Origin of the sequence: Massilia sp. YIM B02763, assembly GCF_030412015.1 — a bacterium.
Classification (GTDB): domain Bacteria; phylum Pseudomonadota; class Gammaproteobacteria; order Burkholderiales; family Burkholderiaceae_D; genus Telluria.
On the sequence record NZ_JASNRD010000011.1, the window covers coordinates 1 to 54,676 of the forward strand.

Consider the following 54,676-nt stretch of genomic DNA (forward strand, 5'->3'; position numbering starts at 1 on the left):
AACATCAAGCTGAAGAAGAACTTCCAGGGCACCCGCTTCGCCGCCGAATCCGGCGACACCCAGCACGGCGGCGGCCAGACCCACCGCGCTTCGCTGAGCAGCGGCATCGGCGACATCGACACCGACGGCTACAACGCCTTCTTCACGGCCGAGTGGCGCCACCAGGGTGCGATCAAGATCTCCGATCGCCTCGGCAACGACTGGACCAATCTCGACTGGCGTACGCGCGGCGGCAACGACCTGACCTACGGCGTGCCCACCTCGCGCCTGGGTTACCTGACCGCGGCCAGCTCGCCGTTCCTGTACAACCCGTCGGGTGCCGGCGGCGTCAACAACGCGGCCAACTTCCAGTTCCTGGATCCGAGCTGCAACTACGGCAAGTACATGGCGGGCGGCTGCGCGGTGACGGACAACGTTGGTTATATCCAGCCGGAAACCGAAAACCTGAACATCTTGATCGGCATGACCAAGAAGCTGAACGCGGACTGGGAACTGGCGTTCAAGGGTTCGATGTTCAAGCGCGACAACACCAACAACCGCGGCATCGGCCCGACCTACAGCCAGACCAGCTTCAACGGCTATAACGTCATCAACGGCAACACGCTGATCCCGGCACTGGGCGCGCGCACGACCACGTTCGGCAAGGGTGCGCAGATCGGCGCCGGCCTCGTCAACCCGTTTGGCGACGGTACCCGCCTGTACGGCTATATCCCGGGCGTGCCGGAATCGTCGGCGCAGGACAACAGCGCCACCACCACTCGCTTCGCGCTCGACCTGACCGGCCACGCCTACGGCTGGGACCTGCAGTTCGCCGGCGGCCTGACCAAGTCGAAGGCCGACATCGACTACAGCGGCTACGTCAACCGCGTGGCCCTGTACGACCTGATCGGCGCAGGCAAGTGGAACGTGCTGGGCGGTAATTCGCCGGACCTGCTGAACCAGGTCGCGCCGCACTTCTCGAATACCCTGGAATCGAAGCTGAACTACCTTGACGCCGTCGGTTCGCGCGAACTGATGCAACTGGGCGCCGGCCCGCTGGCCCTGGCTGCCGGCGTGCACTGGCACAAGCGTACCTGGGATGCGCCGCCGTCCGAACTGACCCGCATCGGCGCCGTCGGCAACACCTCGGCCTTCGTGATCGGCGACGAAACCAATACCGCCGGCTTCGCCGAACTGCAGGCGACCCCGATCAAGAACCTGGAACTGCACGTGTCGGGCCGCTACGACCATTACGACACCTACGGTCACTCGTTCACGCCGGCGGCCAGCTTCAAGTGGACGCAGTCCGAGAAGTTCGCCGTGCGCGGTACCTTCGCGCGTGGCTTCCGCGCACCGAACCCGGCCGAGACCGGCAATTCGGGTTCGTTCTTCTCGTTCAACGGCATCGACGACCCGATCCTGTGCCCGACCGGCAACCAGAACGCGGCCGGCACCCCGAAGACCGGCGCCTGCGGCATCCAGCCGACCTACGTGCAGCGTCCGAGCTCGGATCTGTCGCCTGAGAAATCGAAGTCCTACACCCTGGGCGTCGTCCTCGAGCCGTTCAAGGGCCTGAACGCGACCGTCGACTACTACAAGATCGACGTCAAGAACCAGATCGTGACCGCGGCCGGCAACGACCCGAGCTACGTCCCGACCTTCGTACGCGGCAACCCGGTGCCGGTCGACATCTCCGACGGCAATGGCGGCACCTACCTGGCTACCCCGGCGGTCGGCCCGATCCTGTTCGCCGAATCGGGCTACGTGAACGCCGGCTCGACCAAGACCGACGGTATCGAAGCGGACATCGGCTACCGCTGGCGCCTGCCGAGCGACCTGGGTACGCTGCGCGCGAACCTGAGCGCTGCGCACACGTTCAGCTACGAGCAGGAAATCGCCGGCAAGACCTACCAGCTGGCCGGTACCCACGGCCCGTCGGTGGTGTCGGGTGCGACCGGTTCGCCGAAGAACCGTGCGCAATTCACCCTCGGCTATGCCAAGGGTCCGCTGGACGTGAACGCCACGGTGAACTACACCAGCGACTTCTCGGCACTGGATCCGGCCGCCGGCTATACCGACTGCGCGACGATCGCACGCGACATCACCAGCCGCAACTACTTCCAGAACCTGGTTCAGCCGGATGCGTTCTGCCACGTTGCATCGTTCACCACGACCAACCTGAACGTGCAGTACAAGCTGAGCGAGAACCTGACGCTGCGCGGCGCCATCCTGAACGTGTTCGACAAGCAGCCTCCGCTGGATCCGAACACCTACGGCAACTCGACCGTGCAGACCGCGTACAACGCGTCGCTGCACCAAGCGGGCGCCGTGGGCCGCTTCTTCAGCCTGGGCCTGGCCTACACCTTCTGATCGCCTAGCGTGACGTAGGGACAGGGCGGCACGACCTCGCGGTCGTGCCGCCTTTTTCTTTGTGCTCGTATCGGGCGCGCCCGATCCCGCTCCCTCCCTAGAATCGATAGCAAATCGACATTTGCAAGGAGGAGCACATGCTGAATATCGGAGTGATCGTCGGCAGTACCCGCCCTGGCCGCAAGGCGCCGGCCGTGGCCGACTGGGTGATGGACGTTGCCGGCATGCGCGGCGACGCGATCTACGAACTGGTCGACATCGCCGACTTCGACCTGCCGCTGCTGGACGAGCCCGTGCCGCCGTCGCAGGGCCAGTATACGAAACCGCACACGCAGGCCTGGGCCGCGCGCATCGCCAGCTTCGACGGCTTCGTGTTCGTCACGCCGGAATACAACCACGGCACTTCCGGCGCGCTCAAGAACGCCATCGATTTCCTGTACAAGGAGTGGAACAACAAGGCCGCCGGCTTCGTCGGCTACGGCAGCGTGGGCGGCGCCCGCGCCATCGAAAGCCTGCGCCTCGTGATGGGCGAACTGATGGTGGCCGACGTGCGCGCCCAGGTGATGCTGTCGCTGTTCACCGATTTTGCCGACGGCAAGGTCAACCCGCCCGAGCGCCAGGTCGAGGCGCTCGATGCCATGCTCGACCAGGTGGTGGCGTGGAGCAGGGCGTTCCAGCCCCTGCGCGGCGCGACGCCGCCCGACGATGCGGCCGACGGCGCGCCGCCGCACGGGCGCCGGGTGAGCAGCATGTGATGCGTTCCCGTCGTGGGCGGCGCTACAATCGCGGCCCATGACGATTCCTTCCATCCCCCATCGCCGCGCGACCTGCGCCGCCTGCCTGCGCGCGCAAAGCGACTGCATCTGCCGCTGGGCGGCGCCCGTGGCCGCCGCCGTCGAACTGCTCGTGCTGCAGCATCCGCTCGAAGTGCGCAACGCCAAGAACAGCGCGCGCCTGCTGCACCTGTGCCTGCCCGGCAGCCGCCTGGCCGTCGGCGAAGCCTTCGATCCCGCCGAGCTCGCCGGCCTGCTGGAAGCGGGCGGCAGAACCCCCATCCTGCTGTATCCCGACACGCCCGGCGACGCGGCGCTGGGCATCGCGCCGCCGCCGGCGCTGGACGAGGCCTTGCTGGCCCAGCCCGGCCTGCTCCGGCTCGCCGTGCTGGACGGCACCTGGCGCAAGAGCCGCAAGATGCTGTACCTGAATCCCGCGCTGCAGCGCCTGCCGCGCCTGGCGCTGCGCGACGTGCCGGCGTCGGGCTACCGGATCCGCAAGGCGCATGCGCCGCACCAGCTGTCGACGCTGGAAGCGGTAGCGCATGCGCTTGGACAGATCGACAACGATCCAGCCCGTTACCGGCCTCTGCTGGCCGCGTTTGACGGTTTTGTGCAACAACAAGCCGCAAAAACACTGCACTTGAACCCTTCTTGACATCGGCGTACTATACTGTATAAACATACAGTACTTTTTAAGGAGCGCCGTGTGAACCGGGCAAAAGCCAGCATGATCGCAAATCGTGGCCGCGTGGAAACGCAGGTGATGTTGCCGTTTCCGCCCAAAGCTGCCTCAGTGGCGCCGTTGAAAGGCCGCGGCGCCGTCACCAATATCCAGGGCCGCTACGAAGTCAACGGCCGCGAACGCTTCGACGACGGCTGGAGCGTGCCGGGCGTGGCGGAAGACACGCCGGCGCCGCTCAAGACCGAAGTCACGGACGAGATCGCAAAAAGCATCCTCAGCCGCAATACCTCGCCCGACATCCCCTTCAGCGTCTCGCTGAATCCCTACCGCGGCTGCGAGCACGGCTGCATCTATTGCTTCGCGCGGCCGACGCACGCCTACCTGGGCCTGTCGCCGGGCCTGGACTTCGAAAGCCGGCTGTTCGCCAAGGTGAATGCCGCCGACCTGCTGCGCCAGGAGCTCGCGCGTCCCGGCTACGTGCCCGAGAACATCGCGATCGGCGTGAATACGGACGCCTACCAGCCCTGCGAGCGCGAGCGCCGCATCACGCGCGAGGTGCTGGAAGTGCTGGGCGAGTGCAACCACCCCTACGGCCTGATCACCAAGTCGGCGCTGATCGAGCGCGACATCGACCTGATCGCGCCGATGGCCGAGAAGGGCCTGGCCTGCGCCGCCATCACCCTGACCACGCTGGACGGCGAAATCTCGCGCACGCTGGAACCGCGCGCCGCCGCACCGGCCCGGCGCCTGCGCGCGATCCGGACGCTGACGGAAGCGGGCATTCCCGTCAGCGTCAGCGTGGCGCCGATCATCCCTTTCGTGACGGAACCGGAAATCGAGCGCATCCTCGAGGCCGCCAAGGACGCCGGCGCCGTCGGCGCCCACTACACGGTGCTGCGCATGCCCTGGGAAGTCAATCCTCTGTTCCAGCAATGGCTGCACGCCCACTTCCCGGATCGGGCCCAGCGCGTGATGAACCGCATCCGCGACATGCGCGGCGGCAAGGACTACGACAGCGACTTCGGCAAGCGCATGCAGGGCGAGGGGGTGTGGGCCGACCTGATCCGACAGCGCTTCACCAAGGCCGTGAAACGCTTGGGGCTGGAAGGAAGGATGAGCCGCTTCAATGTCAGCGACGGCACGCAGTTCCGCCGTCCGCTGGTGGTGCCGAAGCCGGTCGCCAAGCCGAGCAGCGCGAAGGCGGCGCAGATGGATCTGTTTTGACCGTACCGGCTTGCCGATACGCGTTGCCGGCGAGTGCTTAGCTTAGGCCAGCCGCGGCGTGTAGCCGGGCACGAGCGACAGCATATGGGCCGACACGGCCTCGCCATGCAGCCGCAGCCGCTTGCGCGCCAGGCACTCGTAGACGGCGCCGGCCTTGTGCGCGAGCGTCAGGCTCGGCAAGTTGCCTTCGGCGACGACGATCTCGACCCTGTTCTGGTCGAGTTGCCGGAATGCGTAGTCGGCCAGTGCGCCGACGGCGGCCAGCGCGGCGTCCTGGCGCTGGGCGGATTCGCGCACCCAGTAGCCCAGGTTGCAGAAGCCGTTCAGGCGGTTGAACTGGTTCAGGCCGGCGACGCCGACGAAGGTCTTGCCGTCCGAACGGAAGATGCCGAATTCGTGGGCGCTGCCGTCGGCGCGGCCGGCGTCGCAGATGGCGACCCAGCTCAATGCTTCCGTTTCGCTGTAGCCGGGATGGGCCCAGCTCATCCATTTGCCGACGGTGGCTTGCGATTCGCGTACCGCCGCCGCCATGGCGGGCGCATCGGCCGTCGTCAGTGGGCGAAGCAGGAAAGCGGCGGCGCGGAGCTGGGGCATGCTGGACCTTTCAGGTTGAGATGGTTTCTGTTGTCATCATAACCATCGTTGCTAGTAGGGGCAATAGAAGGCCGTTCGGACGCGGCGTTGTGAGCACGATCACTCTCGGCTACGATGATGCCTTTCAGCATCGGATTCGCCCATGGAGACGCAGCACAGCAGCACGGCCGGCACCCGAGCACCAATGGAGGGCGATGGCGTTCGCATGGTCGTGTTCGTCGGCGCCGAATCGACGGGCAAGTCGACGCTGGCCGAGTTTCTCGCTCGCGCATACGGCACCGTGTCGGTGCCGGAAATCGGCCGCTTCATCTGGGAAGAAAAGCAGGGCAGGCTGGGTCCGGACGACTACGTCGAGATCGCCCTGCGCCACCGCCAGGCCGAGGACGCGGCACGCCCGCAGGCGCGGCGCTGGCTGTTCGTCGACACGAATGCCCTGACCACGCTGTTGCTGGGCATTCAGTTCAAGCAGGTCGGCGACCCGCCGCCCGCCGCACTGCTGCGCTGCGCGGACGAGTGCAGGACGCGCTATGCCCACACCTTCGTCTGCGCCGACGATATTCCCTACGAAGAACAGGAAGTACGCGAGAACGAAGCCTGGCGCGGGCGCATCCAGCAACTCGTGCTGCAGGACCTGGAGGCGCGCGGCATTCCCCATACCGTCCTGCACGGCGGCGTCGAGGAACGCGCGCGCCAGGTGCGGGCCGTGCTCGACGCCGCCTGAATCGACGGCCGAGGCGGACGAACAACAGTTCGGCGCAAGTACTCGTGACGTGCTGTATGATGCGGCTCCCGAAAACGAAGCCCGCATATGCTCATCCTTACCATCAAGCAGGGCAAAGAAAAGAGTCTGCTGTCCGGGGATCCCTGGATCTACCCCTCCGCCATCGACAAGGTCGACGGCCGGCCGCAAGAACGTTCCAAGCCCGGTTTCACCGCGCTCGTGCAATCGTCGTCGCGCCAGTTCCTGGCCCGCGCGGCGTATAACGCCAAATCGCAGATCGCCGCCCGCATCTGGACCCTGCGCGAGGACGAGCCCGTCGACCACGCGATGATGAAGCGCCGCGTGCAGGCGGCCGTCGCGCGGCGTGCCATGGCCGTGCGCGGCGCCGATCCGCAAGCCCTGGTCCTGGTGATCGACGGCGACAAGGACGGCCTGCCCGGCCTGCTGGTGCACAGCTATGGCGGCACCGGCGGTTACCTGGTGTGCCAGTTCAATGCCGCCGGCGTCGATTTGTGGAAAGTGACCATCGTGCAGGCGCTGATCGCTGCGACGGGTTGCGCCAATGTGTTCGAGCGCAGCGACGAACTGGTGCGCAAAGGCGAAGGACTGCCAGTCATCTGGCGTCCGCTCGCCGGCGACGAGCCGCCGCAGCGCCTGATGGTGCGCGATGGCCAGCGCCTCTTGCCGACCGACATCCGTACGGGCTTCGTCTATCCGCGCTGAGCGATCCGGTGCGTGGCAGGCGACGTCGTCGCGTCATCGCGGCCGGCGCAAGTACATGCCCGTGTGCCTGACGTTCATGCCGCCGCACGTACCGTTATCGTCTGCCGCCAGGTAGTCGCCGATCCTGGCAAGCCTGACCTGGCACCCCGACTGCGCCGCGCCGGCGTGTCGACCGTCGACGTGCAACACACCTGACATGCCGCCGAAATGCGCGATCGGCTCGCCATTCGGCAGTGTCCCGCCCTCCCAACGCAAGGTGGACAGCATCGCGAGTTCGCCACCCTTGCCCGTCGAGGAGATGCGGATCCTGTTCGGGCCATCCGCCCATACGCCCACCCAGTCCCCTGGCGGATGGATCGGTGGCGCTGGAAGCATTGCCACGTTCTTCTTCGGCACCCAGGAAACAGACTCGTGCTTCCGGCCCTGATACCACACGCAGGACCACTCGGCGTTACTTTTGCCGACCACCACGCGGTCTCCCGGGACCAGATATGCCGGACTCACGCAGGATTCCTTGCGCGCGGGACAACCGTCCATATCTCCCAAAAAATGTACTTTCTCGCCCTCCCGACCCTGGATCACGCCCAGCCCGAGATGTTCCTGCTCGCTTGGAAACAAGCCGTTTCTGCAAAAATCGGCGTCCGACACCTGTGCTTGCGCAGCGCTGGCGACAGGTATCAATAGCAGGCAGAGGCGGATGCATGTCGACGTCATGGGGATTCCTGGCGAAGGGTAGTCCGCTTTCGATGGCGGCGGACGTTTCCTCAAGTGTTCCCTCCCAGGGCGGCGGTGTCAACGTTATCGGCGGATCGTCCCCCGGCAGCCATGGCATACAGGCGCGGCCCGATCGCCCAGCCACGCTTTCTCACCATAAAGGTTGACACCATCAACGATCATCTATATCTTACGATGCATCTTACGATATAAGGATGCAGGTCATGCCTCACCACAAACACCATCACGACCATCACCATGGCCACCATCATGACGGCGGCGAGCACGGCCACCATCATCACGCAGGACCGCGCCATCGCGGCGGCGGCCCGCACGGCGTGCACGGACGCGGCGGCCGCGGGCCGGGCGGCTTCGGTTTCGACGACGAGGGCGGCATGCCGCGCGGCCGCAAGCTGTCGTCGGACGACCTGCAGTTGCTGCTGCTGGCTCTGATCGGCGAGCAGCCCAGCCATGGCTATGAGCTCATCAAGGCGCTGGAGACGCGCTCCAACGGCTTCTACGTGCCCAGCCCCGGCATGATGTATCCGGCCCTGGCCTTCCTGGAAGACCGCGGCCACGTCGGCGTCGCGCTCGAGGGTACGCGCAAGCGCTATTCGCTGTCGGACGAGGGACGCGCGCACCTGGAAGAGCACCGCGAACGCGTCGACGCGATGCTGGCCAAACTGCAGCACATGGCCGAGAAAATGGCGCGCATGCGCAGCGCCATGGCGGAGGACGAAGGGGACGGCGCGGCGATGACGAAGGAATTCGCCGAAGCGCGCCATGCCTTGCGGCACGCGCTCCGTGCCCGTGCCGGCGCCTCGGCCGAGGAACAGCAGCGCATCGCCGCCATTCTGGCGCGTGCGACGGCCGAGATCGAGGCCGGCGCCAAGGACGCCGCCTGAGTCACCCGTCCTGCACGGCTGTCCTGCGGCGCAGCAGGCGGTCGCGCAGGAGCAGGCCCGGCCGCTCGACGGCCAGGTAGAGCAGCCCCGCCACCGCCAGCGCGGCCAGGTTTGCGATGGCGAAGGCGGCCCAGGGCGCGCTGCCGACCAGGTGGACCAGCAGCGCGTCGAGCCAGGCATAGACCTGGCGATGCGTCAGGTACAGGCTGAACGCCAGCAGGGCGAGCGGCCGCGCACCGGGCAGCGCGACGCGCGCGAACGGCAGGCGCGGACTGACGGCCGCCACCAGCAGGCAGCCGAATCCGAGGCCCAGCAGCGGATACAGCAGCAGGGTACCGGCACGCCCGACGGGATCGATCCGCACTGCCAGCGCGACCGTCGCCAGCCCGAGCGCCAGCAGCAGTGGCGCGCGGCGCAGCAGTACGGTCCACCAGGCGGGCCGGAACGCCCGCACGGTGGCGAGCAGCACGCCGGCCAGCAGGCCGTCGAGATGCGTCCAGGTCGGCGCATAGATCGTTTCCGCATGGCGCAGGAAGGCGCCGGCCGCATCGCCCGCCGCCAGCAGCGGCGCGACCTCGTGCCGCCACAGCGCATCGCGCAGCAGCATGCCGCCCGCCGCCAGCAGGACGAAGGCGGCGATCGTGCGGGCCTTGCCGGGCCGCCGCGTCAGCACGCCGGCGGCGAGCGGGAACAGCAGGTAAAAATGTTCCTCGACGCACAGCGACCACGCGTGCGAGTAGGCGCGGTAGCGCGCGTAGTCCGGGAACAGGTTCACGGTGAAGGTCAGGAATTGCCAGGGCGGGGCCATCGTCTCCGCCTCGCGCCATGCCGGCACCGCCAGGTAGACGGCCAGCACCGTCCAGTAGGCCGGCAGCACCCGCAGCGCGCGCCGCAGCCAGAAGGTTCCCCAGTCGGCATGCGCGCCCGCCGCGATCCGGCCCAGCACCTGCCAGCCGATCAGGTAGCCGCTCAGCACGAAGAACAGGTCGACACCGATCCAGCCGTGCCGGCCGATGCGGGGCAGGTCGAAGCCGTGGCTGGCGATGTGGTACAGCATGACCGTGACGATGGCGGCGGCGCGCAGCAGGTCGAGGCCCGGCTCGCGGGCCGGTGGCAAGGATGAGTCCATGGCGCGCTAGTCTACCGGACCGCCGCCCGGCATCGGCGGCGTGGCGGGTGCGCGCTCAGCGTTCGTTGGTCATGGCGGCCAGCAGGGCCGTCGTGTCGGTCGCGCCCATCGTGCGCGCCGCGTCGAGGATCGAGTGGCCGTCCGCATCCAGGCGGAAGGCGTCGGCGCCGCGCGCCAGGAACAGCTTGACGATGTCGACGCGGTTGAACATGGCGGCGAACATCAGCGCCGTCTTGCCGTTCGGGCCCGCGTTGTCGACCTTGGCGCCGTGGTCCAGCAGCAGCGTGGCGATGGCGATGTCGCCCTTGAAGGCGGCGCCGTGCAGCGGGGTCTGGCCGGCGTCGTTCATGATTTCCGGATCGGCGCCGCGCTCCAGCAGCACGCGGGCGGCGTCCTGGTGGCCGTGGTAGCAGGCCAGCATCAAGAGGCTGTCGCCGCGTTCGTTGCGCAGGTTGGGCGGCAGGCCCTGGTCGAGCAGCGTGGCCAGTTCCGCGGCCTCGCCGCTGCGCGCGGCCTGGAAGACCTTGCGCACGAAGGCGAGGGTGGCTTCGTCGAGTTCGTTGGCATTCGGTGTCGGCTGCTGGGGTTGCATCAGAGTCTCCTGGTTAATCGTCAAGCAAGACGATTAGACCATAAATCGGCGGGACGCATCGGCCCCCCCCGTCAGGCCTCGGCCTGGAACGCGAGCAGGTGTTTTTCGATCTCGGCCACGTGCGCATCGAACTTGCCCAGTTCGCGCAGCGCCTTGGCCAGCTCCAGCAGGTATTTGCTGTTCGGGCCGCTGGGGCCGCGCGCGCCGGCAATCTGACGGGCGATGTCGCGCTCGCTGGCCGGACCGAGATAGGCCGCGTTCTCGTGGGTGGCGATGTAGACCAGGCCTTCGACGCTGCTGCCGTCTTCGAAGCGGATGTCGGTGGCCAGGCGCAGGTACCCGTTCTTCTCGCGGTAGTCGAGGTGGGCGAATTCTTCCGGCGTGACGAGGTAGGCCATGCCGTGGCAGACCGCGCCCGGCTCCGGCGCCAGCGTGACGACGCGGCCCGGCGCGCTTGCCGTGCCGCGGTGGTCGTGCGAACCCTGCCAGAACCTGCGCGTCCATCCCGCGATGCTGGCCGGGCGCCGCTCGATGAAGGGGAAGTCGGCCTTGAAGATCAGCGAGCCGTAGCCGAACAGCCAGACGCTGGCGTGGCCGTCGAACTTGTCCATGCGCTGGTTGATCGCGACGGTGTTGAGGGACATGGGAAGACGAATGAATGAACGATGGGGAATTCTAGCGCGGCAGTGGCGGGGCTGCAGCGGGCCGGTCCGCCACGAAGTCGAACAGGAAGGCGATGAACGCTTCCGCCGCCGGCGTCAGCGAGCGCTGCTCGCGTGTGTAGACGAAGAAGCGGCGCGTCAGCACGGGCTCGGCCAGCGGCACCGCCGCCAGGCCGTGCAGGCGCACGAGCGGCGCCGCGTAGGGCATGCCGACCGTGATGCCGAGGCCGGCGGCGACCATCGCCAGCGCCGTCGTCATATAGGTCACTTCATGGGCGGGCTTGAGCGCCAGGCCCGGAGGCGCCGCGTCCATGTCCGCCAGCAGGCGTTCCGTGAACTGGCCGCGCAGCGAGATCAGCGGCCAGGCGGCGAGCTCGGCCCACGTGGCCCGCGTCCTTCCGGCGAGGGGATGGCCGGGCGGCACGACGGCCTCGAACGGCATTTCCATCAGCAGGCGCGCCTGCAGCTGCGGGGCGCCGTCGCGTTCCGGACCGATGCCGAAATCCGTCTCGCCGGACAGCACCCGCGCCGTCACGCCCTCGACGGGGGAATCGGACAGGCTGATCCGGATGTCCGGGTGGCGTTCGCGCCACGCCGCGATGACTTGCGGCAGCAGCGTGCAGGCCATCAGCTGGGGCACGGCCACCCGCACGATGCCCTTGCGCAGTTGCGCCTGGTCCGCAATGTTCGCAAGCGCACCGTCCAGATCATCGATCATCTGGCTGAATAGGGGGTAAAGCTCTTGTCCGGTCGCCGTGAGGGCGATACGGCGCGTGCTGCGGTCGACGACGCGCACGCCCAGCGTCTGTTCGAGTTCCTTGATCAGGCCGGACAGGGCCGACTGCGTGACGTGCAGGGACGCGGCGGCGAGCGTGAAATTGCCCATTCTGGCCAGGGCGACGAAGGCGCGCATCTGGCGCAGCGTGGGATTCATCAGATAGTCCGATAAATTGAGCGGAAAATATTGTTTGTATGATAGTCCGTTTTGCCTTGTAATGCCGTGCAACATTGTTTTCACTCTAAGGATTGCGCATGAAACTCGCCTCCCTCAAAGTCGGCGGCCGCGACGGCACCCTCGTCGTCGTCAGCCGTGACCTCTCGACCTGCCAGGCCGTGCCCTATATCGCGCGCACGCTGCAGGCGGCGCTGGACGACTGGGACAAGGTCAAGTCCAGCCTGGAAAAAGTCTACGGCCAGCTGAACGACGGCATCGCCGCCGCGCCGCAGCCGTTCCGCGAGGAAGACTGCGCGTCGCCGCTGCCGCGCGCGTTCCAGTGGGCCGACGGCTCGGCCTACATCAACCACGTGGAGCTGGTGCGCAAGGCGCGCGGCGCCCAGGTGCCGCCGTCGTTCTATACCGATCCGCTGATGTACCAGGGCGGGTCCGATTCCTTCGTCGGTCCGCGCGACCCGATCGCGGCGCTGTCCGAGGACTGGGGCATCGACCTGGAGGCCGAGGTCGCGGTCGTCACGGGCGACGTGCCGATGGGCGCGAGCCCGGACCAGGCACGCGAGGCGATCCGCCTCGTCATGCTGGTCAACGACGTCTCGCTGCGCAACCTGATCCCGAAGGAACTGGAGAAGGGCTTCGGTTTCTACCAGTCCAAGCCGGCCAGCGCCTTTTCCCCGGTGGCGGTGACGCCGGACGAGCTGGGCGAGGCCTGGCGCGACGGCAAGCTGCACCTGCCGCTGCGGGTGGCGCTCAACGGCCAGCCGTTCGGCCGCCCGGACGCGGGCGAGGACATGACCTTCGGCTTCGGCGAGCTGGTCGCCCACGCGGCGAAGACGCGCGAGCTGGGCGCCGGCAGCATCATCGGTTCCGGCACGGTGTCGAACAAGCAGGGCGGCCTGCACGGCTCGAGCATTGCCAACGGCGGCGTCGGCTACTGCTGCCTGGCCGAGCTGCGCATGTACGAGACGATCGAGCAGGGCGCGCCGGCCACGCCGTTCCTGCGCTTCGGCGATACTGTCCGCATCGAGATGCTGGATGCGGGCGGCGCCAGCATCTTCGGGGCCATCGACCAGCAGGTCGCCCGTTACCAGGGGAGGGAAGGATGAAGCTGTATACCTATTTCCGCAGCTCGGCCGCGTACCGGGTGCGCATCGCGCTCAACCTGAAGGGACTCGCCTACGACGCCATTCCCGTGCACCTGCTGCGCGGCGGCGGCGAGCACCTGAAGGACGAGTACACCCGCCTCAACCCGAGCGGCCTGGTGCCGACCTTCCAGGACGACTACATCACGCTCACGCAGTCGATGGCGATCCTGGAATACCTCGAGGACGAGCATCCGGACGTGCCCCTGCTGCCCAAGGATGCGATGGGGCGCGCGCGCGTGCGCGAGATCGCCCAGATCATCGCCTGCGACATCCACCCGGTGAACAACCTGCGCGTGCTGCGCTACCTGGTCGACGACCTGGGCCTGTCGGAGGACGTCAAGAAGCAGTGGTATCGCCACTGGCTGGTGGGCGGGCTGGAGATCCTGGAAAAGCACCTGGCGCGCGACCCGAGCGCGGGCCCGCTGTGCCACGGCTACCTGCCGACCATCGCCGACTGCTGCCTGGTGCCGCAGGTCTTCAATGCCCAGCGCCACGGGATCGACGTGTCCGTCTACCCGAACATCGCGCGCATCAATGCGGCGTGCGTGGAGATTCCGGCGTTCGTGGCGGCGCATCCATCCAACCAGCCGGACGCGGAGTAAGCTCAACCGAACGTCGTCCCTGCGCAGGCAGGGACCCAATGTTGCTGGCGTAGCGAGCGCGCATGCAACCTTGGGCCCCCGCCTTCGCGGGGCGACGTATCGGCGCGGCAGTGCTTTCAGTGCCGCGTCTCCGTCCCCACCGTCGAGCGGTCCGGCTCCGCCGGCGTCGAGATATTCTCCAGCGTGTGATCGATACCGGCCGAGTGCTTGGCCGCCATGTCGCCCAGCGACACGATGCCGATCACATGCGCATCGGCGTCGACCACGGGCAGGCGGCGGATCTGGACGTCGCCCATCTCGTCCAGCACTTCGTCCACGGTCTGGCTGGCGGTGCAGGTGCGCACGTCGGTGCTCATCACGTCGCCCACTTTGGCCTGGTCCGGCGCCTGGCCGGCGGCCGTCGAGCGCACGGTGATGTCGCGGTCGGTGATCATGCCGACCAGCTGTTCGCCGTCGAGCACGGGGATCGCGCCCACGTTGAGTTCATCCATCAGCTGCGCGGCGCGCTGCACGGTTTCCTGCGGCGCGATGCTGCGCACGTCGGGGGTCATGATGTCTCGGATCGTCTGCATGTCGGTCTCCTGGAAGGCAGGGTTGAAAGGAGCGGATGATGCACGAATGCGCGTGCGGGGGACGCCACCTTGAACCCCGGAACGGCGCGCGAAAAAAGGTGGTTCGCCGGTCTTGCGAAGGCCGGCCTCGGCTACAATCTGCCCTTTTTTCGACTGGCGCCTTTGCAATGTCCGACACCACGAATCCAGCCACGAATCCAGCCACAATTCCCGCAGCGATCCTCGACGCCCTGAAGCTGGCCGACCCGTCCTGGCGCGCTCCCCTGCAGGCCGGCCTGGAAGCGATGATGCGCGCCACGCCCGGCTACCTGCCCGCGCTGGCGCAGGACGACTACCTGCCCACCGGCGGCCGCCTGTTCGCCGCCTTTGCCCTGCCATTGGAGCAGGTGCGCTATGTACTGGTGGGCGAGGGCCCGTACCCGCGTCCCGAGAGCGCGACCGGCGTGTGCTTCATGGACGGCGCCGTCGGCGCGCTGTGGTCGGACACGGGCCTGTCGAAACCCGTCAACCGCGCGACCTCGCTGCGCAACTTCATGAAGATGCTGCTGGTGGCGGACGGCCGGCTGTCCGTCGACGATACGGGCGGCGCCGCGCTGGCGCCGATCGCCAAGGCGGCGGGCACGGACGGATCGATCGCGCTGCTTTCCGAGCTGCAGGACAACCTGCTCGCCGAGGGCTTCCTGCTGCTGAACGCGTCGCTGGTGTTCCGCAAGCACGTCGCCCCCATCGCCGACGCGCGCGCCTGGGTACCGTTCCAGCAGGCCGTGTTCGCCGCGCTGGCCGGCTGCGCTGTCAAGCCCACGCTGGTCCTGTGGGGCAAGATCGCCGAGCAACTGAAGAAAGTGCCGGAAACGGCCGGCTTTCCCCAGATCCATGCCGAGCACCCGTACAACCTGAGCTTCATCGGCCACGAAGGCATGCAGCGCCTGTTCGGCCCGATGCACCTGCTGCGCCGCCGCTGAGCTGACAAACCGCAAACCGGGGTCAGAGCCGGGGTCAGAGCCCGGTTTTTGGAAAGGGCGGTGAGGAAATAGTGCTGGCGGACTTTCTGGGGGTGCCAAGCAAAGGATTTCGATTTGCGCTATACTTGACTAATTCGATCAACTAATCAGGTTTTACGCGACGCCGTAGAGGTGGGCGTGGCTGGGTCGGTTGAAGAGAGGCAAGATTTTAACACTGTTTGTACACCAACCGGGGTTGTGATGCGTCTGACCACCAAAGGCCGTTTTGCTGTTACTGCGATGATCGATCTGGCGCTCCGCGAGGGCAACGGTCCGGTCACGCTGTCGGGCATCAGCCAGCGCCAGGCCATTTCGCTGTCCTATCTGGAGCAACTGTTCGGCAAGCTGCGCCGCCACGAGATCGTGGAATCGGTGCGCGGCCCGGGCGGCGGCTACAGCCTGGCGCGTACCGCCGACAAGGTGACCGTCGCCGACATCATCATCGCCGTCGACGAGCCGATCGATGCCACCCAGTGCGGCGGCAAGGAAAATTGCCATGGCGCCGACGCGGCGGCCGGCACGCGCTGCATGACCCACGAGCTGTGGGCCACGCTGAACGCGAAGATGGTCGATTTCCTCGATTCCGTCACCCTGCAGGACCTGGTCGATCAGCAGAAACAGAAAGAACAGAACGTCGTGGTGATGCACCGCCACGCCGCCGTCTGACAAAACCAAGCAGTACATCGATGGAGTGAACACATGAACGCGCCCCTGGACAAAAAAATCGAGCAGAGCTTCGCGACTGCGCCGCATTTCCCGATCTACATGGACTACTCGGCCACCACGCCGATCGATCCGCGTGTCGCGGACAAGATGATTCCGTTCCTGCGCGAGCAGTTCGGCAATCCGGCCTCGCGCAGCCACGCCTACGGCTGGAGCGCCGAAGCGGCCGTCGAGGAAGCGCGCGGCCACGTCGCCGCCCTGGTGGGCGCCGATCCGCGCGAGATCATCTGGACCTCGGGCGCGACCGAATCGAACAACCTGGCGCTGAAGGGCGCCGCGCACTTCTACAAGACGAAGGGCAAGCACATCATCACGGTGAAGACCGAGCACAAGGCCGTGCTGGACACCGTGCGCGAACTGGAACGCCAGGGCTTCGAGGCGACCTACCTCGAGCCGCAGGACAATGGCCTGGTGTCGATCGAGCAGCTGGAAGCGGCGATCCGCCCGGACACGATCCTGGTCTCCGTCATGTTCGTGAACAACGAGATCGGCGTGATCCAGCCGATCGCGGAAATCGGCGAACTGTGCCGCAAGAAGGGCGTCATCTTCCACTGCGACGCGGCGCAAGCCACCGGCAAGGTCCACATCAACCTGGAAGAGCTGAAGGTCGACCTGATGACCTTTACCGCGCACAAGACCTACGGTCCGAAGGGCATCGGCGCCCTGTACGTGCGCCGCAAGCCGCGCATCCGCCTGGAAGCGCAGATGCACGGCGGCGGCCACGAGCGCGGCCTGCGTTCCGGCACGCTGGCGACCCACCAGATCGCCGGCATGGGCGAAGCCTTCCGCATCGCCAAGGAAGAGATGGACGCCGAACTGGCGAAAGTGAAGGCGCTGCGCGACCGCCTGGCCAAGGGCCTGCTGGAGATCGAAGAGGTCTACATCAACGGCGACATGGAACACCGCGTGCCACACAACCTGAACGTGTCCTTCAACTTCGTCGAAGGCGAATCGCTGATCATGGCCGTCAAGGACCTGGCCGTGTCGTCGGGCTCGGCCTGCACCTCGGCGTCGCTGGAGCCGTCGTACGTGCTGCGCGCCCTGGGCCGCAGCGACGAACTGGCGCACAGCTCGATCCGCTTCACCATCGGCCGCTTCACGACCGAGGAAGACATCGACTTCGCCGTCGAGCTGCTCAAGTCCAAGGTCGGCAAGCTGCGCGAACTGTCGCCGCTGTGGGACATGCACAAGGAAGGCATCGACCTGAACACGATCCAGTGGGCCGCCCACTGATCGCCGCACGCGGTACGCTGAACATCGAACACTGAACGGAACAAGGAGCACCAAATGGCTTACTCGGACAAAGTACTGGACCACTACGAAAACCCGCGCAACGTGGGCGCCTTCGACAAGAACGCCGACGACGTCGGCACCGGCATGGTCGGCGCGCCGGCATGCGGCGACGTGATGAAGCTGCAGATCAAGGTCAACGACCAGGGCCTGATCGAAGACGCGAAGTTCAAGACCTACGGCTGCGGCTCGGCAATCGCCTCGAGCTCGCTGGTGACCGAATGGGTCAAGGGCAAGACCCTGGACGAGGCGCTCGCGATCAAGAACACCCAGATCGCCGAAGAACTGGCGCTGCCGCCGGTGAAGATCCACTGCTCGATCCTGGCGGAAGATGCGATCAAGGCGGCCGTGGCCGACTACAAGACCAAGCACGCTAGCGAAGTCAAGGCCGCGTGACGGCATGGTGGGCACATGGTGCCCACCCTACGAATGCAATCCGGGCGATGTCTCGTCCGTAGGGTGGGCATGACATGCCCACCATGAGCAGCAACAAGCAACGACGTTGGAGATAAGCACATGGCAATCACCCTCACCGAAAAAGCCGCCCGTCACATCACCCGCTACCTCGAACGCCGGGGCAAGGGCGTCGGCCTGCGTTTCGGCGTGCGCACCACGGGTTGCTCCGGCATGGCCTACAAGCTGGAATACGTCGACGAGCCCAGCGCCGAGGACAATGTGTTCGAATCGCATGGCGTGAAGGTCTTCGTCGATCCGAAGAGCCTGGCCTACATCGACGGCACGGAGCTCGACTTCGCCCGCGAAGGCTTGAACGAAGGCTTCCGCTTCAACAACCCGAACGTCAAGGACAATTGCGGCTGCGGCGAAAGCTTCCGTATCTAGTCCGATGCAGAACCACTTCGACCTGTTCCAGCTCCCGGCCCGCTTCGACGTCGACCAGCACGCGCTCGACAGCGCCTACCGCGAAGTGCAGGGCCGCGTCCATCCGGACCGCTTCGTGAACGCCAGCGACGCCGAGAAGCGTGTCGCCATGCAGTGGGCCACGCGCGCCAACGAGGCCTACCAGACCCTGCGCAATCCCCAGAAGCGCGCCCAGTACCTGTGCGAGCTGAACGGCGTCGACCTGCAGGTCGAGTCCAACACGGCCATGCCGATGGACTTCCTGATGCAGCAGATGGAATTGCGCGAGGCCCTCGCCGACGCGCGCGCGGCCAAGGATGCCGCCGCCCTGGACGAACTCGACGCCCAGGTGCGCAGCGAAAAGAAGAGCCGGCTGGCCCAGGTCGGCAAGCTGCTCGACGCCGGCGACTACCAGCAGGCGGCGCAGGGCGTGCGTGCGCTGATGTTCCTCGACAAGTTCGGGGACGAGCTGCACTACGCCTTCGAGGCGCTGGAAGGTTGACAGGCGCAGGTTGAACGCGTGGACGGCAGAGCCCTCCACCTTACCGTAGGGTGGACGGGTTTCCCGTCCACGCGTTCATCCAGCATACGAGTTGCCGGGTATCCGGCCGAAAAAAGAACAACACCAGGTAACACGACCATGGCACTACTGCAGATCTCCGAACCCGGCATGTCGACCGCGCCGCACCAGCACCGGCTGGCGGTGGGCATCGACCTGGGCACCACCAATTCGCTCGTCGCGACCGTCCGCTCCAGTATCCCGGAAGTCCTCAGCGACGAGGATGGCCGCGCGCTGCTGCCGTCGATCGTGCGCTACCTCCCGAACGGCAACGCCAATATCGGCCACAAGGCGCAGGCGTTCCAGACCACGGACCCGAAGAACACCATCGTTTCCGTCAAGCGCTTCATGGGCCGCGGCCTGAAGGACATCGCGCACGCCGAGAACCTGCCGTACGATTTTGTGGACGCGCCCGGCATGGTCCAGGTGAAGACGGTCGCCGGCATCAAGAGCCCGGTCGAGACCTCGGCCCAGATCCTGGCCACGCTGCGCCAGCGCGCCGAGGATGCGCTGGGCGACGACCTGGTCGGCGCCGTGATCACCGTGCCTGCCTACTTCGACGACGCCCAGCGCCAGGCGACCAAGGATGCCGCCCAGCTGGCCGGCCTGAACGTGCTGCGCCTGCTGTCCGAGCCGACCGCCGCCGCCATCGCCTACGGCCTGGACCACGGCAAGGAAGGCGTGTATGCCGTCTACGACCTGGGCGGCGGCACCTTCGACATCTCGATCCTCAAGCTGTCGAAGGGCGTGTTCGAAGTGTTGTCCACCGGCGGCGATTCCGCGCTGGGCGGCGACGACTTCGACCAGCGCCTGTTCTGCCACATCACCCAGCAGTCCGACCTGGCGCCGCTGTCCGACGTCGACACGGCGACGCTGATGGTGAAGGCGCGCCAGGCCAAGGAGCTGCTGTCGACGAATGAAGAGACGACCGTCGAGGCGATCCTGAAGTCGGGCGAACTGGTGCAGGTGACGATCACCGCCGCGACCTTCGCCGAGATCACCCAGCCGCTCGTCGCCAAGACGATGAACGCGGTGCGCAAGGCGATGCGCGATGCGAACGTGTCGGTCGAGGACGTCGACGGCGTCGTCATGGTCGGCGGCGCCACCCGCATGCCGCACATCCGCCGCGCCGTCGGCGACTACTTCAAGACGATCCCGCACGCGAACATCGACCCGGACAAGGTCGTCGCGCTGGGCGCCGCCATCCAGGCCAACCTGCTGGCCGGTAACCGCGCCGCGGGCGACGACTGGCTGCTGCTGGACGTGACCCCGCTGTCCCTGGGCATCGAGACGATGGGCGGCCTGGTCGAGAAGATCATCCCGCGCAACTCGACGATCCCGTGCGCGCGCGCCCAGGAATTCACCACCTTCAAGGATGGCCAGACTGCGCTGGCCGTGCACGTCGTGCAAGGGGAGCGCGAGCTGGTGTCCGATTGCCGCTCGCTGGCCCGCTTCGAGCTGCGCGGCATTCCGCCGATGGCGGCCGGCGCGGCGCGCATCCGCGTCACCTACCAGGTCGATGCGGACGGCCTGCTGTCCGTGTCCGCGCGCGAGACGCGCTCGGGCGTGGAAGCGTCGATCACCGTCAAGCCCTCGTACGGCCTGGGCGACGACGAAGTGGCGCGCATGCTGCAGGATTCGTACAATGCCGCGCAGGTCGACATGGCCGCGCGCGCGCTGCGCGAGGAGCAGGTCGAGGCCGAGCGCATCCTGCTGGCGACGGCATCGGCGCTGGAGACGGACGCCGACCTGCTCGCCGACGAGGAACGCGCGGCCGTCGCCGCGCTGGAGCAGGGCGTGCGCGACGCGCTGGCCCGTTCCAACGACGCGGCGCTGGGCACCGAGGAGCGCCAGAACAAGCTGCACGACGCCGTGCAGGCGCTGGCCCACGGCACCGAGGAATTCGCCGCGCGGCGCATGGACAAGAGCGTGCGCAAGGTATTGGCCGGCAAGTCGCTGGACCAGGTGTAAGCGCGAACACGAAATAACGCCGTCCCCGCAAAACAACGTCGTCCCCGCGCAGGCGGGGACCCAGGTTTGCAAGCATTGCGGTAACGCGTGCTGAAATTGGATCCCCGCCTGCGCGGGGACGACGATACCATTACAAACGAGGTCAAGAAGTGCCACAAATCGTCATCCTCCCCCATCCCGTCTTCTGCCCCGAAGGCGCCGTCCTCGAAGGCCAGGCCGGCAAGTCGATCTGCGACACGCTGCTCGAGAACGACATCGAGATCGAACACGCCTGCGACCGCGTGTGCGCCTGCACGACCTGCCACGTGGTCGTGCGCGAAGGCTTCGACTCGCTGAACGAGCAGGAAGAAAAGGAAGAGGACATGCTCGACAAGGCCTGGGGCCTGGAGCCGAACTCGCGCCTGTCCTGCCAGGCCATCATCGCCGACGAAGACCTCGTCGTCGAGATCCCGAAATACACGATCAACCACGCCGCCGAGAACCATTAAGGCCGGCGCCATCGCCGGAGTCCGCCCATGAAACACGCTGCCAAGGCAGGCGCCAGGCCTGCCGCCAAGCCGGCCCCGACGATCCACGAACTGGCGCCGGAGATCAAGCCGAACCAGTCGATCGAGCTCCTGAAGGAGTTGCACATCCTCACGCGCGACGGCAAGTTGAACCAGGACAGCCGCCGCAAGCTCAAGCAGGTCTACCACCTCGTCCAGTTCATCGAGCCCTTGCTGAAGGATGTGCTGGCCGACCATGCCGACGTGTCGGTCGTCGACCACGGGGCCGGGAAGTCCTATCTCGGTTTCATCCTGTACGATTTGTTCTTCAAGGGGCGCGAAGACGGGTCGCGCATCTACGGCATCGAGACGCGCGAGGAACTCGTGCAGAAGTCGACCGAGCTGGCCGAGCGCCTGGGCTTTCCCGGCATGTCCTTCCTGAATTTGTCGGTGGCCGAATCGACGGCGTCCGACAAGCTGCCGGCGACCGTCGACGTCGTCACCGCGCTGCATGCCTGTAACACGGCGACCGACGACGCCATCGATTTCGCGCTGAAGAAAAAGGCCAAGCACATCGTGCTGGTGCCGTGCTGCCAGGCCGAGGTGGCGTCCGTGCTGCGCAAGAACAAGGGCCGCGACCTGGGTCGCAGCGCGCTGACCGAGATCTGGCGCCACCCGATCCACACGCGCGAATTCGGCAGCCAGATCACCAACGTGCTGCGCTGCCTGCAGCTGGAGGCGCACGGCTACCAGGTGACGGTGACGGAACTGGTCGGCTGGGAGCACTCGATGAAGAACGAGCTGATCGTCGCGACGTATAAAAACCTGCCGCGCCGCCGTCCTGCCGAGCGCCTGCAGCAGGTGCTGGCCGAAGTCGGGCTGGAAGAGCTGAAGGAACGCTTCTATACTGGACAGCGCGTCGCGCAAGCCGAAGCGACCCCTCACTGAAGCGCCCCCTCACTGAAGAGACCCATGAGCGACAACCAACACCCGATCGACCTGCGCAGCGACACCGTCACCCAACCGTCCGCCGCGATGCGCGCCGCGATGGCCGCCGCGCCGGTCGGCGACGACGTGTACGCCGACGACCCCACCGTCAACCGCCTGCAGGACTACGCGGCCGAGCTGTTCGGCTACGAAGCGGGCCTGTTCGCGCCGAGCGGCACGCAAACCAACCTGATCGCGCTGATGGCCCACTGCGCCCGCGGCGACGAGTACCTGGTCGGCCAGGAAGCGCACACGTACAAATACGAGGGCGGCGGCGCCGCCGTGCTGGGTTCGATCCAGCCGCAGCCGATCGCCAACCAGCCGGACGGCAGCATCGCGGTGGCCGACATCGCCGCCTACATCAAGCCGGACGACATGCACTTCGCGCGTTCGCGCCTGCTGGCGCTGGAAAACACCATCGGCGGCCGCGTGCTGCCGCAGGACTACGTGAAGGCCGCCACCGACTTCGCCCACGCGAAGGGTCTCGCCACCCACCTGGACGGCGCGCGCATCTGCAACGCGGCCGTCAAGAACGGCATCAGCCTGCGCGAGGCCGTCGCCGGCTTCGACACCGTGTCCGTGTGCCTGTCGAAGGGACTGGGCGCGCCCGTCGGCTCCGTGCTGCTGGGACCGAAGTCCTTCATCGAGCAGGGCAAGCGCCTGCGCAAGATGCTGGGCGGCGGCATGCGCCAGGCCGGCGTCATCGCCGCGGCCGCGCACTACGCGCTGGAGCACAACGTCGAGCGCCTCGCGGACGACCACCGCAACGCGGCCGACCTGTCCGCGGGCCTGGGCGCGATCGCCCCGCTGAAGGTGACGACGCCGCAGACCAACATCTTCTATGTCGAGATCCCGGAAGCCGCGTGCGAGCCGCTGCGCGAAGCGCTGGCGAAGCAGGGCATCCGCGCGTCGATCGGCCCGCACACGCGTCTCGTGACGCACCTGGACGTAAGCAGCGCGGACGTGCGGACGGTGATCGCCGCGTTCCAGGCCTTCTTCAAGGATTGGCGCAACTGATGACCGAGGACGCAATCCGCCTGGCCAAGCGCGTGGCCGAGACCGTGCCCTGTTCGCGCGGCGAAGCCGAGCGCTACATCGCCGGCGGCTGGGTCACGGTCGACGGTAATATCGTCGAAGATCCGGCCACGCGCGTGTTGCCGGCGCAGGCCGTGGCGCTGCTGCCGGGCGCCGAACCCGTCGAGCCGCTGCCCGTGACGATCCTGCTGCACAAGCCGGCCGGCGTCGACATGGACGGCGCGCTGGCGCTGCTGTCGGAACAGACGCTGGCGGCGGACGGGAAGGGGACGGATGGAAAGGGCGCAGCGCGCTTCCTGCGCCGCCACCTCGTGAAACTGGCGCCGGTCGCGCCGCTGCAGGCGGCCGCCAGCGGCATCGTCGTGTTCACCCAGGACTGGCGCGTGCAGCGCAAGCTGGTCGAGGACGGCGACCGCATCGAGCAGGAATTCGTGGCCGAGACGACGGACTACGTGTCCGACGAGGCGCTGGCCCTGCTGCAGGGCGCGATTCGCCCCAACGTGCCGATCAAGGCCAGCCGCCAGAGCGAGGCGCGCCTGCGCTTCGCCGGCAAGCGCATCCGTCCGGGGCAGCTGGAAGAACTGTGCGCCGCCGCCGGCCTGTCCTTGAAATCCCTGCGCCGCCTGCGCATCGGCAAGGTGGCGCTGTCCAGCCTGCCGGCGGGACGGTGGCGCTACGTCAAGGAATTCGAACACTTCTGATTGCAGGCGTACCGATACGTCGCCCCGGCGCAGGCCGGGGCCCAAGTTTGCCGGCATGTCGAATGCTTGTGAATTGGGCCCCGGCCTGCGCCGGGGCGACGGTGTCATGTCACGAGGCGTTGGCAGCAGGTGCCGCGTCGTCCCGCGCAGCCGCCCGCGCCTTCGGAATCGCCACGATGCGCGTGCCCGCCAGGCGGTCGTGCAGGAAGCGGCGGTCCTTGTCGAACAGCGCCGTCATGCTCCAGGCCGCGATGCCGACGGCGAGCGCGGCAGCCATTTCTCCCTTGCCATGCAGTCCCGCCAGCCAGCACACGAGGAGCGCGGGCAGGAACCAGCCCCAGGCCGCCAGGTAGCGCAGCACGGCCGTGCGCAGCGGTACCCGGGCGCCGCCCTCGGTGACCACGCACAGGCGCCAGGTCTTCATGGCCAGCGTATGGCCGCTATTGGTCCAGGAATACACGAAATAGGCGCCCGTGACGAGGAACAGCCAGGCCTTCAGGCCGTGCTGGAACACGGGGTCGTGGCGGTTGCCCGTCACGACCAGCCACAGCGCCACCGCCAGCATCTCCACCGCCGCCAGCAGGAAGGTCTCGTAGACCATCGCGGTCAGGCGGCGCTTGATGCTCGGGGTGGGCGTCATGGTGTCTCGGGCGTTGTTGGCTCAGGCGTTGTTCGGCGTGATGCCCCAGTTGGACGGGACGGGCTTTTCCTGCACCGGCGGTGGCGGGGGCAGCGGCACGACGGGCTGGACCTGCGGCGCGGGCGGCGGCACGGGCGCGGTCACGCACGGCGGCGTGGCCGAGACGGTGTTCTTGACCATGCCGACCGGGCACGACGTCAGGCCCTTGACGACCGGCGGCGCGGGCTTGGCGTCGCGCTGGGCCTCCGCCGCCTTGCGTGCGCTCGACTCGGCCAGCTTGCGCTTCTGGTCGTCCGGCAGCTGCTGGTAGTTCTGCCAGGTGGCGTTCTTCTGGTCCGGCGTGATCTTGCGGGCCTTCATATAGGTCTCGCGGGCCAGTTCGCGCTGTTCGGGCGTCAGCCTGACCCAGGCGCGCATGCGCTCGGTGACGCGCTGGCGCTCTTCCGGCTTCATGGTCGCGAAGCGCCTGGCCAGTTCCACCCACTTGGCGCGGCGCGTGCCGTCCATGCGGCTCCATTCGCCCTGCAGCGGCTGCAAGGTGGCCTGCTGGGCCGGGGTGAGGGCGCTCCACGGCAGCTTGTCGCGCTCCTTGCGCGATGCTTCGCGGCTGCGGCCGGACGGGTCGGCAGCGGCGGATGCCGCCGTGCCGTCGGCCGCGGAGGGGGAGGCGAAGCCGCCGTAGCGCCCGACGGCGAACGCTGCCGCGCCGGCAAGAACGATCACGGCGACGGAGCCGGCGACCTTACGCTTGTTTGCCGTCATCCTTTACTGGGCTCGCTTCGGCTGTTGTTCCTGTTGTACCAGGTAGGCCTTGAAGCCGGAGTCGGTGTACGCCGTCAGCGGCAGCTCGTCCGACATCACGGCGGCGTCCAGCTCGGCCAGCTCGCCGACGTGCTGCTCGTGCTCGGCCTGGTAGACGCCCACGAGGCCGGCGACCATGGCCACCAGAGGCGCGACGACGGCCAGGCGGCCCAGCATCGGCATGGCGAACAGCGCGCGGACATCGAACCCGCCGCGCCGCTCGTCGCGGCGCGCGGGCGCCTCGGCCTTCTTGCGCGCGAGCGCCTGCGCGCGCGCGGCGGCGAGGCGCTCGGTGGTCGAGGCCGGCAAGTTGTCGAGGTTCTCGTTCAAGGCATGGCGGATCTTGTACGCCAGGTCGATGTCGTCGCTGTTCATAATTTAATTCCCTTGGCCTCGAGGGCTGCTGCCAGAGTATGCGTAGCGCGAGAACAATGCGTTTTCACGCTGCCCTCGGAGCACCCCATTGCTTCGGCCGTCTCGGCCACATCCATATCCTGCCAGTAACGCATGAGGAAGGCCTCGCGTTGACGTGCCGGGAGCTTTTGTATTTCATCGTCGATCAGGCGCAAGGTTTGCGCGCGTTCGACCTGATCGGCGCTCGACTCGGCGGCGGCCGTGCTTTCCTCGGCCTCGTAAGAGTTGAGTATATCAAAGTCCTCGTCGTCGTCTTCCCGCCTTCCCAGCCCGCCGAAGAGGCTGACCCAGGTGTTCCTGACCTTCTCGCGGCGGAAGTAGTCGAGGATCGTCGTCTGCAGGATGCGCTGGAACAGCGCGGGCAGTTCGGCTGGCGGCTTGTCGCCGTATTTCTCGGCCAGCTTGATCATGGCGTCCTGAACGATGTCGAGCGCTGCCTCGTCCTTGCGGACCGCGTACGCCGCCTGCTTGAAGGCGCGCCGCTCGACACTCTCGAGGAAGTCGTTTAGTTCTTTGTCAGTGGCCATGCGATATGTTGGAGCCACGGGTGCGTCGCCTGTGGCTTTTCGGAAAACTTTCGAATGCTAGCAAAAATCGGGAAGGACCGCAGCCGTCATGGGCAGCCGCAGGATTATAGCTGGCGAACGTTTCCACATTGTTGCAGCCGTCGATGCACCAATAGTGTGCGAAACCCGCAGGGCCCCCGGCAGCTCTACAATGGTGCCATTCATTTCACGGGAGGCAGAATGTTGCGTATTCTTGGCAAGGCCACGTCGATCAATGTCCGCAAGGTGCTCTGGACCTGCCGCGAGCTGGGCCTCGCCTTCGAACGCGATGACTGGGGCAGCGGCTTCCGGCCCCTGCAGGATCCGGCCTTCCTGGCGCTGAACCCGAATGCGATGGTGCCCGTACTCGTCGATAGCAACCCCGGCAATCCCGGCAACCCCGCCGAGCTGGCGCTGTGGGAATCGAACACGATCTGCCGCTACCTGGCCACGCGCTACGACACGGGCGAGCCGGACAGCCTGCTGCCGCGCGATCCGGCGGCGCGCGCCCGCGTCGAACAATGGATGGACTGGCAGGCGACCGAGCTGAACAACGCCTGGCGCTACGCCTTCATGGCCCTCGTGCGCGGCAGCGACGCCCATCGCGACACGGCCCAGGTCGCCGCCAGCTGCGCCGGCTGGAACCGCCACATGGGCATCCTCGCGCGCCAGCTCGACCATACGGGGGCCTTCGTCGCCGGGGCCAGCTTCTCGCTGGCCGACGTGGTGCTGGGCCTGTCGGCCAACCGCTGGCTGATGACGCCGATGAAACGGGAGGCTTATCCGGCCGTCGACGCCTGGCTGGCGCGGTTGGAAGAACGGCCCGGTTTTGGCGAATTCTGCCGCAATGGGATCCCCTGAGCTGCCACGCCGCAATTTTATTGCTGTGCAGGGGCGTTGCACCAAATATGAAAATAATTTTTTGTCTTGACCAGAATGGTGCAACGCAGTAAGGTATGGAACGCTTTGCAACCCGAAGCCCATGGTCATCCCCGACCGGCACACAAGGCCCGTCCCGGCGTGACAAGCTTTCACAATGTAGGCAGTTTGCTCCAACCCGTGCCACAAGCGCGAGGGATCCGCATTCCGCTGCAGGTACTCACGCCAAACGAGTTGCGTCCAGCGACGGTTCGTACGCCACCCTACGGGGGCCGAAGGATCGCCGTGACCGCAGAAAGAAGGGAAGCATGAGCACTGTTGCGTGACACGTATCTCGCCAGGAACGAGCATCCGATCAATCTCCCTATTGGGTCTTGAAAGGAACGTATCATGAACGACGCATCAGCTCCCATCACGGGCGCCGAGATACTGGTCCGTTGTCTGGCGGAAGAGGGCGTGAAACATGTCTTCGGCTACCCCGGCGGCGCCGTCCTTTATATCTACGACGCCATCTTCAAGCAGGACAAATTCCAGCACATCCTGGTACGCCACGAGCAGGCAGCCGTGCACGCGGCCGACGCGTATTCGCGCAGCTCGAACGAAGTGGGCGTGGCCCTCGTCACGTCCGGCCCGGGCGTGACCAATGCCGTTACCGGCCTGTCCACCGCCTACATGGATTCGATCCCGATGGTGGTCATTTCCGGCCAGGTGCCGACGCATGCGATCGGCCAGGACGCCTTCCAGGAATGCGACACGGTCGGCATCACCCGCCCGGTGGTCAAGCACAACTTCCTCGTCAAGGACGTGCGCGACCTGGCCGAGACCGTCAAGAAGGCCTTCTATATCGCCCGCACCGGCCGTCCCGGCCCCGTGCTGGTCGACATCCCGAAGGATGTCAGCATGCAGAAGGCGAATTATGCGTATCCGAAGGAAATCGAGATGCGCTCCTACCGCCCCGTCGACAAGGGCCATGCGGGCCAGATCCGCAAGGCCGTGCAATTGCTGCTGTCGGCCGAGCGTCCCATGATCTACACGGGCGGCGGCGTGATCCTGGCCAATGCCTCGGACGAACTGAACCGCCTGGTCGACAAGCTCGGCTTCCCCGTCACCAACACGCTGATGGGCCTGGGCGCCTACCGCGCCTCGAGCGGCCACTTCGTCGGCATGCCGGGCATGCACGGCACCTATGAAGCGAACATGGCGATGCAGCACTGCGACGTCCTGATCGCCATCGGCGCCCGCTTCGACGACCGCGTGATCGGCAACCCGAAGCACTTCGCCAGCAATCCGCGCAAGATCATCCACATCGATATCGACCCCTCGTCGATTTCCAAGCGCGTCAAGGTCGACATCCCGATCGTCGGCAACGTCAAGGACGTGCTGGTCGAACTGCTGTCGCAGCTAGACGCCAGCGAGGCGCGCCCGAACCCGGCCGTGCAGGACTGGTGGCGCCAGATCGGCGACTGGCGCGGCCGCGAATGCCTGAAGTACCCGACGTCCGACGAGGTCATCAAGCCGCAGTCCGTCATCGAGACGCTGTGGCAGGTGACGGGCGGCGACGCCTTCGTCACCTCGGACGTGGGCCAGCACCAGATGTGGGCGGCCCAGTACTACCCGTTCAACAAGCCGCGCCGCTGGATCAATTCGGGCGGCCTGGGCACGATGGGCGTGGGCCTGCCGTACGCGATGGGCGTGCAGATGGCTAACCCCGGCGCGACCGTCGCCTGCGTGACGGGCGAGGGCTCGATCCAGATGAACATCCAGGAACTCGCCACCTGCAAGCAGTACCACCTGACGCCGAAGATCATCCTGCTGAACAACCGCTTCCTGGGCATGGTGCGCCAGTGGCAGGAGCTCGACTACAACTCGCGCTATTCCGAGTCCTACATGGATTCGCTGCCGGACTTCGAGAAGCTCGCCGAGGCCTACGGCCACGTCGGTATGCGCATCGAGAAGCCGGGCGACGTGGAGGGATCGCTGCGCGAAGCCTTCGCGATGAAGGACCGCCTCGTCTTCATGAACTTCATCACGGACCGCAGCGAGAACGTCTGGCCGATGGTCAAGACCGGCAAGGGTCTCAGCGAAATGCTGCTCGGCGCGGAGGACCTGTAATGCGACACATCATCTCCGTCCTGCTGGAAAACGAAGCCGGCGCCCTGTCGCGCGTGGTCGGCCTGTTCTCGGCCCGCGGCTACAACATCGAGACGCTGACCGTGGCGCCGACCGAAGACGCGACGCTGTCGCGCATGACGATCGTCACGAGCGGCTCGGACGACATCATCGAGCAGATCACCAAGCACCTGAACCGCCTGATCGAGGTGGTGAAGGTGGTCGACCTGACCGAAGGCCAGCACATCGAGCGCGAGCTCATGCTGATCAAGGTGAGGGCGGTCGGCAAGGAGCGCGAGGAAATGAAGCGCACCGCCGACATCTTCCGCGGCCGCATCATCGACGTGACCGAAAAGACCTACACGATCGAGCTGACCGGTGCGAAATCGAAGCTGGACGCCTTCATCGACGCCATCGACCGCGCCTCGATCCTCGAGACCGTGCGCACGGGCGGCTCCGGCATCGGCCGCGGCGAACGCATCCTCAAGGTGTGAACATCGATACAGACCGTAGGGTGGACGGCTCTGCCGTCCACGCGTAACGCCGGCATCCCGGCGCCCGCACCGACATAAAAAATAACGCTTACCAATACAGGATACAAAATGAAAGTTTTCTACGATAAAGACTGCGACCTCTCCCTCATCAAGAACAAGAACGTCGCCATCATCGGCTACGGATCGCAAGGCCACGCCCACGCCCAGAACCTGACCGAATCCGGCTGCAACGTCACCGTCGGCCTGCGCCGCGGCGGCGCCTCCTGGCACAAGGTCGAGCAGGCCGGCCTGAAGGTCGCCGAGGTCGACGAGGCGGTCAAGAACGCCGACGTCGTCATGATCCTGCTGCCGGACGAGAACATCGCCGAGGTCTACAAGAACAATGTCGAGCCGAACATCAAGCAGGGCGCCGCGCTCGCGTTCGCCCACGGCTTCAACGTCCACTACGGCCAGGTCGTGCCGCGCGCCGACCTCGACGTCATCATGGTCGCGCCGAAGGCCCCGGGCCATACCGTGCGCGGCACCTACCGCCAGGGCGGCGGCGTGCCGCACCTGGTCGCCGTCTACCAGGACAAGTCGGGCGCCGCGCGCGACATCGCCCTGTCCTACGCCATGGCCAACGGCGGCGGCAAGGCCGGCATCATCGAAACCAATTTCCGCGAAGAGACCGAGACCGACCTGTTCGGCGAGCAAGCCGTGCTGTGCGGCGGCACCGTCGAACTGATCAAGGCCGGCTTCGAGACCCTGGTGGAAGCGGGCTACGCCCCGGAAATGGCCTATTTCGAATGCCTGCACGAACTGAAACTGATCGTCGACCTGATCTACGAAGGCGGCATCGCCAACATGAACTACTCGATCTCGAACAACGCGGAATACGGCGAATACGTCACCGGCCCGCGCATCGTGACCGAGGACACCAAGAAGGCGATGAAGCAGTGCCTGACCGACATCCAGACGGGCGAGTACGCGAAGAGCTTCATCCTCGAGAACAAGGCCGGCGCCCCGACCCTGATCTCGCGCCGCCGCCTGACCAGCGAGCACCAGATCGAGCAGGTGGGCGAGAAGCTGCGCGCGATGATGCCGTGGATTGCGAAGAACAAGCTGGTGGATCAGTCGAAGAACTAAATAGCCTAGTTTGCTGATAGACCGTCGTCCCTGCCTGCGCAGGGACGACGGTTTTTGGCGTTGCCGAAATGCAGCCAATTGCAACCGTTTGCAACTCTTCATTACAGACCCCCGTCCGCATGCCAAAACCGGTTATCGTTCTCCTGCCGCGGCCCTTGCCGCAGAAACACAATAAGGAGAGAACACGATGCCCTTCAAGAAACTGATCCTGCTGTCCGCCCTGGGGCTGGCCCTGAACGCGCATGCCCAGAGCACCGCCGCGCCTGCGTCCGCGCCCGCATCCGCGCTCCGTCCCGCGCTGACCGCCGGCACCCTGGTCGTGGTGCCGGCCTTCGGCGAGGTCCGGCACGCCAACGACGAGGCGACCGTCACGTTCGCCGTCGAGGAGCAGGACAAGGACCGCGCCGCCGCCACTGCGCGGGTCAACCAGAAGATGAAGCAGGGCACCGACATCGTGAAAAGCGGCGACCCGCAGGCGCAACTGAAGACCGTCGGCTACTACACCTATCCGGTCTACCCGGAAGTGCCGGACGGCCCGCGTCCGCTGGCAAACCAGGCCGCGCGCCGCGTGCCGATCGGCTGGCGCGTCGGCCAGTACCTGGAAGTCACGACGCGCAACCTGCAGAACCTGCCGAAGGTCGCGGCGGCGGCCCAGAAGGTGCTGAACCTGAACGGGGTCGACTACCACCTGAGCAAGGAACTGCAGAAGCGCCTGGACGACGAGCGCATCGCCGCCACCTACGCCAACCTGAACGAGCGCATCGCCTCGATCGCGAAAGCGATGGGCCGCGGCGTGAACGATGCCGTGATCGACACGGTCGACTTCGAAGGCAGCGGCAACTACGCCGGCGAAGCGGCGCCGCAGGCAGCCCCGGCGATGATGATGCGCGCCGCGCGCGCCGACGCCGGCGCCATGCCGGAGCCGAGCTTCGAGCCGGGCGAGACGACGCTGTCGATGCGCCTGGTCGGCAAGGTCCGGTTCCGCTAGGCGTGACGGTTCGCTAACACAGGGGCGGGCCACTATAATGGCGTGGTCCGCGCCCCTGGCGCATTGTTACCTCAGTGCAAAGAACAACAACCATGCCCACGCTTCCCCGTCGCAGAAAGCCCGGTGCCGTCAAGGCGCCCCGATTCGCCCGCTTCGCCCGCACGCGCAAGACCGACGTGGTGTCGGCCCGCCCGCGCCGGGGCATCTACCTGCTCCCGAACGCCTTCACGACGGCCGCGCTGTTCGGCGGCTTCTACGCCATCGTGATGGCGATGAACCAGCGCTTCGACCATGCCTGCTGGGCCGTGTTCATCGCCATGGTGCTCGACAGCCTGGACGGCCGCGTGGCGCGCCTGACGAATACCCAGTCCGAGTTCGGCGCCCAGTACGATAGCCTGTCCGACATGGTGTCCTTCGGCGCCGCGCCGGCGCTCGTCATCTACGAATGGTCGCTGCGCGGCCTGGGCAAGCTGGGCTGGATCGCCGCCTTCGTCTACTGCGCCGGCGCCGCCCTGCGCCTGGCCCGCTTCAACACGAACATCGAAGTCGTCGACAAGCGCTACTTCCAGGGCTTGCCGAGCCCGGCCGCGGCGGCGCTCGTGGTCGGCTTCGTGATGATGATGACGGACCCGGACATCAACGTCAGCGCGCGCAGCGTCGACTGGATCTCGTGGTGCATCGCGCTGTTCGCCGGCATCACCATGGTGACCAACGTGCCGTTCTACAGCTTCAAGGACGTCAATTTCCGCAAGTCGGTGCCGTTCATCGTCGTGTTCCTGATCGCGCTCCTGCTGGCGCTGCTGGCGATCGACCCGCCCAAGGTGCTGTGGCCGCTGTTCGTGCTGTACGGCCTGTCGGGCTACGGCGTATTCCTGTGGCGCCTGGCCAAGGGCAAGCCGGTCAGCATCATCCAGACCGACGAGGAGACGCTCGACCCGAGCGAGCGGCGCTGATGCTGTAGTGCGTGGGCGACGCCTGTCGTCCTCAGCGCGATACGCCGAGCCAGATCGAAATCCAGAGCTTGTTCACGCTGGGATCAGCCTGTCGATCGCTCTTGCTCAGAAAGTCCTTTCCGACCAGCAAGCCCGCGCTGAAGTCGGTGTTGGTGCGGCTGCTCAGGGTAATGCCGGTGGCCAGCGAAAACGCAGCCTTCGTCTCAGTATTGCGCGTAGTCTGATCGGTCACGGGGACGAGTGCCAGTCCCGCCGACACGACCGGCATGAACTCTACGCCAAACCCCTGCAGCCGGTACCAGCGCACGCCGATGTAGGGGGCGATGGTGGTCGAGCTGGAAATCTTCTTGTCGTCCCCCATGCGAAACTTGAACGGTACGATCAGGGCGCCAAACGCCACGCCGGTGTCCTTCAGGGCCAGCGTGTCGAAGTCCGCGTTCTTTATTTCATAGGCGGCGTTCTCGGTGACATGCTTGTCTAGGGCGGCGCATGCCTCGAAAGCCGACCCCGGCGCCTTGGCCGACACAAAGCGCACGATGGTTTTTTCGGACGTCCTGGCGATGACGGACAGGACCGAGTTCTTACCCGCGCAGTGCGGCGTGGTATCCGTGTTTCCTTTAAGCGTGAAACCACCGGCATCGGTGCCAAGCCGCTTGTGCGGTCCGATCAGTTCTCCTTTGTTGGTCGGGTAATCGTCCGCTGCAAGCGCCGGCGGCGACAGGGGAAGCAGCAGGGCCAGCATCAGGAGCAGCATCAGGAGCAGGAACGGTTGGGGCGGCAAGGCATGACGCATGCGTTTCATCAGGTTCTCCGGGCTGTTCGGCAGGTGACCGGAATCCATGCTACAAAAGCGAGGCTCTCGTGGCTTGAGGCCGGTCGCGGCGCGCAACCGAACCATAGCGCGCGGCAGTGGTCTTGGGCGGGCGCTGTACCTGGGCGATCCGTTCCCGCATGCCTTTCATGCCTCCTATTCCGCCGTCCGCCGCCGGCGCTGCCGGTCGCCGCGAAGCACGACGATACCGGCGACCCGGCGCGCAACACCGGCCACCCGGCGGCGGCCTTGCGCCAGGCCGGCGTGCCGGTGCGGGAAGTTCATGATGGCGGCGTCGACCACGCGACGCTGGTCGCATCGTTGTCGGCGACGCTCAAGCGGCTGGCACCGACGCTCGATGCGCTCGATGCGTCCGTGCGCGGCACGGAGCAGCAGGCGGATGGCGCAAGGCAGGCGCCGTAAGCCGCGTCAGTGCCCTCAGCGAAACCTGAACCGGTCGTCGTACATCGGATCCGGCCCGTTGAGCATCTGCCGCACGACGCCCTGCCGGTCGAAGTGCACGTGCATCAGCGAATTCCAGACGCCCGCTTCCTTGTAGCGGTAGGACCAGACTTCGTAGTCCTTGTAGGCCACGTGCGAGGTCTCGGCCGGGTGGCCGAAGTGGCGCAGGATGTCGTCCCTGGTCCACTGGTCTATTTTCACCTTGGCGAAGTTTTCGCTGGTGAGCACCTGTTCGTAGGAGACGAGGCGGCCGTCCGGGCCGATGCGGGCCATGTGCTGGAACTGGCCCATCGGCTGGCCGCGGTATTCGAGGATGCGGCCGCCGTCCGGCTCGGGATAGACGGCGGCCGGCTGGCCCAGCGCCTCGGTGACCGCCGCCAGCGGGGCGCCGGCCGGCGGCGGCTGGCGGAATACCGAGCAGGCGGACAGGGACAGCGCCGCGAACAAGGATAGGGCGGCACAGGCCGCGAACGTCGTTCTCTTGAGTGGGTGGGTCATGAAATCTCCGTGCGCGGCCGGGTTGTGTCAGAAGCCTTTGTAGCGATCGTCGAGGATCGGGTCCGGGGTCTTGGCGGTGTGCAGCACGACGCCGCCGGCATTGAAGTACACGCTCATCATCGCGTTCCACACGCCGTCGTCCTTGTAGCGGTAGGACCAGACTTCCGCATCGTCCGGGAACGGACCGGTGGCGCGCGCCGGCGAGATGTCCGCAGGGCGGCCGAAGGTGCGCAGCACGTCGTCCTTGGTCCAGCGCTTGGTGCCGAGCCTGGCGAAGTTCTCGTTGGTCAGCACCTGCTCGTAGGAAATCAGGCGGCCGTCGGCGCCGATGCGCGCCATGTGCTGGACCTGGCCCATCGGCTGGCCGCGGTATTCGAGCACCTGGCCGCCGTTCGGGTCCGGATAGACGGCGTTCGGCTTGCCCAGCTTGGCCGTCACGGCGTCCAGCGGCGCGCCGGCCGGCGGCGCCTTGGAAAAGGTGGAACAGGCGGAGAGCGTCAGGGCGAATGCCAGGCTGGCGGCGATAGTTGTTGTATTCTTGATCAGTTTGCTCATCGGTAAAGTCCTTTAGGCATGCCAATACGGCATCGCCAACCCATGAATTCTAGCGGATGCGGCGGAAACGCTGGCTCCCCGACGCGTTTTGACCTATACTTCCGGGTCTTGGCCTCCGGGCCAGGTTTTTTAACAACTCACGGTGCGCTGGGTTCCGACTCTTGCACCGCATGTGAAAGGTAATATCATGTCCGTAGAACACATCAACAAAGCCGCGATCATCGCGGACAACGCACGTGGCGAAAAAGACACCGGTTCGCCGGAAGTCCAAGTTGCACTGCTGACCGCACGCATCAACGAACTGAACGGTCACTTCAAGGAGCACAAGAAGGACCACCACTCGCGCCGCGGCCTGATCATGATGGTCAACCGTCGCAAGAGCCTGCTGGCCTACCTGAAGAACAAGGATCTGAACCGTTACCGCGACCTGATCGCCAAGCTGGGCCTGCGTAAGTAATCGTTGCGCATCGAGCCACGAGCTTGATCGAGAAATGCCTGCGTCAGCTCGACTGCCGCGGGCATTTTTCATTTCCAGCACTTGGGGTCAGAGCACGGTTTCACGCTTGTGCTCTGACCCCAACTGACTAGAAAAAAACGTCGCGCCAACGCGGCGTCGAACGAACTGTGGTGAGGTGAACGACAGCGCCTGAAAATCTGTCGGCAAATAGAAAGGGATTACCCATGTTTAACAAAGTTACGAAAACCTTCCAGTACGGCGATCACACCGTCACCCTGGAGACCGGCGAGATCGCGCGCCAGGCCAGCGGCGCCGTCGTCGTGTCGGTGGAAGACACCGTCGTGCTGGCGACCGTGGTCGCCAAGAAGGACGCCAAGCCGGGCCAGGACTTCTTCCCGCTGACCGTCGACTACATCGAGAAGAGCTATGCCGCCGGCAAGATCCCGGGCGGCTTCTTCAAGCGCGAAGGCCGTCCGTCGGAGAAGGAGACCCTGACGTCGCGCCTGATCGACCGTCCGATCCGCCCGCTGTTCCCGGAAGGCTACCTGAACGAAGTCCAGGTCATTATCCACGTCCTGTCGGTCAATCCTGAAATCGATCCGGACATCCCGTCGATGATCGGCGCCTCGGCCGCCCTGTGCGTGGCCGGCATCCCGTTCAACGGTCCGATCGGCGCCGCCCGCGTCGGCTACGCCAACGGCCAGTACATCCTGAACCCGACCACCACCCAGCTCAAGACCTCGCAGATGGACCTGGTCGTCGCCGGTACCGAGCACGCCGTGCTGATGGTCGAATCCGAAGCGCAGCAGCTGTCCGAAGAAGTCATGCTGGGCGCGGTCGTCTACGGCCACGAGCAGATGAAGGCCGTGATCGACGCGATCCACGCGCTGGTCGAAGAAGGCGGCAAGCCGGAAGTCGAATGGGCGCCGGCGCCGAAGAACGAAGAACTGATCGCCCGCGTGACGGCGACCGCCGAAGGCAAGATCCGCGAAGCCTACCAGATCCGCGACAAGCAGGCCCGCAGCCAGAAGCTGAAGGACATCAGCGCGCAAGTGCTGGCCGAGCTGGGCGAAGGCGTGGACGCCGTCGAAGTCGGCAACATCCTGTTCGACATGGAAGCCAAGGTCGTGCGATCGCAGATCCTGGAAGGCGAGCCGCGCATCGACGGCCGCGACACCCGCACCGTGCGTCCGATCTCGATCCGCACCAGCGTGCTGCCGCGTACCCACGGTTCGGCGCTGTTCACCCGCGGCGAAACCCAGGCGCTCGTGATCGCCACGCTGGGCACCGGCCGCGACAGCCAGAAGATCGACGCGCTGATGGGCGAGTACACCGACGACTTCATGATGCACTACAACATGCCTCCGTTCGCCACCGGCGAAACCGGTCGCGTGGGCACCCCGAAGCGCCGTGAAATCGGCCACGGCCGCCTGGCCAAGCGCGCGCTGGTCGCCGCGCTGCCGTCGCCGGAAGAGTTCAGCTACTCGGTGCGCCTGGTCTCGGAAATCACCGAGTCGAACGGCTCCTCGTCGATGGCTTCCGTCTGCGGCGGCTGCCTGGCGCTGATGGACGCCGGCGTGCCGATGAAGGCGCACGTCGCCGGCATCGCCATGGGCCTGATCAAGGAAGGCGGTAAGTTCGCCGTCCTGACCGACATCCTGGGCGACGAAGACCACCTGGGCGACATGGACTTCAAGGTCGCCGGCACCACCGCGGGCATCACCGCGCTGCAGATGGACATCAAGATCCAGGGCATCACCAAGGAAATCATGCAGGTGGCGCTGGCCCAGGCCAAGGAAGCGCGCCAGCACATCCTGGTCGAGATGCAGAAGGCCGTGCCGACCGTGAAGACCGAACTGTCGGACTTCGCACCGCGCCTGATCACCATCAAGATCAACCCGGAAAAGATCCGTGACGTGATCGGCAAGGGCGGCGCCGTCATCCGCGCGCTGACCGAAGAGACCGGCACGCAGATCGACATCACCGACGAAGGCATCGTGACCATCGCCTCGGTCGACGCCGCCGCCGGCCAGGAAGCCAAGCGCCGCATCGAAGAGCTGACCGCCTCGGTCGAAGTGGGCAAGACCTACGACGGCACCGTGCTGAAGCTGCTGGACTTCGGCGCCATCGTGCAAGTGATGCCGGGCAAGGACGGCCTGCTGCACATCTCGCAGATCGCCAACGAGCGCGTCAACGCCGTGGCCGACTACCTGAAGGAAGGCCAGCAAGTGCGCGTGAAGGTCCTCGAGACCGACGAGCGCGGCCGCCTGAAGCTGTCGATGAAGGCAGCCGATCCGGTCGAGGGCGCAGCGCAGTAATCCTGCCAACTAGTCGCCGAGAAAACCGCCAGTGCGTGAGCCTGGCGGTTTTTTTCATGGCGCGGCGGCAAATACGTAAAATCGGCAGCCCGGAAATCCTTCTGACAACGAAACTTTCCTTGCATTATCTGTTTCGCTGATTTGTCACGAAACGTCGGAACAATGCAAAATAAATACGAGGACGCTTCGCAATTGTGACCAGTTGCAATGTCAATGAATGGTATAGTTGGCCATTTAGCAGAATGCCCGACGTATGCACATGACAAGGGCAGGGCTCCCACCAGACTAAGGACCGACAGATGACCATTCAGGACCACGCGACCCGCATCAGCCAGCTCATCCAGGATCACCAGGCCGAGATCGGCGGGGATTGGGTGGCACAGCTCGAAGCGCTGACGGTGCGGACGAACGTTGTCTCGCGCGAGCAATTGCGCAACCATTGCCAGCAATTCCTGGCCGCCTTCACCAACGCCACCCGCAGCGGCGAACTGCAGAACATCGAACACCGCGCCTGGGACGAAGTGCGCGACCTGCTGAGCGAGATCTCGTCGGCGCGCGCCAAGGGCGGCTCCACCCCGAGCGAGACCGCCACCTTCGTGTTCTCGCTCAAGCAGCCGTTGTTCGCGCGCCTGCGCGCGGGTTTCGCCGGCGACGCCGAAGCGCTGGCCGACGCGTCCTGGACCATCAACACGCTGCTCGACAAGCTGGGCCTGTACACCATCGAATCGTTCCAGCGCACCCGCGACCAGATCATCGTGCGCCAGCAGCAGGAGCTGCTGGAGCTGTCGACCCCGGTCGTCAAGCTGTGGGACGGCATCCTGGCGCTGCCGCTGATCGGCACGCTGGATTCGGCGCGCACCCAGGTGGTCATGGAAAACATCCTGCAGAAGATCGTCGATACCGGCGCCGCGATCGCCATCATCGACATCACCGGCGTGCCCACCGTCGACACGCTGGTCGCCCAGCACCTGATGAAGACGATCGCCGCGGCGCGCCTGATGGGCGCCGACTGCATCATCAGCGGCATCCGCCCGCAGATCGCCCAGACCATCGTCCACCTGGGCGTGAACCTGGAGGACGTGATGACCAAGGCGACGCTGGCCGACGCCTTCGTCGTCGCGCTCGAGCGCACCGGCACCGCCATCGTCAAGCCGCACGCGAAGGCATAAGGACCGCACATGGAACGCATCCCCATCCTGCGCATGGGCAATTTGCTGCTCGTGACGATCCAGGTCGACATGCACGACCGCCTCGCGATGACGCTGCAGGACGACCTCACCGAACGGATCGTGCGCGACCGCGCCAAGGGCGTCCTGATCGACATCTCGGCGCTCGACCTGGTCGACTCCTTCATCGGCCGCATGATCAGCAACACCGCCGCGATGGCGCGCGTGCTCGACGCCGAGACGGTGGTCGTCGGCATGCAGCCGGCCGTGGCGATCACGCTGGTGGAACTGGGCCTGACGCTGCACGGCGTGAAGACGGCCCTGAACGTCGAGAAAGGCATGGCCCTGCTGGGAAAGACTAACTTCTGATGAGCGCCGCTCTGAACCACGCGGTTGCCTTCGATACCCGCTTGCTGGCCTTCCGCGGCGAGCTGCGCACGGGCCGCACGACCTTGCCCTTGCGCTCCGACGAGGACGTGGTGGCGCTGCGCCGCCACGTGCGCGAGCGCGCGGTCGGCATCGCGCTGTCGCTGGTCGACCAGACCAAGCTGGTGACCGCGGCGAGCGAACTGGCGCGCAACACGATCAAGTACGGCGGCGGCGGCGAGGTGCACCTCGACGCCCTCGTCGACGGCTTCAAGCAGGGCGTCGGCCTGGTCTTCGTCGACGACGGTCCCGGCATCCCCGACCTGGAGCTGGCGCTGCGCGACGGCTACACGACCGGCGGCGGCCTGGGCCTGGGCCTGTCCGGCTCCAAGCGCCTGGTCGACGAGTTCGACATCGATTCCCGTCCGGGCGAAGGCACGGCGGTGGCAGTCATCAAATGGAAACGCTGATTCACTCCCTCGCCCCGCAACACGTCTTCCCGATCCACCACGCCAGCGACGTCTCGGCCGCCCGCCGCGTCGGCCAGAAGCTGGCCGACGCGCTCGGCTTCGACGACGTCAAGGCCGGCCGCCTGGCGATCGTGATCACGGAAGCGGGCACCAACATCCTCAAGCACGCCGGCGAAGGCGTGCTGTACATCATGCGCACCCAGTCGGGCGCCGCGATGGCCGGCGTGGACGTGCTGGCGGTCGACGCCGGGCCCGGCATCGCCGACCTGGCGTTCAGCCTGCAGGACGGCATCTCGACGGCCGGCACCGCCGGCACCGGCCTGGGCGCGCTGCGCCGCCAGGCCGACGAGTTCGACGTCTGGAGCATGCGCGACAAGGGGGCCGTGTTCTTCATGCGGATCTGGAGCGGGCAGGCGGCGCCCGACCCGTGCGCCATCGAGCTGGGCGCGCTGTGCGTGCCGCTGGCCGGCGAGGACGCCAGCGGCGATGGCTGGGCGGTGGCCTGCGACGGCGGCGGTGCCGCACTGCTCGGCGTCGACGGCCTCGGGCACGGCCCGGACGCGGCCAAGGCGGCGGCCGGCGCCATCGAGGCGCTGGAGCGGCGCCCGGCGGCCGCACCGGCCGACGTGCTGCAGGCCGCCCACGACCTGCTGCGCATCACGCGCGGCGCGGCGGTCTCGGTGGCGCGCATCGACCATGCGACGGGAAACCTGCGCTTCGCCGGCATCGGCAACGTCAGCGGCACCGTGGTCGACGGCCAGCAGCGGCGCACGCTGGTGACGCACAACGGCATCGTCGGCCACAATATGCGCACCGTGCGCGAGTTCGACGTCGCGTTCCCGGCCGGCGCGCTGTGCGTCCTGCATTCGGACGGCCTGCAGACCCAGTGGGACCTGGCCGCCTATCCGGGCCTGTTCGCGCGCGTCCCGGCCATCGTCGCCGCGGTGCTGATGCGCGACTTCATCCGCCGCCGCGACGACGCCATGGTGCTCGTCGCGCGGCGCCGCGCGTATTCATGACAGGAACCAGGGCATGCAGCGCATCCTCCATATCGGCATCGCCAACGAACAGGACGTCGTGCTGGTGCGCCAGCGCGCGCGCCAGATTTCCAGCCTGCTCGGCTTTTCGCAGCAGGACCAGGTGCGCATCGCCACCGCCGTCTCGGAAGTGGCGCGCGGCGCCAGCCAGGTCAGCCTGGGCGGCAGGGCCGCGTTCGGCGTCGCGGACTTCGGGCGCGGCCAGTGCCTGCAGGTGACGATCGGCGCCGGCAACGTGACCTCGGGCCCGCTGCCCGACGACGCCATCGTCACCGCGCACCGCCTGATGGACGACTGCACGGTGGAGCAGGGCGCGCACGGCCCCGCCGTCGTGACGATGCGGCGCGCCTTGCCGCCGCAGCCGCCGGTGGGCGCCGCGCGCCTGGCCGAGATCGCCGAACAGCTGGCCAAGGACAGCCCGGTGGCCAATACCTACCTCGAGGTGCACCTGCAGAACCGCGAGCTGGCCGCCACGCTGGCCGAGCTGCGCGAGCGCCAGGAAGACCTGCTGTCGCTGACCCGCGAGCTGGAAGACACCAACCGCGGCATCGTCGCGCTGTACGCCGAGATCGAGGACAAGGCCGAGCGCCTGCGCAAGGCCGACGAGATGAAGTCGCGCTTCCTGTCGAACACCAGCCATGAATTGCGCACGCCGCTGTCCTCGATCCGGGCGCTGGCCAAGCTGCTGCTGGACCGCATGGACGGCGACCTCACCGCCGAGCAGGAGCGCCAGGTGCGCTATATCGAGACGGCCGCCAACGACCTGTCGGAACTGGTCAACGACCTGCTCGACCTGGCCAAGATCGAGGCCGGCAAGGTCGAGGTGCAGACGGCGCCGGTGGTCGTCGACAACCTGTTCCGCACCCTGAAGGGCATGCTGCGGCCGCTGGTGGACGAGGCGCGGGTCGAGCTGGTGTTCGAACCTTCCGGCATGACGCAGCCGTTCGAGTCGGACGAAGGTAAAATTGCACAGGTGCTGCGCAACTTCATTTCGAATGCCCTGAAATTCACCGAACAGGGGGCGGTGCGCGTGTCTGCCGAAGCCGACGACGCCGCCGGCACCATCGCCTTCGCGGTGGCCGATACCGGGATCGGCATCAGCCCGGACAACCTGCAACTGATCTTCGAGGAATTCAGCCAGATCGAGCACCCGCTGCAGCGCCGCAGCAAGGGCACGGGCCTCGGCCTGCCGCTGTGCCGCAAGCTGGCCGAATTGCTGGGCGGCCGGGTCGAGGTGGAGAGCCAGGTCGGCCTCGGCACGACGTTCCGCCTGGTGCTGCCGCGCAGCTTCCCGGCTACCGCCAACGCGGACCATGACGGACATTGATGGACATACGATGACGAATCCCACCCTGATCCTGAACGTCGACGACAACGACGGCGCCCGCTACGCCAAGACCCGCATCCTGCAGAGCGCGGGCTTCTCCGTGGTCGAGGCCACCAACGGCACCGATGCGCTGGCGATCGTCAAGCGCGGCGAAGTCGCCCTCGTGCTGCTCGACGTGAAGCTGCCCGACATCAACGGCATCGAGGTCTGCCGCCGCATCAAGGCCGACCCGGACAGCGCGCTGGTGCTGGTGCTGCAGACCTCGGCCGCGCTGACGGGCCGCGCCGACAAGATCCGCGGCCTGGAAGGCGGCGCCGACAACTACCTGGCCGCGCCGATCGAGGCCGACGAGCTGGTCGCCAACGTGAACGCGCTGCTGCGCATGCGCCAGACCCAGAGCGCGCTGCGCGACAGCGAGGAACGCTTCCGCCAGCTCACCGACAACGTCGAGGACGTGTTCTGGATGTTCTCGGTGCCCACCCGCGCCCTCGAATACGTGAGCCCGGCCTATGCGGCCATCTGGGGCCGCAGCGTCGATTCGCTCGAGCGCGAGCCGGACAGCTGGCTGGACGCCGTGCACCCCGAGGACCGCGCCGACATCGACGCCCTGTGGGGCGCGCTGCAGCGCACGCCGCACTACGACGCCGAATTCCGCGTGATGATGCCGGACGGCGGCGTGCGCTGGGTGCGCGACCGCCTGTTCCCCGTGCGCGACCGCCGCGACGAGGTGTACCGCGTGGCGCGCGTCACCAGCGACATCACCCGCCGCAAGGAAATGGAGGCGCTGCTGCGCGCCGCCGACAGCAACAAGAACGAATTCCTGGCGACGCTGGCGCACGAGCTGCGCAATCCGCTGTCGCCGATCCGTAACGCCGCCGCGCTGCTCGGCGCCAGCGGCCCCGGCGCCATCGAACGCCAGGCGCGCGCGCGCGAAGTCATCACGCGCCAGGTCGACCACCTGGCGCACCTGGTCGACGACCTGCTGGACGTGGCGCGCATTTCGGAGGGCAAGATCGCGCTGCGCCAGGAAGCGGTCGACCTGAAGGGCGTGATCGCCCAGGCCATCGAGACGGCCGGCCCGCTGATCGCGGCGCGCGAGCACCAGCTCGAGGTGCGCGAGCCGCAGCAGGACATCTGGGTCTCGGGCGACCCGGTGCGCCTGGCCCAGTCGATGGGCAACCTGCTGCACAATGCCGCCAAGTTCACGCCCAAGGGCGGACGGATCGAGGTGGAGGTGATGCTCGCCGACGACGTCGTGCGCATCGCCGTGCAGGACAACGGCATCGGCATCGCCGAGGACAACCTGTCGCGCATCTTCGGCATGTTCACCCAGGCCGCCGTGCCGCCGGATCGCGCGCCGGAAGGCCTGGGCATCGGCCTGTCGCTGGTCTCGCGCCTGCTCGAGATGCACGGCGGGCGCCTGTCGGCGACCAGCCCCGGCATCGGCCTGGGTTCGACCTTCACGGTGGAGCTGCCGGTGCTGCGCACCGCGGCCGAGCCGCAGGCACCGGCACCGGCAGCGTCGTCCGCGGCCGCGGAAGAAGCGGCCGGCGGCGCGGGTGCGAAGCGCCGCGTGCTGCTCGTCGACGACAACATCGATGCGATGGAAATGATGGCCTTCCTGCTGACCGAGATGGGCTACGACACCGCCACCACGGCGGACGCCTCCCGGATCGTCGAGATGGCCACGGCGCGCCGCCCGGACGTGATCGTGCTTGACATCGGCCTGCCGGGCGTGGACGGCTACGAACTGGCGCGCATGCTCAAGCGCCATCCGCAGCTCGGCACGATCCGCCTGGTCGCGCACACGGGCTACGGCTCGCCGGAAGACCGCAGGAAGGCGCAGGAAGCGGGTTTCGATGCGCACCTGGTCAAGCCGGCGGAGCTGGCGGACCTGGAGAAGGCGCTGCAGGGTTGACGCTGCTGCGGTTGAACGCGTGGACGGGAACCCGTCCATCCTACCGTAAGGCATGTGCCGCGCAGGGTGGACGGCTCTGCCGTCCACGCGTTCGGCCGATGCCGGCTCAACGTGCGTCACCGCACGAACCCGCTCGCGCGAGGGGACTAAGCTGACCCCGTCAATCCAAACGATGGAGGTCGTCATGCCCCGTGGAGCCAGCCCGAAACGCGAACGCGAGTACAAGAAACTCGAGACCGAATTCAAGAAGGAACACCGCTACCCCGGCCGCGAGGAAGAGGTCGCGTCGCGCATCGTCAACAAGCAACGCGCCCAGCACGGCGAGAGCAAGCAATCGTCGAGTGGCGGTTCGAAGCAGTCGTCGAAGAAATAAGCGCCGGCAGAAAAAAGCCTCCCGGGCTCGCACCCGGGAGGCTTCGCCGCGCCCGCAGGCCGGTCTTATTTGTCGGTCACGGTGAACTCGCCGAATGCCTTCAGCTGTTCGCCCACGGCCTTCGGATCGCCCACGACGACGATCGACTGCTTGTCCGGCGCGAAATACTTCCTCGACACGTCGCGCACCTGCTGCGGCGTGACCTTCTCGATCAGCGGCACGTACTGGCCGAGGAATTCGGCCGGCAGGCCGACCAGCCAGTTCGTGGCCAGCGTGCCGGCCACGGCGCGCTGCATCTGGTTGCTCAGCAAATAGCCGCCGGCGACGTAGCGCTTGTGCATCTTCATCTCGTCCGGCGACACCAGCTCGGCGCCGATGCGCTTGTACTCGTTGAAGTACTCGCTCAGTGCCGCCCCCGTCACCTCGTTGCGCACGTCGGCGCCGCCCACGATGCTGCCCCCTTCGCGCAGCAGGCGCGCGCCGGCGGAGGCGCCGTAGGTATAGCCCTTTTCCTCGCGCAGCTTGATGTTCACGCGGCTGGAGAAGCCGCCGCCGAGGATCGTGCCTGCCATGCGCAGCGGGATCTGGTCGGCCGCCGTGGCGGCGATGCCGGGACTGCCCAGGCGGATCGTCGACTGCACGCTGCCGGCGCGCTCCAGCACCAGGCGGGCCGGCTTGGCGGCGGCCGGCGCCCTGGGCGTGGCGGGGGCGGCCGGGCCGCTCGCCTTCCAGTCGCCGAACGCCTGTTGCGCCAGCTTCATCGCCTCGGCTTCCCCGATGCGGCCGGCGATCACGAGCAGCGTGCGCTCGGGACGGAAGCGGCGCGCGTGTTCGCTGCGCAGGAAGGCTTCGGTAGTGGACTCGATCGATGCCACGGTCGGGTCGGTATGGCCGTAGGGGTGGTCGCCGTAGATGGCGCGGCTCATGGCGCGCTCGGCGCGAAAGCGCGGCTGGGTCTCGGACACGCGCAGCGACTGCAGGGCGTTGGCCTTGGCCAGCGCCACTTCCTTGGCCGGGAACGAGGGCGTGCGCACGACTTCGGCCAGCAGCGCCATCATCGGCGCCGCCTGCGAGGCGAGGGCGTTGGCCGAGACCAGGATGCCGTCGGCGCCCGGGCTGGCGGCCACCGAGCCGCCCAGGCCCTGCGCCGCTTCGGCGATGGCGCGCGAGTCGCGCTTGGCCGTGCCTTCGTTGAGCAGGCCCGCGAGCATGGCGGCAAAGCCCGGGTGCGACGCGTCGTCGGCGCCGTAGCCGGCGTCGCGCACGGCCAGCACCATGTCCACGCGCGGCACGCCGTCGCGCGGCACGACCCACACCTGCAGGCCGTTGGCCAGCGTCTTCTTGCCGATGTGCGGGACCGGCAGCGGCTTGTCGACGCCGTAGCCCGGCATGGCGCCGGCGGCGCCGTCCTTCGCCGTGTCGGCGGCCAGAGCGGCCGGATGGATGGCGGCCGCGCAGCTTGCGGCGACGGCCAGTGCGAGCAGCCGTTTCTTCATCGATGCGTTCCTCATTGCTTGTCTCCGGTGGCCGGCGCGCCGGGCGTCGTCTTGGCAGCGTTGGCGGGCGTCTTCACGGCCGGATTGGCCGGCGCCTTCACGGCCGGCCTGCGGTCGATCACGGTGCGGTTGGTCCTGACCAGGTAGGTGGACGCCACGCGCTGGATGTCGGCGGACGTCACGCCCTCGATCCAGCCCGGCACCTTGTTGACGACGTTGGCGTCGCCCCACAGCGTCTGCAGCTTGGCCAGCATGTCGGCGCGGCTCAGGAAGTTTTCCAGGCGATTGTTCCAGTCGGCCAGCATGCGCGTCTTCACGCGCTTCAGCGTGGCGTCGTCGACGCCGTTCTTCGCGACCCTGGCGATTTCCTCGTCCATGGCGGCGAGCATGGCGTCGGCGCTCGAATTCGGCTTGTACAGGCCGGTCACGGTGAACACGGTCGGGCCGGCATATTCGAACGGCCCGGTCAGGCCGAAGCCGCCTTCGATATTGAGGGCGATCTCGCGGCCCTTGACCAGTCCCTGGTAGAACAGCGAGGCATCGCCGCCGGCCAGCAACTGGGCCAGCACGGCCATGGGCGCCTGGTCGCGGCTGCCTTTCTCGGGCACCTTCCAGGCCGCGGCGACGGCCGGCACCTGGGCCAGCGCATCGCTTTGTTCGATGCGCTTTTCCTCGGTATTCAAGCCCTCGGAAAAATCGGTGCCTTTCGGCACGGGACGGCTCGGAATGCCGCCGAAGTATTTCTGCGCCAGCGCGAAACCTTGTGCCGGGGTGACGTCGCCGGCGATCGACAGCACCGCGTTGTTGGGGCCGTAGTAGTCGCGGTGGAAGGCGCGCACGTCGTCCAGGCTGGCGCCTTCGAGGTCTTCGAAGCTGCCGTAGCCGTCGTGGTTGTTCTCCCACTTCTTGAAGGCGAGCTGGTTGATGTCGATCCAGTCGAAGCCGCCGTAGGGCTGGTTCTTGACGTTGACGCGGATCTCTTCCTTGACCACGTCCTGCTGGTTCTTCAGCGTGGCCGGGTTGAAGTCCAGCGTCTTCATGCGGTCCGCTTCCAGCCACAGGATCGGCTCGATGCTCGACACGGGCGCCGTCTCGATGTAGTTGGTGAAGTCGGGACGGGTGGAACCGTTGTTGCGGCCGCCGCCGCCCGTGATGGTGCGGTCGAACACGCCCTTCGGCGCATTCGGCGTGCCCTGGAACATCAGGTGCTCGAACAGGTGGGCGAAGCCGGTGCGGTTGCGCGGCTCGAGCCGCATGCCGACGTGGTACACGACCGACACCCCGACGGTGGGCGAGCTGTGGTCTTCGGAGACGACGACCGTCAGGCCGTTGTCCAGCTTCTTGACGTCGACCGGCAGGGTCCACTGGTCGCTGTTCGCCGCAAACGCGGACAGCGACAGCGACAGGCCGGCCAGGGCCAGGCAGAGTTGGCGCTTGCGCATTGATTGTCCTCTTCGTGAGTTTTCTTATGGTCCCGCTGCAGACAGGATCAATTTATCTTAGCGCAGGCGCATGTAAAAAAGTAATTATTTGATTTAATGCAATATGTCATTCCAATATCCGGAATGCGGCCTGGGCCGGCCTTTTTGCAGTTCGTCGCATTTTGCTGGGCAGCGCAGGCACTTGTCGTTAATCTGTCTGCATGGCTATTTTGGAAATGATTCGGAGAGACGGATGAACAAGATGTTATCGCTCGGCCTGGTGTTCGCCGGCCTGTGCGCCTTTTTCGGGATCGCGCGCGGCGCCGACAATGTCACCGAGACCCGCACCGTCGATGCGCGCATCGTGCGCGTCAAGTTCGACGGCGCGATCGACCTGCGCATCCGCCAGGGCGGCACGCCGGCGCTGACGCTGGTGGGCGACGCCGACTGGCTGCCCCGGATCAGTACCGTGCAGGACGGCGATACGCTGAGCATCGACACCCAGGGCCGCGGACGCGTGCGCCTGGGCACCATGCGCGTCGACCTGGTACTGCCCGCGCTGCGCGAAGTCGTGTCGGAAGGCCTGGGGGCCACCGAGGTCTCCGGCTTCTCCGGCGAGGAGCTCGCGCTGACGCTGGACGGGGCCGGCTCGATGAAAGTGGCGTGCAACTACCGCGTGGTGACGGCCAACCTGGGCGGCATCGGCAGCATGAACCTGCAGGGCCTGAGCGGGGAAGGGGTGGCCCTGAACCTGGGCGGCGCCGGCACGGTCAGGCTGAGCGGCAGGGCCAAGTGGCTCAAGGCCGACCTCGGCGGCCTCGGCAGCTTGGATGCCCAGCAATTTAACGCCGACAACGTGAACATCGACCTGTCCGGCCTGGGCAATGCCAGCGTCACGGCCCACCAGAACGCCAACCTGAACCTGTCCGGCATGGGCTCGGTCACGGTGTACGGCAAGCCGCTGAACCGCAAGGTGGCGGTCGACGGCCTGGGCAAGGTCAGCTGGAAATAAGGCCGCATAGCGCTGTACAGCGGCGCAGGCTGCACACAAGCGGAAAACGAGCTGCGCAACGCGCATCCACCAACAGAACAAGAAAAAAAGCCTGAGAAGGCAACCGTTCCGAACGAGACGATGAGAAAACTGACCATTGCGATCCTGTTCGCGCTGGGCCTGCACGGTAGTGCGATGGCGGGCTTTGCCGAAGGCGCCAGCGCCTACAATGCCCGCAACTATCCGCTGGCGCTGAAGGAAATCTCCCCGCTGGCCAAGGCCGGCAACGCCGACGCCCAGCACTTGCTGGGGCTCATGTACTACATGGGCCGCGGCGTCGCGCGCGACTACAAGCAGGCTTTTTCCTGGCACTACAAGGCGGCGCTGCAGGGCAAGGCCGATGCCCAGTACGTGATCGGCGCGATGTACTACACGGGCAATGCCGTGCCGCAGGACCAGAAGCTGGCCGTGCAATGGTTCCGCAAGGCGGCCGAGCAGGGCCACCCGGACGCCCAGCACGCGCTGGGGCTGATGTACCGCTACCACGTGGCCGGCATGCCGCAGGACGTCGTCATCGCCTACATGCTGTGGAACCTGGCCGCCGCCAACGGCCACCGCAACGCCACCGAGCAGCGCGCCAGCATCGCGCGCCAGATGACGCAGGAGCAGATCGACGAGGCGCAGGCGCTGTCGCGCAACTGGAAGCCCGGCACGCCGCTGCCGACCCAGTCGCGCACCGGCGCCGCCAGTTCTTGAACTGCTGGCCCGACGATGCCCACCCCTGCGTGGCGTGCGCGCCTACATCATGAACACGGCCGATGGGCTTAGGATGGCGGACCCCACCGTGCGCCTGCAGGCGCCCGGTCTGCGGGGTTCTCAACCATTGGAGGCACCATGGCAAACCAAGGCAACAAGCAGAGCGGCGATACCAGCAACCGCGGATTCGCATCGATGGACCCGCAAAAGCAGCGCGAGATCGCCTCGGAAGGCGGCAAGGCCGCACATGCGTCCGGCAATGCCCACGAGTTCACGTCCGAGGAAGCACGCCGGGCGGGATCGATGAGCCACAAGAACGATGGCAGCAGCCAGAGCAGCAGCGGCGGCAGCCAGCAGAGCGGCAACAGCACCCGCGGCGGCACGCCCGAACAGCATGCCAAGGCGGGCTCGCAAAGCCACAAGAACCAGAAGTAAGCGCTGAACGGACGCGGCCCGCGTACGCCGGCAATGCCGGCGAGGTCGCATCGATGCCCGTGTTCCGTTCGCATCGAACCGTCGCCCCGGCCTGCGCCGGGGNCCTGCGCCGCCGCGGCAAGCGTGGTTGAAGAACGGCGGGGCCGCCGGGATCCATCGGTCCGGCGCCTTCCGTCAGCAGCCATCACGTCGCCCCGGCCTGCGCCGGGGCGACGTCACTGGCGCCGGGACGACGTCATCGACATCGTGGCGCCGTCATCGACGTGCCGGCGCCGTCTCCGTTTTCCCGGCCTTGAGCGAGCGGAACAGTTCGAGCGGCACCGCATTGCCCATCGCCTGGTAGCCCAGGTCGTTCGGATGCAGGTGGTCGCCGCTGTCGTAGGCCGGCAGGAAGCGGGCCGGATTGGCCGGGTCGCGGGTCACGCGGTCGAAGTCGATCACGGCGTCGAAGGCGTCGCCGGAGCGGATCCAGGCATTCACCGCCTGGCGCACCACTTCCTTTTCGGGCGAATAGTAGCCGGCGCCTTCGAACGGCGTCAGCGTGGCGCCGAACACGGCGATGCCCTTGGCGTGGGCGCGCGCGATCACCTGGCGGTAGGCGGCGATCAGGTCGCCGGCCGTCACCGGGTTCGTTTCCGAACTGTTGCCGATGTCGTTGATCCCGATCATGAGAGTCATGTAGCGCACACCGTTGGTGGCCAGCACGTCGCGGTCGAAGCGCTCCTGGATGCTGCGCCCGGCCAGCGATCCTTCCGGCGGATTCGACAGCAGGCGGTTGCCGCTGATGCCGCGGTTGACCACGCCCAGGCGCGCGTTCAGGCCGGCCACCGGGTCGCGCACCGTCTGCAGGCGCCGCGCCAGCCAGTCGGGCCAGCGGTTGTTGGTGTCGGGCGTGCTGCGCGTGCCGTCCGTGATCGAATCGCCCAGCGCGACGATGGCCGCGCCGCCGCCGCCATCGACGGCGACCTCGGTGAGGAAGGGCCAGGACAGGATCGTGCGCTGGACGGGGAAGGTCGGGGCGGCCGTGAAGTCGCCCGGCAGCGACACGTAGCTGGTCTGGCTGGCCGTGCCGTGGATGGTGGTGGCGCCCACCGTGCCCGGCAGGTAGAGGCTGACGGCCAGGTCGGACAGGGCGGGCACGTCCAGGTCGACGGGGTCGGACAGCGCCGGCGCGCCCGGCGGCAGCACGACCCAGGCATTGCCGCCGAAGGTCAGCGGACGGTCGCTGCCGGCGACGATGTCGGCCCCGGCGGCGCGCAGGGCGATGCGGGCGGCGCCGATGCGCAGCGGCGTCGCGCCCATCTCGTTCGACACGCGGATGCGCACGCGCTTGCCCCCGATGCTGGTATGCACGACCTGGCGCAGCGTCTGGTCGGTGAAGGTCTGGGTGCTGGCCGGCAGCGGCGGCCCGCCCGGGCCGGCGCCCCAGGTGCCGGTCCAGTGCTGGTCGTGCCAGTCCTGGCCCAGCGCGGGCAGGCCCGGCAGCGCCAGCGCCGCCCCCAGCGTCAATGCGGCCGCCAGCAGGCGGCGGCGCCCCTTGTCCAGGGACGCGTACAGTTTCCACTCCATGATGTTCTCCTCGGTTGTCGGTCCGTGCCCGGCGCCGGATGCGCCATGCATGAGGCATGGACCTGTCGAGTCAATCTAGGCGGGCTCTGCAGTATCAACAAGGAGAGGATAAGCTGGAAGTTTGTGGCAGCGCAGCCGAATGCGTGATGGGCATGCAAATGAGCATGGAATTGCGCGTTGTTAGCGATAACAGCAATGTCCGGCCTGATGCGCGCTTGGGACGTCGCCGTTCACTCGCGTACAATTGCTCTTTATTTAACTAGGTGAATTATGCGTGCTATCGAAATTACGCAGTACGGCGGCCCGGAAGTGCTCCAGCCGTGCGAGCGGCCGCTGCCCCAGCTGAAGGCCGGGGAAATCCTGATCAAGGTCCACGCCGCCGGCATCAACCGGCCCGACGTGTTCCAGCGCCTGGGCCAGTATCCCGTGCCGCCTGGCGCCTCCGACCTGCCGGGCCTGGAAGTGGCCGGCGAGATCGTCGACGGCGACCTGTCTGGCAGCGATTTCAAGAAGGGCGACCTGGTCTGCGCCCTCGTGCAGGGCGGCGGCTATGCCGAGTACTGCGCGGCGCCGCTGGCGCAATGCCTGCCCGTCCCCCCGGGCCTGAGCATGGTGGAAGCGGCGGCGCTGCCGGAAACCTTCTTCACCGTGTGGAGCAATGTGTTCCAGCGCGGCGGCCTGAAGGAAGGCGAGACGCTGCTGGTGCAGGGCGGCAGCTCGGGCATCGGTACCACGGCGATCCAGGTCGCCAAGGCGCTGGGGCACCGCGTGTTCGGCACCGCCGGCAGCGACGACAAGTGCCGCGCCTGCGAGGAGCTGGGCGCCGAACGCGCCATCAACTACAAGACCGAGGATTTCACGGCCGTCGTCAAGGAACTTACGGAAGGCAAGGGTGTCGATGTGGTGCTGGACATGGTCGGCGGCGACTACGTGGCCCGCGAGATCAATTGCCTGGCCGACGACGGCCGCATCGTCATCATCGCCTTGCTGGGCGGCGCCAAGGCCAACGTCGACCTGGGCCAGGTGCTGCGCCGGCGCCTGACGGTCACCGGCTCGACGCTGCGCCCGCGCCCCGTCGCGTTCAAGGCGCAGATCGCGCGCGAGCTGCGCGAGACGGTCTGGCCGCTGCTCGCGGCCGGCACCATCAAGCCCGTGATCCACGAGGTATTCCCGCTCGAGCAGGCCGCCGCGGCGCACGCGATGATGGAAAGCAGCGCCCACGTGGGCAAGATCGTGCTCGACGTCGCGTCCAGCTGAGGGGGCGACATGGGCATGAAGACAAGGGTTGGCGGCGGTCATTGTTTGACCGTATTGTCGACGGGAGCTAGAATTGCAGGTTATTTGACGATGGGGGTCTGATGCGCACGAAACTCATCGTAGGCAATTGGAAGATGAATGGCAGCCGTACGGTGAATGCCGGGCTGCTCGAAGGCATCGTGGCCGGCCTGGACGGTGCGCGCGCCGAAGCGGCGGTCTGCGTGCCGGCGCCGTACCTGCAGCAATGCCAGGATGTATTGACCGGCACGCCGGTCGCGTGGGGCGCGCAGGACGTGTCCGTGCACGCCTGCGGCGCCTACACGGGCGAGATCTGCGCCAGCATGCTGGCCGAGTTCGCCTGCCGCTACGTGATCGTGGGCCATTCCGAGCGCCGCGCCTACCACCGCGAAAGCAGCGAGCTGGTGGCGCAGAAGGCGAGGGCGGTACTGGCCGACGGCATGACGCCGATCGTCTGCGTCGGCGAGACGCTGGCGCAGCGCGACGCGGGCGAGACGGTGGCGGTGGTCGGCGGCCAGCTGGGCGCGGTGCTGGAACTGCTGGAGCCGGCGCAGGTGGCGCAGCTGGTCGTGGCCTACGAGCCCGTCTGGGCGATCGGCACCGGCAAGAACGCGACGCCGGCCATGGCCCAGGAAGTGCATGCGGCACTGCGCGAGCAGCTGCGCGCACGCAACCAGGACGCGGCGCCGACCGTGCGCATCCTGTACGGCGGCAGCATGAAGCCGGAGAATGCGCGGGAACTGCTGGCCCAGCCGGACATCGATGGCGGCTTGATCGGCGGGGCGGCGTTGAAGGCGAAGGATTTCCTCGCCATCATCCACGCGGCGTAAGTAGATAGTCCGTCGCCCCTGCGCAGGCAGGGGCCCAATTTCGCAAGCGCTGCCGTACCGCGCGCAACATTGGGCCCCTGCCTGCGCAGGAGCGACGTGCAGTAGCAACAGGCCGTAGGATGGGCATCATGTGCCCACCGTGCGACGGCAGTAGTGCAGCAGTCCCGAAGCGAAGCATTAGCAACGTAGTAGTCAACCTTGAATGGAATATTGAAATGAACGTGTTGTTCAATCTGATCGTCGTCGTACAGGTCCTGTCCGCCCTGGCCATCATCGGCCTGGTGCTCGTCCAGCACGGCAAGGGTGCCGACATGGGCGCCGCCTTCGGTTCCGGCGCGTCCGGCAGCCTGTTCGGCGCCAGCGGTTCGTCGAACTTCCTGTCGAAGTCGACCGCCGTCGCCGCCGCGATCTTCTTCGCTTCGACGCTGGCCCTGGCCTACTTCGGCACCAACCGCCCGCACGCGGCCCCGAGCGGCGGCGTGATGGACCGCGTGACCCTGCCGGCCGCGCCGAAGGCGCCGAGCGCCGGCGACGCCGTCCCGGCCACCGCGCCGGCCGCCGCTCCGGCAGTCCCGGCCGCGCCGTCGACCCAGGACGTGCCGGCCGCCCCGGCGCCGGCTCCGGCCAAGTAAGCAGGCCTGGTCCTACGTCCCGTCGCGGCGGGACGCCCGTGCGCGCCCGCACGGCTACGGGTAGTGTAGATGGCGGTCCCTCCCGCCCTGGCGCAAGCCGCGGTCGCTCGATCCGCTCGACTGTGAATACAGTTTTTAAAAAATTGAGAAAAAGAGTATTTTTCCTTGTAATAGGTCAATTTGGGCATTGAAAAATGCTGCTAGTACAGGGTAAAATGTTGGTCTCCAGCCGACGTGGTGAAATTGGTAGACACGCTATCTTGAGGGGGTAGTGGCGCAAGCTGTGCGAGTTCGAGTCTCGCCGTCGGCACCAAGATACAGAAAGCCAGCTAGGGCGCATGAGCTACGCTCCTTGCCTTAGCTGGCTTTTTTACGAGGATCTGTCGGAGGCCTTGAAAGACCGTCGCGAGCGATGGCGCTTCAGGCCCGAGAAGCCCTGCGGTATGAAACCGTTTTCTTCCGGACATATCGCGAGCCTCGAAGGTCGGAATCGATAGAGCGAGCAACGTTATTCGTGGTCTCCAGTCGTACGATTCTGGTGGAAGGCTCGAAGCCAGGATTGCGCGATGCGGTGCTGCAAACCATTGCAGTGTTTTATCAACCGATCGTTCCA

Annotated in this window: 59 protein-coding genes and 1 tRNA gene; 43 read left to right on the plus strand and 17 right to left on the minus strand. The window is 66.7% G+C overall.

All coding sequences use genetic code 11. The features are described 5' to 3' along the window. From QPK32_RS14985 to QPK32_RS15000, 4 genes are all read left to right on the plus strand, one after another. A partial coding sequence (locus QPK32_RS14985) for a TonB-dependent receptor domain-containing protein (RefSeq protein WP_290413590.1) occupies window positions 1-2,349 on the plus strand: 2,349 nt, incomplete at its 5' end. 137 nt (window positions 2,350-2,486) lie between these two features. Beyond that, window positions 2,487-3,104: an NADPH-dependent FMN reductase gene (locus tag QPK32_RS14990; RefSeq protein WP_290413591.1), complete on the plus strand. Its 618-nt coding sequence runs from the start codon at window positions 2,487-2,489 to the stop codon at window positions 3,102-3,104. Between the two features lie 37 nt (window positions 3,105-3,141). Further along, window positions 3,142-3,780: a tRNA-uridine aminocarboxypropyltransferase gene (locus QPK32_RS14995; protein ID WP_290413592.1), complete on the plus strand. Its 639-nt coding sequence runs from the start codon at window positions 3,142-3,144 to the stop codon at window positions 3,778-3,780. A 108-nt stretch (window positions 3,781-3,888) separates the two neighbouring features. Further along, complete coding sequence (locus QPK32_RS15000) at window positions 3,889-5,031, plus strand: PA0069 family radical SAM protein (protein ID WP_290413754.1); 1,143 nt, start codon at window positions 3,889-3,891, stop codon at window positions 5,029-5,031. A 42-nt stretch (window positions 5,032-5,073) separates the two neighbouring features. On the opposite strand, the gene QPK32_RS15005 is transcribed toward QPK32_RS15000, so the two are convergent. Further along, window positions 5,074-5,625, minus strand: a complete 552-nt coding sequence (locus tag QPK32_RS15005; RefSeq protein ID WP_290413593.1) for a GNAT family N-acetyltransferase — start codon at window positions 5,623-5,625, stop codon at window positions 5,074-5,076. 142 nt (window positions 5,626-5,767) lie between these two features. Between QPK32_RS15005 and QPK32_RS15010 the strand changes: the two genes are divergently transcribed. Both QPK32_RS15010 and QPK32_RS15015 read left to right on the plus strand, forming a co-directional pair. Next, the gene (locus QPK32_RS15010; RefSeq protein WP_290413594.1) at window positions 5,768-6,346 is read left to right on the plus strand and encodes an ATP-binding protein; all 579 of its coding nucleotides are present in this window, start codon (window positions 5,768-5,770) and stop codon (window positions 6,344-6,346) included. An 87-nt stretch (window positions 6,347-6,433) separates the two neighbouring features. Then, the gene (locus tag QPK32_RS15015; RefSeq protein WP_290413595.1) at window positions 6,434-7,069 is read left to right on the plus strand and encodes an SAM-dependent methyltransferase; all 636 of its coding nucleotides are present in this window, start codon (window positions 6,434-6,436) and stop codon (window positions 7,067-7,069) included. Between the two features lie 33 nt (window positions 7,070-7,102). On the opposite strand, the gene QPK32_RS15020 is transcribed toward QPK32_RS15015, so the two are convergent. Continuing rightward, on the minus strand, window positions 7,103-7,783 hold the full coding sequence (locus tag QPK32_RS15020; RefSeq protein ID WP_290413596.1) for a hypothetical protein: 681 nt from the start codon (window positions 7,781-7,783) through the stop codon (window positions 7,103-7,105). 215 nt (window positions 7,784-7,998) lie between these two features. Between QPK32_RS15020 and QPK32_RS15025 the strand changes: the two genes are divergently transcribed. Then, the gene (locus tag QPK32_RS15025; protein ID WP_374046751.1) at window positions 7,999-8,688 is read left to right on the plus strand and encodes a PadR family transcriptional regulator; all 690 of its coding nucleotides are present in this window, start codon (window positions 7,999-8,001) and stop codon (window positions 8,686-8,688) included. 1 nt (window position 8,689) lies between these two features. Here the strand turns inward: QPK32_RS15025 and QPK32_RS15030 are convergent, their stop codons facing one another. The 4 genes from QPK32_RS15030 to QPK32_RS15045 form a co-directional block, all read right to left on the minus strand. After that, complete coding sequence (locus QPK32_RS15030) at window positions 8,690-9,817, minus strand: acyltransferase (RefSeq protein ID WP_290413598.1); 1,128 nt, start codon at window positions 9,815-9,817, stop codon at window positions 8,690-8,692. A gap of 55 nt (window positions 9,818-9,872) precedes the next feature. After that, a complete protein-coding gene (locus tag QPK32_RS15035; RefSeq protein ID WP_290413599.1) occupies window positions 9,873-10,409 on the minus strand; it encodes an ankyrin repeat domain-containing protein in 537 nt (178 codons plus the stop codon). Between the two features lie 71 nt (window positions 10,410-10,480). Beyond that, entirely contained in the window at window positions 10,481-11,053 is a 573-nt protein-coding gene (locus tag QPK32_RS15040) for a gamma-glutamylcyclotransferase (RefSeq protein WP_290413600.1), read from the minus strand. 31 nt (window positions 11,054-11,084) lie between these two features. Further along, window positions 11,085-12,005 carry a LysR family transcriptional regulator gene (locus QPK32_RS15045; protein WP_290413601.1) on the minus strand — a complete coding sequence of 307 codons (921 nt, stop codon included), beginning with the start codon at window positions 12,003-12,005 and terminating at the stop codon, window positions 11,085-11,087. A gap of 98 nt (window positions 12,006-12,103) precedes the next feature. Between QPK32_RS15045 and QPK32_RS15050 the strand changes: the two genes are divergently transcribed. Further along, a complete protein-coding gene (locus QPK32_RS15050; RefSeq protein WP_290413602.1) occupies window positions 12,104-13,129 on the plus strand; it encodes a fumarylacetoacetate hydrolase family protein in 1,026 nt (341 codons plus the stop codon). Next, a complete protein-coding gene (gene maiA, locus QPK32_RS15055) occupies window positions 13,126-13,770 on the plus strand; it encodes a maleylacetoacetate isomerase (RefSeq protein WP_290413603.1) in 645 nt (214 codons plus the stop codon). The genes QPK32_RS15050 and maiA overlap by 4 nt, the downstream gene beginning before the upstream one ends. A gap of 116 nt (window positions 13,771-13,886) precedes the next feature. Here maiA and QPK32_RS15060 read toward each other — a convergent pair whose 3' ends face one another. Continuing rightward, window positions 13,887-14,342, minus strand: coding sequence for a CBS domain-containing protein (locus QPK32_RS15060; RefSeq protein ID WP_290413604.1), 456 nt, complete (start codon window positions 14,340-14,342; stop codon window positions 13,887-13,889). A gap of 167 nt (window positions 14,343-14,509) precedes the next feature. Here QPK32_RS15060 and QPK32_RS15065 point away from each other — a divergent pair, with 167 nt between their 5' ends. The 11 genes from QPK32_RS15065 to QPK32_RS15115 all read left to right on the plus strand — a co-directional run bounded on the left by QPK32_RS15065 (window position 14,510) and on the right by QPK32_RS15115 (window position 23,952). Continuing rightward, the gene (locus tag QPK32_RS15065; protein ID WP_290413605.1) at window positions 14,510-15,304 is read left to right on the plus strand and encodes a uracil-DNA glycosylase; all 795 of its coding nucleotides are present in this window, start codon (window positions 14,510-14,512) and stop codon (window positions 15,302-15,304) included. A 240-nt stretch (window positions 15,305-15,544) separates the two neighbouring features. Then, window positions 15,545-16,009, plus strand: a complete 465-nt coding sequence (iscR, locus tag QPK32_RS15070) for a Fe-S cluster assembly transcriptional regulator IscR (RefSeq protein WP_290413606.1) — start codon at window positions 15,545-15,547, stop codon at window positions 16,007-16,009. 33 nt (window positions 16,010-16,042) lie between these two features. Next, window positions 16,043-17,299, plus strand: coding sequence for an IscS subfamily cysteine desulfurase (locus tag QPK32_RS15075; protein ID WP_290413607.1), 1,257 nt, complete (start codon window positions 16,043-16,045; stop codon window positions 17,297-17,299). Between the two features lie 54 nt (window positions 17,300-17,353). Beyond that, window positions 17,354-17,752, plus strand: a complete 399-nt coding sequence (gene iscU / locus QPK32_RS15080; RefSeq protein ID WP_290413608.1) for a Fe-S cluster assembly scaffold IscU — start codon at window positions 17,354-17,356, stop codon at window positions 17,750-17,752. Between the two features lie 120 nt (window positions 17,753-17,872). Next, window positions 17,873-18,196 (plus strand): iron-sulfur cluster assembly protein IscA, encoded by a 324-nt coding sequence (gene iscA, locus QPK32_RS15085; protein ID WP_290413609.1) that lies wholly within the window; start codon window positions 17,873-17,875, stop codon window positions 18,194-18,196. A gap of 4 nt (window positions 18,197-18,200) precedes the next feature. Next, window positions 18,201-18,716 (plus strand): Fe-S protein assembly co-chaperone HscB, encoded by a 516-nt coding sequence (gene hscB / locus QPK32_RS15090; protein ID WP_290413610.1) that lies wholly within the window; start codon window positions 18,201-18,203, stop codon window positions 18,714-18,716. 138 nt (window positions 18,717-18,854) lie between these two features. Beyond that, entirely contained in the window at window positions 18,855-20,744 is a 1,890-nt protein-coding gene (gene hscA, locus QPK32_RS15095; protein ID WP_290413611.1) for a Fe-S protein assembly chaperone HscA, read from the plus strand. A 149-nt stretch (window positions 20,745-20,893) separates the two neighbouring features. Further along, a complete protein-coding gene (gene fdx / locus QPK32_RS15100; protein WP_290413612.1) occupies window positions 20,894-21,232 on the plus strand; it encodes an ISC system 2Fe-2S type ferredoxin in 339 nt (112 codons plus the stop codon). A 27-nt stretch (window positions 21,233-21,259) separates the two neighbouring features. Beyond that, window positions 21,260-22,177 carry an SAM-dependent methyltransferase gene (locus QPK32_RS15105; RefSeq protein ID WP_290413613.1) on the plus strand — a complete coding sequence of 306 codons (918 nt, stop codon included), beginning with the start codon at window positions 21,260-21,262 and terminating at the stop codon, window positions 22,175-22,177. A gap of 24 nt (window positions 22,178-22,201) precedes the next feature. Then, window positions 22,202-23,233, plus strand: a complete 1,032-nt coding sequence (ltaE, locus tag QPK32_RS15110; protein ID WP_290413614.1) for a low-specificity L-threonine aldolase — start codon at window positions 22,202-22,204, stop codon at window positions 23,231-23,233. After that, entirely contained in the window at window positions 23,233-23,952 is a 720-nt protein-coding gene (locus tag QPK32_RS15115; RefSeq protein WP_290413615.1) for an RNA pseudouridine synthase, read from the plus strand. The genes ltaE and QPK32_RS15115 overlap by 1 nt, the downstream gene beginning before the upstream one ends. A gap of 109 nt (window positions 23,953-24,061) precedes the next feature. On the opposite strand, the gene QPK32_RS15120 is transcribed toward QPK32_RS15115, so the two are convergent. The 4 genes from QPK32_RS15120 to QPK32_RS15135 are packed head-to-tail and all read right to left on the minus strand — an operon-like array spanning window position 24,062 to window position 26,334. Then, window positions 24,062-24,592 carry an RDD family protein gene (locus tag QPK32_RS15120; protein ID WP_290413616.1) on the minus strand — a complete coding sequence of 177 codons (531 nt, stop codon included), beginning with the start codon at window positions 24,590-24,592 and terminating at the stop codon, window positions 24,062-24,064. 21 nt (window positions 24,593-24,613) lie between these two features. Next, window positions 24,614-25,354, minus strand: a complete 741-nt coding sequence (locus tag QPK32_RS15125; RefSeq protein WP_290413617.1) for a DUF3106 domain-containing protein — start codon at window positions 25,352-25,354, stop codon at window positions 24,614-24,616. Between the two features lie 3 nt (window positions 25,355-25,357). Then, a complete protein-coding gene (locus tag QPK32_RS15130; RefSeq protein ID WP_290413618.1) occupies window positions 25,358-25,768 on the minus strand; it encodes a DUF3619 family protein in 411 nt (136 codons plus the stop codon). Next, complete coding sequence (locus QPK32_RS15135) at window positions 25,765-26,334, minus strand: RNA polymerase sigma factor (protein ID WP_290413619.1); 570 nt, start codon at window positions 26,332-26,334, stop codon at window positions 25,765-25,767. The genes QPK32_RS15130 and QPK32_RS15135 overlap by 4 nt, the downstream gene beginning before the upstream one ends. 219 nt (window positions 26,335-26,553) lie before the next feature. On the opposite strand from QPK32_RS15135, the gene QPK32_RS15140 reads away from it, so the two are divergent. The 6 genes from QPK32_RS15140 (at window position 26,554) to pssA (ending at window position 32,900) form a co-directional block, all read left to right on the plus strand. Further along, window positions 26,554-27,213, plus strand: coding sequence for a glutathione S-transferase family protein (locus tag QPK32_RS15140; RefSeq protein WP_290413620.1), 660 nt, complete (start codon window positions 26,554-26,556; stop codon window positions 27,211-27,213). Window positions 27,214-27,621: 408 nt separating this feature from the next. Then, complete coding sequence (locus QPK32_RS15145; protein WP_290413621.1) at window positions 27,622-29,343, plus strand: acetolactate synthase 3 catalytic subunit; 1,722 nt, start codon at window positions 27,622-27,624, stop codon at window positions 29,341-29,343. Beyond that, entirely contained in the window at window positions 29,343-29,834 is a 492-nt protein-coding gene (ilvN, locus tag QPK32_RS15150) for an acetolactate synthase small subunit (RefSeq protein ID WP_027867685.1), read from the plus strand. The genes QPK32_RS15145 and ilvN overlap by 1 nt, the downstream gene beginning before the upstream one ends. 108 nt (window positions 29,835-29,942) lie before the next feature. Continuing rightward, the gene (ilvC, locus tag QPK32_RS15155; RefSeq protein ID WP_290413622.1) at window positions 29,943-30,959 is read left to right on the plus strand and encodes a ketol-acid reductoisomerase; all 1,017 of its coding nucleotides are present in this window, start codon (window positions 29,943-29,945) and stop codon (window positions 30,957-30,959) included. A gap of 187 nt (window positions 30,960-31,146) precedes the next feature. Continuing rightward, window positions 31,147-31,947, plus strand: a complete 801-nt coding sequence (locus QPK32_RS15160) for an SIMPL domain-containing protein (RefSeq protein WP_290413623.1) — start codon at window positions 31,147-31,149, stop codon at window positions 31,945-31,947. Window positions 31,948-32,039: 92 nt separating this feature from the next. Beyond that, window positions 32,040-32,900, plus strand: coding sequence for a CDP-diacylglycerol--serine O-phosphatidyltransferase (gene pssA / locus QPK32_RS15165; protein ID WP_290413624.1), 861 nt, complete (start codon window positions 32,040-32,042; stop codon window positions 32,898-32,900). A gap of 31 nt (window positions 32,901-32,931) precedes the next feature. On the opposite strand, the gene QPK32_RS15170 is transcribed toward pssA, so the two are convergent. Beyond that, window positions 32,932-33,702 carry a hypothetical protein gene (locus tag QPK32_RS15170; RefSeq protein ID WP_290413625.1) on the minus strand — a complete coding sequence of 257 codons (771 nt, stop codon included), beginning with the start codon at window positions 33,700-33,702 and terminating at the stop codon, window positions 32,932-32,934. A gap of 279 nt (window positions 33,703-33,981) precedes the next feature. Here QPK32_RS15170 and QPK32_RS15175 point away from each other — a divergent pair, with 279 nt between their 5' ends. Next, entirely contained in the window at window positions 33,982-34,134 is a 153-nt protein-coding gene (locus tag QPK32_RS15175; RefSeq protein WP_290413626.1) for a hypothetical protein, read from the plus strand. A gap of 15 nt (window positions 34,135-34,149) precedes the next feature. Here QPK32_RS15175 and QPK32_RS15180 read toward each other — a convergent pair whose 3' ends face one another. Both QPK32_RS15180 and QPK32_RS15185 read right to left on the minus strand, forming a co-directional pair. Then, window positions 34,150-34,671, minus strand: a complete 522-nt coding sequence (locus QPK32_RS15180; RefSeq protein WP_290413627.1) for a hypothetical protein — start codon at window positions 34,669-34,671, stop codon at window positions 34,150-34,152. Between the two features lie 27 nt (window positions 34,672-34,698). Next, window positions 34,699-35,226, minus strand: a complete 528-nt coding sequence (locus QPK32_RS15185) for a hypothetical protein (RefSeq protein WP_290413628.1) — start codon at window positions 35,224-35,226, stop codon at window positions 34,699-34,701. Window positions 35,227-35,413: 187 nt separating this feature from the next. Here QPK32_RS15185 and rpsO point away from each other — a divergent pair, with 187 nt between their 5' ends. The 9 genes from rpsO to QPK32_RS15230 all read left to right on the plus strand — a co-directional run bounded on the left by rpsO (window position 35,414) and on the right by QPK32_RS15230 (window position 44,658). Further along, the gene (gene rpsO / locus QPK32_RS15190; RefSeq protein WP_290413629.1) at window positions 35,414-35,683 is read left to right on the plus strand and encodes a 30S ribosomal protein S15; all 270 of its coding nucleotides are present in this window, start codon (window positions 35,414-35,416) and stop codon (window positions 35,681-35,683) included. Between the two features lie 224 nt (window positions 35,684-35,907). After that, on the plus strand, window positions 35,908-38,001 hold the full coding sequence (gene pnp / locus QPK32_RS15195; protein ID WP_290413630.1) for a polyribonucleotide nucleotidyltransferase: 2,094 nt from the start codon (window positions 35,908-35,910) through the stop codon (window positions 37,999-38,001). A 299-nt stretch (window positions 38,002-38,300) separates the two neighbouring features. Next, window positions 38,301-39,170 (plus strand): STAS domain-containing protein, encoded by an 870-nt coding sequence (locus QPK32_RS15200; RefSeq protein ID WP_290413631.1) that lies wholly within the window; start codon window positions 38,301-38,303, stop codon window positions 39,168-39,170. Window positions 39,171-39,179: 9 nt separating this feature from the next. Next, window positions 39,180-39,536 carry an STAS domain-containing protein gene (locus QPK32_RS15205; RefSeq protein ID WP_290413632.1) on the plus strand — a complete coding sequence of 119 codons (357 nt, stop codon included), beginning with the start codon at window positions 39,180-39,182 and terminating at the stop codon, window positions 39,534-39,536. Further along, complete coding sequence (locus QPK32_RS15210; RefSeq protein WP_290413633.1) at window positions 39,536-40,003, plus strand: anti-sigma regulatory factor; 468 nt, start codon at window positions 39,536-39,538, stop codon at window positions 40,001-40,003. Before QPK32_RS15205 ends, QPK32_RS15210 begins: the two co-directional genes overlap by 1 nt. Further along, window positions 39,991-41,022, plus strand: coding sequence for a SpoIIE family protein phosphatase (locus QPK32_RS15215; RefSeq protein WP_290413634.1), 1,032 nt, complete (start codon window positions 39,991-39,993; stop codon window positions 41,020-41,022). Before QPK32_RS15210 ends, QPK32_RS15215 begins: the two co-directional genes overlap by 13 nt. 13 nt (window positions 41,023-41,035) lie before the next feature. Next, window positions 41,036-42,367 (plus strand): ATP-binding protein, encoded by a 1,332-nt coding sequence (locus tag QPK32_RS15220; RefSeq protein ID WP_290413635.1) that lies wholly within the window; start codon window positions 41,036-41,038, stop codon window positions 42,365-42,367. 10 nt (window positions 42,368-42,377) lie between these two features. After that, complete coding sequence (locus tag QPK32_RS15225; protein WP_290413636.1) at window positions 42,378-44,285, plus strand: response regulator; 1,908 nt, start codon at window positions 42,378-42,380, stop codon at window positions 44,283-44,285. Between the two features lie 184 nt (window positions 44,286-44,469). After that, entirely contained in the window at window positions 44,470-44,658 is a 189-nt protein-coding gene (locus tag QPK32_RS15230; protein WP_290413637.1) for a hypothetical protein, read from the plus strand. 65 nt (window positions 44,659-44,723) lie between these two features. Here QPK32_RS15230 and QPK32_RS15235 read toward each other — a convergent pair whose 3' ends face one another. Both QPK32_RS15235 and QPK32_RS15240 read right to left on the minus strand, forming a co-directional pair. Next, the gene (locus QPK32_RS15235) at window positions 44,724-46,169 is read right to left on the minus strand and encodes a pitrilysin family protein (protein WP_290413638.1); all 1,446 of its coding nucleotides are present in this window, start codon (window positions 46,167-46,169) and stop codon (window positions 44,724-44,726) included. After that, complete coding sequence (locus QPK32_RS15240) at window positions 46,166-47,596, minus strand: pitrilysin family protein (protein ID WP_290413639.1); 1,431 nt, start codon at window positions 47,594-47,596, stop codon at window positions 46,166-46,168. Before QPK32_RS15240 ends, QPK32_RS15235 begins: the two co-directional genes overlap by 4 nt. A gap of 232 nt (window positions 47,597-47,828) precedes the next feature. On the opposite strand from QPK32_RS15240, the gene QPK32_RS15245 reads away from it, so the two are divergent. The 3 genes from QPK32_RS15245 (at window position 47,829) to QPK32_RS15255 (ending at window position 49,757) form a co-directional block, all read left to right on the plus strand. Then, entirely contained in the window at window positions 47,829-48,587 is a 759-nt protein-coding gene (locus QPK32_RS15245) for a GIN domain-containing protein (protein ID WP_290413640.1), read from the plus strand. A 120-nt stretch (window positions 48,588-48,707) separates the two neighbouring features. Then, entirely contained in the window at window positions 48,708-49,322 is a 615-nt protein-coding gene (locus QPK32_RS15250; protein ID WP_290413641.1) for a tetratricopeptide repeat protein, read from the plus strand. Between the two features lie 138 nt (window positions 49,323-49,460). Beyond that, window positions 49,461-49,757, plus strand: a complete 297-nt coding sequence (locus QPK32_RS15255) for a KGG domain-containing protein (protein WP_290413642.1) — start codon at window positions 49,461-49,463, stop codon at window positions 49,755-49,757. Window positions 49,758-50,012: 255 nt separating this feature from the next. Here the strand turns inward: QPK32_RS15255 and QPK32_RS15260 are convergent, their stop codons facing one another. Beyond that, a complete protein-coding gene (locus tag QPK32_RS15260) occupies window positions 50,013-51,326 on the minus strand; it encodes an SGNH/GDSL hydrolase family protein (RefSeq protein ID WP_290413643.1) in 1,314 nt (437 codons plus the stop codon). Window positions 51,327-51,596: 270 nt separating this feature from the next. Here QPK32_RS15260 and QPK32_RS15265 point away from each other — a divergent pair, with 270 nt between their 5' ends. The 4 genes from QPK32_RS15265 (at window position 51,597) to QPK32_RS15280 (ending at window position 54,376) form a co-directional block, all read left to right on the plus strand. Continuing rightward, entirely contained in the window at window positions 51,597-52,583 is a 987-nt protein-coding gene (locus QPK32_RS15265; RefSeq protein ID WP_290413644.1) for an NAD(P)H-quinone oxidoreductase, read from the plus strand. Between the two features lie 101 nt (window positions 52,584-52,684). Further along, window positions 52,685-53,431 (plus strand): triose-phosphate isomerase, encoded by a 747-nt coding sequence (gene tpiA / locus QPK32_RS15270; protein ID WP_290413645.1) that lies wholly within the window; start codon window positions 52,685-52,687, stop codon window positions 53,429-53,431. A 215-nt stretch (window positions 53,432-53,646) separates the two neighbouring features. Further along, window positions 53,647-54,063, plus strand: a complete 417-nt coding sequence (gene secG / locus QPK32_RS15275) for a preprotein translocase subunit SecG (protein ID WP_290413646.1) — start codon at window positions 53,647-53,649, stop codon at window positions 54,061-54,063. Between the two features lie 228 nt (window positions 54,064-54,291). Then, window positions 54,292-54,376, plus strand: a tRNA-Leu gene (locus QPK32_RS15280). Window positions 54,377-54,676 lie beyond the last annotated feature (300 nt).

Coding starts and splice junctions, on each gene's coding strand:
- QPK32_RS14990 (WP_290413591.1), top strand. CDS start 2,487: ATGCTGAATATCGGAGTGATCGTCGGCAGTACCCGCCCTGGCCGCAAG.
- QPK32_RS14995 (WP_290413592.1), top strand. CDS start 3,142: ATGACGATTCCTTCCATCCCCCATCGCCGCGCGACCTGCGCCGCCTGC.
- QPK32_RS15000 (WP_290413754.1), top strand. CDS start 3,889: ATGTTGCCGTTTCCGCCCAAAGCTGCCTCAGTGGCGCCGTTGAAAGGC.
- QPK32_RS15005 (WP_290413593.1), bottom strand. CDS start 5,625: ATGCCCCAGCTCCGCGCCGCCGCTTTCCTGCTTCGCCCACTGACGACG.
- QPK32_RS15010 (WP_290413594.1), top strand. CDS start 5,768: ATGGAGACGCAGCACAGCAGCACGGCCGGCACCCGAGCACCAATGGAG.
- QPK32_RS15015 (WP_290413595.1), top strand. CDS start 6,434: ATGCTCATCCTTACCATCAAGCAGGGCAAAGAAAAGAGTCTGCTGTCC.
- QPK32_RS15020 (WP_290413596.1), bottom strand. CDS start 7,783: ATGACGTCGACATGCATCCGCCTCTGCCTGCTATTGATACCTGTCGCC.
- QPK32_RS15025 (WP_374046751.1), top strand. CDS start 7,999: ATGCAGGTCATGCCTCACCACAAACACCATCACGACCATCACCATGGC.
- QPK32_RS15030 (WP_290413598.1), bottom strand. CDS start 9,817: ATGGACTCATCCTTGCCACCGGCCCGCGAGCCGGGCCTCGACCTGCTG.
- QPK32_RS15035 (WP_290413599.1), bottom strand. CDS start 10,409: ATGCAACCCCAGCAGCCGACACCGAATGCCAACGAACTCGACGAAGCC.
- QPK32_RS15040 (WP_290413600.1), bottom strand. CDS start 11,053: ATGTCCCTCAACACCGTCGCGATCAACCAGCGCATGGACAAGTTCGAC.
- QPK32_RS15045 (WP_290413601.1), bottom strand. CDS start 12,005: ATGAATCCCACGCTGCGCCAGATGCGCGCCTTCGTCGCCCTGGCCAGA.
- QPK32_RS15050 (WP_290413602.1), top strand. CDS start 12,104: ATGAAACTCGCCTCCCTCAAAGTCGGCGGCCGCGACGGCACCCTCGTC.
- maiA (WP_290413603.1), top strand. CDS start 13,126: ATGAAGCTGTATACCTATTTCCGCAGCTCGGCCGCGTACCGGGTGCGC.
- QPK32_RS15060 (WP_290413604.1), bottom strand. CDS start 14,342: ATGCAGACGATCCGAGACATCATGACCCCCGACGTGCGCAGCATCGCG.
- QPK32_RS15065 (WP_290413605.1), top strand. CDS start 14,510: ATGTCCGACACCACGAATCCAGCCACGAATCCAGCCACAATTCCCGCA.
- iscR (WP_290413606.1), top strand. CDS start 15,545: ATGCGTCTGACCACCAAAGGCCGTTTTGCTGTTACTGCGATGATCGAT.
- QPK32_RS15075 (WP_290413607.1), top strand. CDS start 16,043: ATGAACGCGCCCCTGGACAAAAAAATCGAGCAGAGCTTCGCGACTGCG.
- iscU (WP_290413608.1), top strand. CDS start 17,354: ATGGCTTACTCGGACAAAGTACTGGACCACTACGAAAACCCGCGCAAC.
- iscA (WP_290413609.1), top strand. CDS start 17,873: ATGGCAATCACCCTCACCGAAAAAGCCGCCCGTCACATCACCCGCTAC.
- hscB (WP_290413610.1), top strand. CDS start 18,201: ATGCAGAACCACTTCGACCTGTTCCAGCTCCCGGCCCGCTTCGACGTC.
- hscA (WP_290413611.1), top strand. CDS start 18,855: ATGGCACTACTGCAGATCTCCGAACCCGGCATGTCGACCGCGCCGCAC.
- QPK32_RS15105 (WP_290413613.1), top strand. CDS start 21,260: ATGAAACACGCTGCCAAGGCAGGCGCCAGGCCTGCCGCCAAGCCGGCC.
- ltaE (WP_290413614.1), top strand. CDS start 22,202: ATGAGCGACAACCAACACCCGATCGACCTGCGCAGCGACACCGTCACC.
- QPK32_RS15115 (WP_290413615.1), top strand. CDS start 23,233: ATGACCGAGGACGCAATCCGCCTGGCCAAGCGCGTGGCCGAGACCGTG.
- QPK32_RS15120 (WP_290413616.1), bottom strand. CDS start 24,592: ATGACGCCCACCCCGAGCATCAAGCGCCGCCTGACCGCGATGGTCTAC.
- QPK32_RS15125 (WP_290413617.1), bottom strand. CDS start 25,354: ATGACGGCAAACAAGCGTAAGGTCGCCGGCTCCGTCGCCGTGATCGTT.
- QPK32_RS15130 (WP_290413618.1), bottom strand. CDS start 25,768: ATGAACAGCGACGACATCGACCTGGCGTACAAGATCCGCCATGCCTTG.
- QPK32_RS15135 (WP_290413619.1), bottom strand. CDS start 26,334: ATGGCCACTGACAAAGAACTAAACGACTTCCTCGAGAGTGTCGAGCGG.
- QPK32_RS15140 (WP_290413620.1), top strand. CDS start 26,554: ATGTTGCGTATTCTTGGCAAGGCCACGTCGATCAATGTCCGCAAGGTG.
- QPK32_RS15145 (WP_290413621.1), top strand. CDS start 27,622: ATGAACGACGCATCAGCTCCCATCACGGGCGCCGAGATACTGGTCCGT.
- ilvN (WP_027867685.1), top strand. CDS start 29,343: ATGCGACACATCATCTCCGTCCTGCTGGAAAACGAAGCCGGCGCCCTG.
- ilvC (WP_290413622.1), top strand. CDS start 29,943: ATGAAAGTTTTCTACGATAAAGACTGCGACCTCTCCCTCATCAAGAAC.
- QPK32_RS15160 (WP_290413623.1), top strand. CDS start 31,147: ATGCCCTTCAAGAAACTGATCCTGCTGTCCGCCCTGGGGCTGGCCCTG.
- pssA (WP_290413624.1), top strand. CDS start 32,040: ATGCCCACGCTTCCCCGTCGCAGAAAGCCCGGTGCCGTCAAGGCGCCC.
- QPK32_RS15170 (WP_290413625.1), bottom strand. CDS start 33,702: ATGAAACGCATGCGTCATGCCTTGCCGCCCCAACCGTTCCTGCTCCTG.
- QPK32_RS15180 (WP_290413627.1), bottom strand. CDS start 34,671: ATGACCCACCCACTCAAGAGAACGACGTTCGCGGCCTGTGCCGCCCTA.
- QPK32_RS15185 (WP_290413628.1), bottom strand. CDS start 35,226: ATGAGCAAACTGATCAAGAATACAACAACTATCGCCGCCAGCCTGGCA.
- rpsO (WP_290413629.1), top strand. CDS start 35,414: ATGTCCGTAGAACACATCAACAAAGCCGCGATCATCGCGGACAACGCA.
- pnp (WP_290413630.1), top strand. CDS start 35,908: ATGTTTAACAAAGTTACGAAAACCTTCCAGTACGGCGATCACACCGTC.
- QPK32_RS15200 (WP_290413631.1), top strand. CDS start 38,301: ATGACCATTCAGGACCACGCGACCCGCATCAGCCAGCTCATCCAGGAT.
- QPK32_RS15205 (WP_290413632.1), top strand. CDS start 39,180: ATGGAACGCATCCCCATCCTGCGCATGGGCAATTTGCTGCTCGTGACG.
- QPK32_RS15210 (WP_290413633.1), top strand. CDS start 39,536: ATGAGCGCCGCTCTGAACCACGCGGTTGCCTTCGATACCCGCTTGCTG.
- QPK32_RS15215 (WP_290413634.1), top strand. CDS start 39,991: ATGGAAACGCTGATTCACTCCCTCGCCCCGCAACACGTCTTCCCGATC.
- QPK32_RS15220 (WP_290413635.1), top strand. CDS start 41,036: ATGCAGCGCATCCTCCATATCGGCATCGCCAACGAACAGGACGTCGTG.
- QPK32_RS15225 (WP_290413636.1), top strand. CDS start 42,378: ATGACGAATCCCACCCTGATCCTGAACGTCGACGACAACGACGGCGCC.
- QPK32_RS15230 (WP_290413637.1), top strand. CDS start 44,470: ATGCCCCGTGGAGCCAGCCCGAAACGCGAACGCGAGTACAAGAAACTC.
- QPK32_RS15235 (WP_290413638.1), bottom strand. CDS start 46,169: ATGAGGAACGCATCGATGAAGAAACGGCTGCTCGCACTGGCCGTCGCC.
- QPK32_RS15240 (WP_290413639.1), bottom strand. CDS start 47,596: ATGCGCAAGCGCCAACTCTGCCTGGCCCTGGCCGGCCTGTCGCTGTCG.
- QPK32_RS15245 (WP_290413640.1), top strand. CDS start 47,829: ATGAACAAGATGTTATCGCTCGGCCTGGTGTTCGCCGGCCTGTGCGCC.
- QPK32_RS15250 (WP_290413641.1), top strand. CDS start 48,708: ATGAGAAAACTGACCATTGCGATCCTGTTCGCGCTGGGCCTGCACGGT.
- QPK32_RS15255 (WP_290413642.1), top strand. CDS start 49,461: ATGGCAAACCAAGGCAACAAGCAGAGCGGCGATACCAGCAACCGCGGA.
- QPK32_RS15260 (WP_290413643.1), bottom strand. CDS start 51,326: ATGGAGTGGAAACTGTACGCGTCCCTGGACAAGGGGCGCCGCCGCCTG.
- QPK32_RS15265 (WP_290413644.1), top strand. CDS start 51,597: ATGCGTGCTATCGAAATTACGCAGTACGGCGGCCCGGAAGTGCTCCAG.
- tpiA (WP_290413645.1), top strand. CDS start 52,685: ATGCGCACGAAACTCATCGTAGGCAATTGGAAGATGAATGGCAGCCGT.
- secG (WP_290413646.1), top strand. CDS start 53,647: ATGAACGTGTTGTTCAATCTGATCGTCGTCGTACAGGTCCTGTCCGCC.